This window comes from Kastovskya adunca, assembly GCF_059505785.1.
In genome coordinates, this window is the sequence record NZ_JCACLG010000047.1 from 115,344 (window position 1) to 173,014 (window position 57,671).

37 protein-coding genes (2 of these 37 cut by a window edge) are annotated in these 57,671 nt (G+C 47.2%); 12 read left to right on the forward strand and 25 right to left on the reverse strand.

Annotated features, from left to right (window positions below; genetic code table 11):
• Nucleotides 1–932 carry the 3' portion of a protochlorophyllide reductase gene (locus AC5JR3_RS18475; protein ID WP_495848020.1) on the forward strand. It extends 31 nt beyond the left edge of the window, so only the last 932 of its 963 coding nucleotides appear in the window; its start codon lies beyond the left edge, outside the window; its stop codon occupies nt 930–932.
• A 161-nt stretch (nt 933–1,093) separates the two neighbouring features.
• Here AC5JR3_RS18475 and AC5JR3_RS18480 read toward each other — a convergent pair whose 3' ends face one another.
• The 6 genes from AC5JR3_RS18480 to AC5JR3_RS18505 form a co-directional block, all read right to left on the reverse strand.
• Nucleotides 1,094–2,452 (reverse strand): YcjF family protein, encoded by a 1,359-nt coding sequence (locus tag AC5JR3_RS18480; RefSeq protein ID WP_495848021.1) that lies wholly within the window; start codon nt 2,450–2,452, stop codon nt 1,094–1,096.
• A gap of 16 nt (nt 2,453–2,468) precedes the next feature.
• Nucleotides 2,469–4,175 carry an MHYT domain-containing protein gene (locus tag AC5JR3_RS18485; RefSeq protein WP_495848022.1) on the reverse strand — a complete coding sequence of 569 codons (1,707 nt, stop codon included), beginning with the start codon at nt 4,173–4,175 and terminating at the stop codon, nt 2,469–2,471.
• A gap of 56 nt (nt 4,176–4,231) precedes the next feature.
• Nucleotides 4,232–6,028, reverse strand: a complete 1,797-nt coding sequence (locus AC5JR3_RS18490) for a serine/threonine protein kinase (protein WP_495848023.1) — start codon at nt 6,026–6,028, stop codon at nt 4,232–4,234.
• A gap of 628 nt (nt 6,029–6,656) precedes the next feature.
• Nucleotides 6,657–8,000 carry an NAD(P)/FAD-dependent oxidoreductase gene (locus AC5JR3_RS18495; protein WP_495848024.1) on the reverse strand — a complete coding sequence of 448 codons (1,344 nt, stop codon included), beginning with the start codon at nt 7,998–8,000 and terminating at the stop codon, nt 6,657–6,659.
• A 525-nt stretch (nt 8,001–8,525) separates the two neighbouring features.
• Nucleotides 8,526–10,310, reverse strand: a complete 1,785-nt coding sequence (gene pyk, locus AC5JR3_RS18500) for a pyruvate kinase (protein WP_495848025.1) — start codon at nt 10,308–10,310, stop codon at nt 8,526–8,528.
• A 929-nt stretch (nt 10,311–11,239) separates the two neighbouring features.
• Nucleotides 11,240–11,623 (reverse strand): metal-sensing transcriptional repressor, encoded by a 384-nt coding sequence (locus tag AC5JR3_RS18505; RefSeq protein WP_495848026.1) that lies wholly within the window; start codon nt 11,621–11,623, stop codon nt 11,240–11,242.
• 291 nt (nt 11,624–11,914) lie between these two features.
• Between AC5JR3_RS18505 and AC5JR3_RS18510 the strand changes: the two genes are divergently transcribed.
• Nucleotides 11,915–13,108, forward strand: a complete 1,194-nt coding sequence (locus AC5JR3_RS18510; protein WP_495848027.1) for an HhoA/HhoB/HtrA family serine endopeptidase — start codon at nt 11,915–11,917, stop codon at nt 13,106–13,108.
• Nucleotides 13,109–13,201: 93 nt separating this feature from the next.
• On the opposite strand, the gene AC5JR3_RS18515 is transcribed toward AC5JR3_RS18510, so the two are convergent.
• From AC5JR3_RS18515 to rpsT, 5 genes are all read right to left on the reverse strand, one after another.
• Entirely contained in the window at nt 13,202–17,164 is a 3,963-nt protein-coding gene (locus AC5JR3_RS18515; RefSeq protein WP_495848028.1) for a DNA-directed RNA polymerase subunit beta', read from the reverse strand.
• 119 nt (nt 17,165–17,283) lie between these two features.
• On the reverse strand, nt 17,284–19,161 hold the full coding sequence (locus tag AC5JR3_RS18520; protein WP_495848029.1) for a DNA-directed RNA polymerase subunit gamma: 1,878 nt from the start codon (nt 19,159–19,161) through the stop codon (nt 17,284–17,286).
• A 97-nt stretch (nt 19,162–19,258) separates the two neighbouring features.
• Nucleotides 19,259–22,558, reverse strand: a complete 3,300-nt coding sequence (rpoB, locus tag AC5JR3_RS18525; RefSeq protein ID WP_495848030.1) for a DNA-directed RNA polymerase subunit beta — start codon at nt 22,556–22,558, stop codon at nt 19,259–19,261.
• 458 nt (nt 22,559–23,016) lie between these two features.
• Nucleotides 23,017–23,793 carry a TatD family hydrolase gene (locus tag AC5JR3_RS18530; protein WP_495848077.1) on the reverse strand — a complete coding sequence of 259 codons (777 nt, stop codon included), beginning with the start codon at nt 23,791–23,793 and terminating at the stop codon, nt 23,017–23,019.
• A gap of 160 nt (nt 23,794–23,953) precedes the next feature.
• A complete protein-coding gene (gene rpsT, locus AC5JR3_RS18535; protein WP_495848031.1) occupies nt 23,954–24,253 on the reverse strand; it encodes a 30S ribosomal protein S20 in 300 nt (99 codons plus the stop codon).
• A gap of 215 nt (nt 24,254–24,468) precedes the next feature.
• On the opposite strand from rpsT, the gene hisD reads away from it, so the two are divergent.
• Together hisD and AC5JR3_RS18545 are read left to right on the forward strand one after the other, a co-directional pair.
• Nucleotides 24,469–25,773 (forward strand): histidinol dehydrogenase, encoded by a 1,305-nt coding sequence (gene hisD / locus AC5JR3_RS18540; protein WP_495848032.1) that lies wholly within the window; start codon nt 24,469–24,471, stop codon nt 25,771–25,773.
• Nucleotides 25,774–25,900: 127 nt separating this feature from the next.
• On the forward strand, nt 25,901–26,335 hold the full coding sequence (locus tag AC5JR3_RS18545) for a universal stress protein (RefSeq protein ID WP_495848033.1): 435 nt from the start codon (nt 25,901–25,903) through the stop codon (nt 26,333–26,335).
• 58 nt (nt 26,336–26,393) lie between these two features.
• Here the strand turns inward: AC5JR3_RS18545 and AC5JR3_RS18550 are convergent, their stop codons facing one another.
• Entirely contained in the window at nt 26,394–26,786 is a 393-nt protein-coding gene (locus tag AC5JR3_RS18550; protein ID WP_495848034.1) for a hypothetical protein, read from the reverse strand.
• 465 nt (nt 26,787–27,251) lie between these two features.
• Here AC5JR3_RS18550 and hslO point away from each other — a divergent pair, with 465 nt between their 5' ends.
• Nucleotides 27,252–28,151, forward strand: a complete 900-nt coding sequence (hslO, locus tag AC5JR3_RS18555) for an Hsp33 family molecular chaperone HslO (protein WP_495848035.1) — start codon at nt 27,252–27,254, stop codon at nt 28,149–28,151.
• Nucleotides 28,152–28,624: 473 nt separating this feature from the next.
• Nucleotides 28,625–30,700: a chromosome segregation ATPase gene (locus AC5JR3_RS18560; protein WP_495848036.1), complete on the forward strand. Its 2,076-nt coding sequence runs from the start codon at nt 28,625–28,627 to the stop codon at nt 30,698–30,700.
• Between the two features lie 102 nt (nt 30,701–30,802).
• Here the strand turns inward: AC5JR3_RS18560 and AC5JR3_RS18565 are convergent, their stop codons facing one another.
• From AC5JR3_RS18565 to AC5JR3_RS18575, 3 genes are all read right to left on the reverse strand, one after another.
• Nucleotides 30,803–31,276 (reverse strand): CRR6 family NdhI maturation factor, encoded by a 474-nt coding sequence (locus AC5JR3_RS18565; RefSeq protein WP_495848037.1) that lies wholly within the window; start codon nt 31,274–31,276, stop codon nt 30,803–30,805.
• An 11-nt stretch (nt 31,277–31,287) separates the two neighbouring features.
• Nucleotides 31,288–31,755, reverse strand: coding sequence for a phosphate-starvation-inducible PsiE family protein (locus AC5JR3_RS18570; RefSeq protein WP_495848078.1), 468 nt, complete (start codon nt 31,753–31,755; stop codon nt 31,288–31,290).
• Nucleotides 31,756–32,012: 257 nt separating this feature from the next.
• Complete coding sequence (locus AC5JR3_RS18575) at nt 32,013–32,366, reverse strand: hypothetical protein (RefSeq protein WP_495848038.1); 354 nt, start codon at nt 32,364–32,366, stop codon at nt 32,013–32,015.
• A gap of 173 nt (nt 32,367–32,539) precedes the next feature.
• Here AC5JR3_RS18575 and AC5JR3_RS18580 point away from each other — a divergent pair, with 173 nt between their 5' ends.
• Nucleotides 32,540–32,767 carry a hypothetical protein gene (locus AC5JR3_RS18580; RefSeq protein WP_495848039.1) on the forward strand — a complete coding sequence of 76 codons (228 nt, stop codon included), beginning with the start codon at nt 32,540–32,542 and terminating at the stop codon, nt 32,765–32,767.
• A 717-nt stretch (nt 32,768–33,484) separates the two neighbouring features.
• Here the strand turns inward: AC5JR3_RS18580 and AC5JR3_RS18585 are convergent.
• Both AC5JR3_RS18585 and AC5JR3_RS18590 read right to left on the reverse strand, forming a co-directional pair.
• Complete coding sequence (locus AC5JR3_RS18585; protein ID WP_495848040.1) at nt 33,485–37,288, reverse strand: eIF2A-related protein; 3,804 nt, start codon at nt 37,286–37,288, stop codon at nt 33,485–33,487.
• Nucleotides 37,289–37,466: 178 nt separating this feature from the next.
• A complete protein-coding gene (locus tag AC5JR3_RS18590) occupies nt 37,467–38,477 on the reverse strand; it encodes a tetratricopeptide repeat protein (RefSeq protein ID WP_495848041.1) in 1,011 nt (336 codons plus the stop codon).
• A gap of 209 nt (nt 38,478–38,686) precedes the next feature.
• Here AC5JR3_RS18590 and AC5JR3_RS18595 point away from each other — a divergent pair, with 209 nt between their 5' ends.
• The gene (locus AC5JR3_RS18595; RefSeq protein WP_495848042.1) at nt 38,687–40,024 is read left to right on the forward strand and encodes an AAA-like domain-containing protein; all 1,338 of its coding nucleotides are present in this window, start codon (nt 38,687–38,689) and stop codon (nt 40,022–40,024) included.
• Between the two features lie 284 nt (nt 40,025–40,308).
• Here the strand turns inward: AC5JR3_RS18595 and AC5JR3_RS18600 are convergent, their stop codons facing one another.
• Together AC5JR3_RS18600 and AC5JR3_RS18605 are read right to left on the reverse strand one after the other, a co-directional pair.
• Nucleotides 40,309–41,871, reverse strand: a complete 1,563-nt coding sequence (locus AC5JR3_RS18600; protein WP_495848043.1) for a choice-of-anchor Q domain-containing protein — start codon at nt 41,869–41,871, stop codon at nt 40,309–40,311.
• 381 nt (nt 41,872–42,252) lie between these two features.
• Entirely contained in the window at nt 42,253–44,109 is a 1,857-nt protein-coding gene (locus tag AC5JR3_RS18605; protein ID WP_495848044.1) for a ShlB/FhaC/HecB family hemolysin secretion/activation protein, read from the reverse strand.
• 220 nt (nt 44,110–44,329) lie between these two features.
• Here AC5JR3_RS18605 and AC5JR3_RS18610 point away from each other — a divergent pair, with 220 nt between their 5' ends.
• The gene (locus AC5JR3_RS18610) at nt 44,330–46,915 is read left to right on the forward strand and encodes a two-partner secretion domain-containing protein (protein WP_495848045.1); all 2,586 of its coding nucleotides are present in this window, start codon (nt 44,330–44,332) and stop codon (nt 46,913–46,915) included.
• Nucleotides 46,916–47,070: 155 nt separating this feature from the next.
• Here the strand turns inward: AC5JR3_RS18610 and AC5JR3_RS18615 are convergent, their stop codons facing one another.
• The 3 genes from AC5JR3_RS18615 to AC5JR3_RS18625 form a co-directional block, all read right to left on the reverse strand.
• Nucleotides 47,071–47,886, reverse strand: a complete 816-nt coding sequence (locus AC5JR3_RS18615; RefSeq protein ID WP_495848046.1) for a polysaccharide lyase — start codon at nt 47,884–47,886, stop codon at nt 47,071–47,073.
• A 114-nt stretch (nt 47,887–48,000) separates the two neighbouring features.
• Nucleotides 48,001–50,169, reverse strand: coding sequence for a glycosyltransferase (locus tag AC5JR3_RS18620; protein WP_495848047.1), 2,169 nt, complete (start codon nt 50,167–50,169; stop codon nt 48,001–48,003).
• Nucleotides 50,170–50,196: 27 nt separating this feature from the next.
• Nucleotides 50,197–52,317, reverse strand: a complete 2,121-nt coding sequence (locus AC5JR3_RS18625) for an EAL domain-containing protein (protein ID WP_495848048.1) — start codon at nt 52,315–52,317, stop codon at nt 50,197–50,199.
• Between the two features lie 766 nt (nt 52,318–53,083).
• Here AC5JR3_RS18625 and AC5JR3_RS18630 point away from each other — a divergent pair.
• A complete protein-coding gene (locus AC5JR3_RS18630; RefSeq protein ID WP_495848049.1) occupies nt 53,084–53,434 on the forward strand; it encodes a hypothetical protein in 351 nt (116 codons plus the stop codon).
• Nucleotides 53,435–53,528: 94 nt separating this feature from the next.
• On the opposite strand, the gene AC5JR3_RS18635 is transcribed toward AC5JR3_RS18630, so the two are convergent.
• From AC5JR3_RS18635 to AC5JR3_RS18645, 3 genes are all read right to left on the reverse strand, one after another.
• Entirely contained in the window at nt 53,529–54,557 is a 1,029-nt protein-coding gene (locus AC5JR3_RS18635; RefSeq protein ID WP_495848050.1) for a sodium:calcium antiporter, read from the reverse strand.
• A gap of 393 nt (nt 54,558–54,950) precedes the next feature.
• Entirely contained in the window at nt 54,951–55,349 is a 399-nt protein-coding gene (locus AC5JR3_RS18640) for a helix-turn-helix domain-containing protein (protein WP_495848079.1), read from the reverse strand.
• Nucleotides 55,333–55,632, reverse strand: coding sequence for a type II toxin-antitoxin system HigB family toxin (locus AC5JR3_RS18645; protein WP_495848051.1), 300 nt, complete (start codon nt 55,630–55,632; stop codon nt 55,333–55,335). The genes AC5JR3_RS18640 and AC5JR3_RS18645 overlap by 17 nt, the downstream gene beginning before the upstream one ends.
• Nucleotides 55,633–55,736: 104 nt before the next feature.
• Here AC5JR3_RS18645 and AC5JR3_RS18650 point away from each other — a divergent pair, with 104 nt between their 5' ends.
• Nucleotides 55,737–55,889, forward strand: coding sequence for a hypothetical protein (locus AC5JR3_RS18650; RefSeq protein WP_495848052.1), 153 nt, complete (start codon nt 55,737–55,739; stop codon nt 55,887–55,889).
• A 72-nt stretch (nt 55,890–55,961) separates the two neighbouring features.
• Nucleotides 55,962–57,671, forward strand: the 5' portion of a protein-coding gene (locus AC5JR3_RS18655) for an McrB family protein (protein ID WP_495848053.1). It continues 420 nt past the right edge of the window; 1,710 of the gene's 2,130 nt are visible here — the first part of the coding sequence; it begins with the start codon at nt 55,962–55,964; its stop codon lies off the right edge, out of view.

The following is a 57,671-nucleotide window of genomic DNA, read 5'->3' on the forward strand; positions in this document are numbered from 1 at the left end:
TCACAGGTGCCTCTTCAGGGGTCGGTTTGTACGCCGCGAAAGCCTTTGCCAAAAGGGGATGGCACATAGTAATGGCTTGTCGGGATTTAGATAAAGCCCAAAAAGCGGCTCAAACGGTAGGCATACCGCAGGACAGCTACACCCTTATGCATATTGATCTAGGCTCCTTGGAGAGCGTTCGCCAGTTTGTGAGCATCTTTAGGGCAAGAGGTATGTCCCTGGATGCTTTGGTGTGCAACGCCGCCATATATATGCCTTTGTTAAAGGAGCCACTGCGAAGCCCAGAAGGCTATGAGTTGACAGTCACCACCAATCACCTCGGTCATTTCCTCTTGTCTAACCTCATGCTTGAGGATCTAAAAAAAGCGCCCTCTTCGGAGCCAAAGTTAGTGATTTTGGGAACGGTGACGCACAACCCGGACGAGCTGGGTGGGAAGATTCCGCCGCGTCCGGACTTGGGCAATCTGGCTGGTTTTGCAGAGGGCTTTAAGGAGCCAATCTCGATGATTGACGGCAAGGATTTTGAACCCGTCAAGGCGTACAAAGACAGCAAAGTCTGCAACGTGCTGACCATGCGGGAACTGCATCGGCGATATCATCAGTCAACGGGTATTACTTTCAGTTCTCTTTACCCAGGATGTGTTGCAGACACGCCGCTATTTAGAAACCACTATCCTCTGTTTCAGAAAATCTTCCCCTGGTTTCAGAAAAACATCACCGGAGGATACGTGTCTCAGGAGTTGTCAGGCGAGCGTGTGGCGGCGGTAGTTGCCGATCCTGAGTACAAGCAATCCGGTGCCTACTGGAGTTGGGGCAATCGCCAGAAGAAAGATGGCAAGTCCTTTGTTCAAAAGGTTTCTCCCCAAGCCCGCGATGATGAAAAGGGCGATCTCATGTGGGAGTTGAGCGCCAAGTTGGTTAAACTGGCGTAACTAAAAACTGACTGTGGGTTACCCTGCGTACTAATTGCTGTGGATGGTGGATCGAGGATATCGATCCACTTTTTTGCAGAACTGGTATTAACAAGTAGGTGACTCAAGAATTGAATGCGATCGCTAGTTGTTCTGTATCTAATCGCACTACTAATTAATTGCTAACGTTTGATGTGCTTAAACCGCTCTTGCGCTGTCTTAAAGGATTCTTGCATCACCGACTGAATCTTTTTGGGATCGGGTTTCTTCCCGCCCATTAAGTCACCAAAGTAAACGCAGGCTCCTTCCCCTAGTGACCAGGTATAAGATGCCGCCCAGGATGCGGCAATCACACTTCCAAAGCCGGGGATAAATTTAACCAACTCCCGTCCGATTGCTTGGGCGAGGAATCCCCCGGCAATAGCGCTGACCACACCCCCGGCTTGCGATCGCGTCAGCGTCTGTCCGTACAATTTTCCCAGCAACCCCACCATCGAGACTTGCAAAGCCGTCAGCACAGGCATAGTGGCAAGGGGCAGGGGAACCGCCGCGAGGGTGGCTGCCATGATCGAAAAGGGCAAAATGTAACGGCGTCCCACATCCCGGTAGAGGTTGCCAATTTGCTCACCAGTTTCTCCCCGATCCAAGAGCTGATAAATCGCTTGGGCTTCCGCCTCAGGGAGCAGTTCTGCCAAAGAATTTGATAGCGCCTCTAAGCCATAAAATACTGGAGTGTAGCCGTCTTCTTCTAGGGTGAAATCAATCAGTACGGAGCGATCGCATACTTTGGCAAAGGCTTGCTGAAGTGCAGCAAAGGCGCGGTTGATTTCCTGATAGTCGGGGGGATAGGCAGGATGATCGGCGGTACCGGAAGGATACACCTCATGCAAACAGGTAACTACTAGCAGACAGGGAATATCTGGAGATGAAGAGCGCAACTGAGCGGCAATTTGGCGTAACGTGTCAGTGGCAAAATCATTAATCTTGACCGTCAGAATCAAGATTTTGGCGCAGCGAGTTTCCTCTTGCAAATCATCAACTAGTTCCTCAATGATCGCCTGAGTATCTTGGTTTACATCCCCCAGCCCCACCGTATCCGTAAAAATGAGCAACGGCAGGTCGCTAGACGGATAGGCATAGCGCTCAGTGTGTTGCGTGTGGGGACGAAATCCCTGACCAACAATTTCCGCAGAAACCCCGGTAAGTCCCCGCACAATCGAACTTTTCCCAGCTTGAGGTTTCCCAATCAGAAGCGCTTCCGTGGTGGGGAGTTCGGCTCGCACCGTCTCCAAAATCTCTGCAACTTGCTCATCGCTGACGCTAAACCATCCCACCGCCGTCTGTGCTACTTGCTCGACAGGGAGGAGTTTCGTCAAGCGTCCTGTCGCATTGCTCCAGACCCCGGTAATGCGGTTTCTCCAGGAATCATTGACCGACTGAGTTGTCACCTCATCAGTCGGTTTGCTCAATGGCGGAGAATTGGTTGACGGTGAGTCAGAATTATGTTTCTCCATCTGCATTAAATCTGAAATTTTTACCATCTAGAGACTTAGCCTGCTACGTCTCTACTAATTTTCGTTCAGCAGGGACGATAGCCGCTGGCTCTGACTCGGGCTGACCTAGGGGAATTTTTATAAAAAACTCTGTTCCCTTTCCTGGTTCTGAATGACATTGCAACTCACCGCCGTGTCTTTCAACGATGATTTGATAGCTAATAGATAAACCTAATCCAGTTCCTTTGCCAGCGGGTTTAGTGGTAAAAAACGGTTCAAATAGCCGTCTTTTAACGTTTTCGGTCATTCCCGTACCGTTATCAGCAATACTAATTAGTACGCAAGCTGGCTTTGAAGGATCTTCGCGATCGCTATCTAGCAGTTTCGTCTCGATTATGAGCTGATTTTCCTCTTCCGCACGCCCTTCTTCCCTAGTCTCTAAGGCATCAATCGCATTACCAATCAGGTTCAAAAATACCTGGTTGAGTTGTTCGGGGTAACATTCCACCAAGGGAAGTTCGCTGTACTTCTTAATCACTTCAATACCCGGAAATTTCCCCTTAGGTTTGAATCGATGTTGCAGGATGAGCAAGGAGCTATCAATCCCTTCTTGGATATTAACGGGCTTCACTTTTGCTTCATCCAAACGGGAAAAGTTTTTCAAGGAAAAAACAAGCTGCTGGATGCGTTTTAACCCAACCTGCATTGAAGATAACAGCTTCGGTAAATCTTGTTTGATAAAGTCCAGCTCAATTTCCTCAGCGACTGATGCTATTTCTGGGCTTGGATTGGTAAGCTGCTGTTGATAAAGATGTAAGAGCTTTAGGATAGCTTGAGTATATTCATCGACATAGTCAAGGTTGCCGTGAACAAAGGTGATGGGATTGTTAATTTCATGGGCAATTTCAGCGATAAGCTGACCTAAAGCGGACATTTTCTCCGCTTGAATCAGTTGTGCTTGGGTTCCTTGCAGATGCTGGAGAGTTTGCTCTAGTTTTTGTTTTTGGGCGATCGCGGCTTCGGCGGCTTTGGCGTTTTTGTGGGCAATGTGTTGAGAGACAACAACCACTAACATTACCATTGCTAGAATCAACAGCGTCACTACCCCAATCGCGGTTGCCAGCAAAGGAGTGTCGAGGGAGTAGCGGGATTGAGGGGGAGGAGTGTCTCCGGGGATGAAGGTAACGGCTGCCATTGCCGTGTAGTGCATGATCGGAATGGCTAAACCCATGATCGTTGCACCGCCAAACTGTCGCCAGTTGCTCAACTTTGACACTTCTTCCCGAAGCTGAAAGATAAGCCACAATCCTACTCCCGACACGCCAATGGCAATGAGTATGGATAAGGTAACGCCAAGGAGGTGGTACTCGACGATCGCTCTTACTTGCATCGCTGCCATCGCCGTGTAATGCATCGAGGCGATCGCCCCTCCCATGAAGACGCTACCAGAGATTAGCTGAAGCAGATTTAGGGTGGGGCGGCTTACCCAAAATAGAGCAATCAAAGAGCCAACAATTGCTGTTAGTAGGGAAACCAAGACAATCGGCAAGTTATAGGCGATCGGGATTGGCAGGCAAAAGGCTAACATGCCGACAAAGTGCATTGCCCAAATGCCCATTCCCATAGCGCTTGCGCCACCCATTAACCACAGATCGCGACTGCGCTCTTCTGAGGCTGTCACTCGTTCAGCTAGATTAATTGCCGTGTAAGAGGCAAAGACAGCAATGATGATCGACAGTCCGACAAGGCGTAGGTCATAGGTATGGGGCATGAAAGTCAATAAATTTACAAAAACTAGGTCGCGATCGCTACCTAAGAACAACTGAACTAAGGCTTAATCAAATGATCTTGGGAGCGGCGGTAATTGGAAATTCGTTTTGCCCGCGCCAAAGGTGGATACAGAATCATCAAGGTGAGGGGAAAACTAGTTCCTAAAACAGCAGCCGTGACTGCCGGATGAGAAAACCCCAACTTGAAGCCAACCCCCAAACTAATCCCCAAACCTGCGGCTAGTAACGACACCCCCAATGCCAAACGTTTACTAAAGCCTCGGTCGAGACAGCTTTTGGTAATGTTTTCCCCTTCAAAGACTGCCATAAATACCACCGCATCTACGGCGGCAAAGGCAGCGATCGCCGCATCGGGGGCGCGAAACTGTGCCCCAAAGGCAGCCACAAATAGGGCAGCCGCCCCAGCAAAAAAGGCAACGATCGCCGCATCAAGGGTCTTGAGGGCAATTCCAAACCGCGATCGCACTTTCGCAACTAACTTCGAGATCATTCCTGAGGTTACGGCGGCTGCCAAGCCAAACATCGCCACAAAGCCAGTCACAAAAACCGCGATCGCCACTCCCATCGACCCACTTTTATTAATAATTCCTGCCCAAGCTGTTGTCTCAACCCAGGTCGCTGCTGCCGCAAAGCAGACGAGCAAACCCAGGGAAAGTAAAGGTAACTTTTTCAAAGCAACGGGAATGGGAGCCGTTTGGAGCTTGACTTTTACGACCTGCGTTGCGGGTTGAGAGTTGGTATGAACCAGGACTTCTCGCTCGTAAACTCGCCCCGCCATCAGCTTACCCGTGTCGATCGTAATCGGACACAATACTTGATTTTCGGCAAATTTGGGTTGTCCAAAGGCAATCCAGGTATGGAAATCGGGGGTATGAGGAGGATCGCTTAGATGGGGGGCGACTTCAAAGTGACCTTCCAGCACTGTATCCGGCACGGGGTTGTTAATCATGACAACCTGCGTTAACCTTTCCCCCAGCTTCTCAGCCACAAACTCCAAACTCGGTTGACTCAGCCGCACTTCCGGAACGCGGATCACATAAATTGCCCTGAGAGCTTCCAAGGCAGCGGCGGCATTGGGGAAACGGTCTTTGGGCTTGAGTTCCACCATCTTTTCCAACCAGTCCAGCATCCGCAAACTGAGTTTGGGTACTAGGTGCTTGAAGTTAATTCGGTAGTCGTCGTCGATTAACTCGCTAATCTCGGCAGATTTTGTCCCGGTGAGCAAGCAAATTAAGGTGACGCCTAAGCCGTAGAGGTCTGAGGCTTCGGTAATCTGGCGGTTAAACAGTTGTTCGGGGGCAATAAAGCCTAATGTCCCTTTGGCAACACTACTCATTGCCACTTCCCCTTCCCCTAAACGCGCCATCCCAAAGTCCACCAGGAAAACATTGATGTTTTCATCAACGAGAATGTTTTCCGGTTTCAGGTCGCGATGGCTGACGGAAGGTATGCGGTTTTGCAGGTAAATCAGGATTTCTAAAAGAGCGATCGCAATTTGCTTAATTTCATCCGCGTCAAAACTGCGGGGTACGGCAAGATTAGGAGCCTTTTTGTACTCCTGCACCATACAAAAGCCATCCGCCGTCTGAAATGACTGGAGGTAACGGGGAATACCAGGATGATTTAGCCCTTGTAGGATGTGAATTTCCTGTTCATAGGCATCGTAGCCTGACCAAGTTGCGTTGCCTTTAGCAAACTGAAACTGCTTGATAACAATGGGCTGCCGATTGACACGGTTAAGGGCAAGATAAGTTACTCTCCCACCGACGCGATTGTGTCCTAATTCTTTGACAACCTTGAAACCGTGACTAGACAAGTCTGGAAAATTGCTCATAGGTGTGAGGAGTAAGGCAACTTCAAACGACTTGGATGGAGTCGCTTTGCGTCATGTCTGACTAAATGGGGTGCATCGCTTCAGCTACAACTAAGCAGGCTACCCTCTTCCCTAGGGGAGTTAAGAGTAATAGAGAGCTGAGTTGAAGGGTTTGCACAAAAGTTTTAATACCAATCTAGCAGTTACGCCCATACCTGAGATGGATTTTGAGATGGCACTGATGCTTTAAGAATGCTGTAGTCTTGTCTTTCCCGCCATTACAGTCGGAAATGTTCACATTTTGTGATGTTCTCAATCATTGTTTACCCCCTGCTGATCTCCCCTACTTTATCGGGGGTTAGGGGGATAGTGCAAAATCTGAAAAATACAAACTTTTGCCCTCCAGACGGATCAGCCTGTCGGCAATAGAGCAGTATACTTCACCGGCAATAGGAAGTCTGCCCGAACATTATGGGAATCAAGCTGAGATTTGCGTGAATCTCGGCTTGATCCGTTACAGGCAGAAACTAATGCAGGCGATCGCTGTTTTACCAAAATTTCCCCTTCTTCCAGAGAAATTTGTCAGACAAATCTTACCCTCAGTTGGTACTAATAAGATTTATTGCAGTGCTAGTAGCGACGGTCTCTCCTAAACCTTAACTGTTGTTTGATAAGTATCCGGTACCTCGACTTCCACCTCAGGTAGTGCCTCGGCTCCGGTAATGAGGCGTGCGCCGCGTTTGCGGGTGAAGTAGTTCCAACCCCACTGAATCAGCACCAGCAGCTTATTATCAAACTCAATCAGGAAGTAGATGTGGATGAAAATCCAGGTCAGCCAAGCCAGGAAACCGGAAAATTTCACCATCCCAAAATCGACAACGGCGGCGTGCCGTCCAATTACTGCCAAGCTGCCGTAGTTAAAGTAGCGGAATGGCTTCAGGGTCTGACCTTGGAGCCGCCGTTTGATTAAATTGGCGACATATTGCCCTTCTTGCATCGCTACCGGGGCAACTCCTGGCAGGGGTTTATCATCTTGGTGCGGAAAGTTTGCCAAGTCCCCAATCACAAAAATGTTGGGATGGTTGGCAAGGCTGAGGTCTTGGGACACGATGACTCGTCCGGCGCGGTCGAGTTCTGCCCCCGCACAGTTTTGTAGTACGGCACCCATTCCTGAAGCTTTCATTCCGGCTGCCCAGAGAACAGTTTGGGTGGGAATTTCTTCAGTTTGGTCGCCACGACGTACAGTAACGCGATCGCCCTCAATATTAGTCACTAGGGTGTTGGTTTGTACCATTACCCCCAACTTCTCCAGCGAAGCTTGAGCTTTTGCTGATAATTCCGGCGGGTAAGGTGGCAAAATCCGCTCCATCCCTTCCAGCAATAGAATTCTCGCTTCCGAGGTATCGATATTGCGGAAGTCATGTTTCAGGGTGCTGTACGCCAGTTCTGCCAATGCTCCTGCTAGTTCCACTCCGGTAGGGCCACCGCCAGCGATCACAAAAGTCAACCAAGCACGGCGCTTTTCGGGATCAGTTTCTTTTTCTGCCGCTTCAAAGGCAAGAAAAATCCGCCGCCGCATTTCTAAGGCATCTTCAACGGTTTTCAATCCCGGTGCTTGCTCTGACCATTGGTCGTTGCCGAAGTAGTGGTGACTGACTCCTGTAGCGACAATCAGCGTATCGTAGCTGAGGGATTTATCCCGCAGCTTAATTGTTTTCTGTTCTGGGTCAACATCAGTTACTTCCCCCATCAGCACTTCTGTGTTTTTGTTGCGACTCAAAACGGCTCGTAGGGGGGAGGAAATATCACCGGGAGATAAGCCACCTGTAGCCACTTGGTAGAGGAGTGGTTGAAATAAGTGAAAGTTCCGCTTGTCGATCAGGGTTACTTTGACAGGAGCGCTTCCTAATGCCTTTGTGGCATAAAGTCCGCCAAATCCACCCCCGATAATGACCACATGGTGAGGAGACTGGGTGCCGCTTTCAGTAAACATAAAAGTTACTTCCTTAAATAGGAATTCTTTTAGGGATTAATAGATAGGAGTTTTTAGCTCACTATATTTTTAACATAAGTTTATATTTAAAGATACAAAATGATAAGTATCAGGAGATACTAAGCAATTTATAATTTTTGGTTATCTATTTTTCTATCGATCAAGAGTAAATCCGTTAACTACTTTTTGGGTGTAGCGATAACTCGGCGCGTATTAATACCAATTTCCTGAATGTTTGCTACAGGTACTATCCCAGTGGCGAAAGAAAAACTTGTATTTCCCCTCTTAATAAGGGGGGTTAGGGGGGTCAATTGGTAAATAAATAAGGCGGGTTAGGGGGGTCAATTTGTAGCGCTATTTTATGAAATTGGTATAAGACAGCCTGTAGGGACACCTCACAAACAGCAAAATCCCTACGGGCAACATCAAGCTTTGTAGTCAACGCCGCTATGCCTGTAGGGATATACATTCCTCTGTGTGTTGTTCAAAATGACAACTGAAGCTGGAATTAATACCGATTCTGGACTAAACCATTAACGCTCCGTTGCTGCTAGAATTCCCAGCAATTGCACCAGAGTAAACTAAGCCGCGATGGGTATCTAAGGTCAAAATTGCGCCGTCGCGAATAATATTTGTGGCATTTTTCACGCCCACAATCACGGGTACACCTAGGCGTAAACCGATTATAGCCGCGTGGCTGGTCAAGCTTTCTTCCTCGGTAATGATCCCTGCTGCCTTACGAATCACATCAACAAACTCAGCATTAGTCTGAGATGCCACTAAGATTTCACCGGGATTGAAGGTAGTGATTTCCTTGGCACTATGAGCCACCCGTGCTAGACCGCTGACTGATCCCTGACCAACGCCAACTCCTTGACCGAGCACAGCAGACACGACCTCTACCTTAATTAGGTCGGTTGAGCCAGGTACACCTTGCAGTGTACCTGCGGACATCACGACTAGATCCCCATCTGCTAGGAGTTGCTTTTCCTGAGCGACGTTGATTGCCGCCTGGAAAGTTTGACCTGTGGAGGGTAAATCTAAGACCAACAGCGGTTTGACTCCCCAAACGAGTTGTAGCTGTCGGGCTACGTCTACGTGGGGGGTGATGGCAAGAATCGGAATGCGAGGTCTAAACTTGGAAACGTTCCGCGCCGTAGCCCCTGTTTTCGTCAGGGTCATAATCGCTGCGGCATCTAGCTGTTCGGCAATTTGACCAACTGCTTGAGAAATTGCGTTCGGAATCGAGCAGCGAGTGGCGTCTACATTGCGAACAAGTTGTTCTTGCTCGATACGGGTGGCAATGCGTGCCATTGTCGCCACAGCTTCAACGGGGTATTTTCCAACAGCGGCTTCATTGGAGAGCATGACGGCATCGGTGCCATCTAGAATCGCATTGGCAACGTCAGAAATCTCCGCACGAGTCGGTCGTGGGGAGTGCACCATGCTATCGAGCATCTGAGTTGCTGTGATTACAGGAATGCCCAGGCGATTGGAGGTAGCAATAAGTCGCTTTTGCAGGATAGGGACATCTTCAGCGGGTAATTCCACCCCCAAGTCGCCTCTTGCCACCATGACGCCATCGCAGAGGGAAAGAATTGCCTCCATCTGCTCGATTGCTTCGTGTTTTTCGATCTTGGCAATTACGGGTACTTGCTTCCCAGCACTGGCAATTAATTCCTTGATCTCCAGCATGTCTTGGGGGTTACGAACAAAGCTGAGAGCAACCCAATCAACGCCTTGGTCTAGACCAAACATCAAATCCCGGCGGTCTTTGTCTGTCAGTGCCTTGATGGATAGGTAAATACCAGGGAAGTTGACACCTTTGTTGTTGGAGAGGGTGCCACCCACAACGACGCGACAGCGCAACTCGCGTTTTTGTTTGTCTACTTCCTCAACGAGCATTTCGACTTTGCCGTCATCAAGGAGAATGATTGCTCCCGGTGGGACTTCATCAGCTAAAGGTTCGTAGGTGACGGAACTAATGGTTTGGGTTCCGACTACAGGTTGGCTGGTAAGTGTGAAGCGATCGCCTTTTGTGAGAATAATCGCACCCGTCTCAAACCGCCCCAGCCGAATCTTTGGCCCCTGCAAGTCTTGCAAAATCCCCACTGGCTGATTGAGTTCAAACGCGGTCTGACGAATTAAGCGAATGCTGCGCTGATGATCTTCATGAGTCCCGTGGGAAAAATTGAGCCGCAAGGTTGTTGCCCCGGCTTCAATTAATGCTTTGAGAATATCTGGATGACTGGTGGCAGGGCCAATCGTGGCAACAATTTTAGTCCGACGCAAAGAGTTATGCAATGGCATGGATAACAGGGACACAGAGCAAATAGATGAGGATTAATAAGTAAGGCGGCTTATGGTTGTGAATGACTTGAACGCTCAGTCGCCAACCGAGGCAAACCATAGAGAACTCCCCTCGGCTATAGTCTCATAGATTGTTTGCCCTGATGTGACTATCAGACCACAACTGAGATACAAAAGCCAAAGGGCTTTTGTATCACGGGAAACAACTAGGAGCGATCGCTGATGTAACTTGTACCAAGAATTGGCGTGAAGTGGGCAGTATAGCAACGAATGCAGGTCTTCTCTATATGAGCTGGCATAAACTGCAGTTTTACCTGATGGGGTAAATCCCTGATATCGGTCAGGGGAAGAGGGTGATTAGGAACTTACTTGACGGGGATCAAGGGGATTTTGTGCCAATCAGGCGTAGAGATAGCCATATATAGCATCCTTTTTAATCAAGGTTAGTCAAAAAATATGAATAAATGTTGCAATATCTCAAAATAACTGTTAAATTTTATGAAGGAATCAGGCAAAAGCCACCGCTCACTGACAGGCAAGAACGAAAACCTCAATTTGGGTTTAGCTCTATTCGCTGAAACTGGGATACAGTCGCTTGGCGAGGCTAGCTCTTGCAATCAATCAATAGCAACTGAGTCGATTACAAGTCAACGCACCGGGAGCAATTGGTACAGAAACTAAAACCAACGAATAAATCTAAATATTAAAAATTGACAAGGAACGAAGGGTGGAGAAAGGGAATGTCTCTCCCTTTTTTTTGCTTTTTTTTAGCGATCGCGCCATGAGAGGTTTCGCTCTTTTGCGGTCGTGATGCGGTTGGGGTAAAAGAGCGATCGCCTCTCCATCCGGCTTTCAGCAGCGATAAACAACCGCTAAGTTCTCGTCTTGAAAATCAGAGGAATCCCCGTCTCCGGTGCGACGGTCGAGGACTAGGGTAAAAATCGATCCAGCGCGGCTTTTAACTCTTCAATTTCTACCTCAATATTGCCTTCTTCCGCTGCACGACCAATACATTGAGTTAGATGTTCATCTAAGATAATCCGTGCCACGCGATCGAGTGCCCCCCGTACAGCCGCAATTTGCACCAGCACATCCGGACAGGGACGACTCTCTTGCACCATCGTCTTCACGCCTCGAATGTGTCCTTCAATCCGAGACAGCCGATTCACAATTCGTCGTAGAGATTCTTCGTCGTGAACATGGCGATGTGCTGACGATCCCTCACCACGAGCATGTTGCGTGTGGGTGCGATCGCCATCCACTATATGGGAATGTTCGTCTTTCCCAGAAATGGAAAAGGTTTCATTAATCAATGGGGTCAGCTCCAGATGAGAGTTGCGATTACGCGTCAGTATCCTGCATTTTTGATCGTAGCTTAGAGTGGAGACTCGCGGGGCTGGTCTTTTTCGCGACAATGACAGCGCAGGATGAATGATATTTCCCTACAGAAACCTACATCGTAGCAGCAACGTCCTCAGTAACTGAATTTAAACAATGACAGTGTAGAACTGTCACAATATTTGTCAGGCTAGTTGTAGCGACAATTACACCTCTTTGAGGAAGTTTTGTTGTTGAAATACGGTCGAAACTCAAGAATTAAAACTATGCGATTGACAAAAGTTTTTCACTCCCTAAACCGGTTCCCTACTTACTTACTTGCCACCGTTTTCGGACTTGTCCTAATGGTTGGTTTTATACAAGTGCTGCCATCTCAGGCAGGGCCAGTACAGCCGTCTACACTACTTGCCCAAAGACCACCGATTACCGACACGACGGGCGGTAGCTTTGTGACAGCGGCAGTCAATCGAGTTGGCAATGCGGTTGTCCAGATTGACACGGAACGCACGGTTACGCGCCGTATCGATCCTTTATTTGATGACCCTTTCTTCCGGCGCTTCTTTGGCGAGCAATTGCAGACCCCACCCCAAGAGAGACTATTACGAGGCGTAGGATCGGGGTTTATTTTTGACCACAGCGGATTGATTCTCACCAATGCTCATGTGGTGAATCAAGCCGATAGAGTAACTGTCATCTTAAAGGACGGACGCACCTTAGAAGGCAAAGTCCAAGGAGCAGATGAAGTTACTGATTTAGCAGTAGTTAAAATTAATGCTGGCGATTTACCTATTGCCCCTCTAGGAGATTCAGACAGCGTACAAGTTGGAGATTGGGCGATCGCCGTTGGTAATCCTCTCGGCTTCGACAACACCGTTACCTTAGGGATTATCAGCACCCTGCAACGCTCCAGCGCTCAAGTTGGCATTCCTGACAAGCGCCTCGATTTCATTCAAACCGATGCCGCCATCAATCCGGGTAACTCCGGCGGCCCTTTGTTGAATCAGCAAGGCGAAGTAATCGGCATCAATACAGCTATTCGCCCTGACGCCATGGGCATTGGCTTTGCGATTCCCATCAACAAAGCCAAAGAGATTTCCAATCGCCTAGCACGTGGGGAAAAAGTTATCCATCCTTTCCTGGGAATTCGGATGCTCCTCCTGACACCTCAAATTGCCGCAGAGAATAACCGTGACCCCAACTCACCCTTTACAGTGCCAGAAGTCAATGGTGTCCTTGTTGCCCAGGTTGTTCCCGACAGCCCCGCCGCCTCTGCTGGAGTTCGTCGAGGCGATGTAATTATTCAAATTAACGGAACTGATGTCACTGCTCCCGAACAGTTGCAGCGAATTGTTGAAAATAGTGGCGTCGGTGAGGTTCTCCAAATGAAAATCCGGCGCGGTAATCAAACAACATCGTTGTCTGTCCGCACCGGAGAATTACAAACCGAACAAAGAGGTTGACACTCTCCGCACTTTTCGTAACTGAGATTATTGAATAGCTCAGAAGTGAAGGATGAAAAATCTTTTCATCCTTCATTTTTTACACCTCAGACTTTATTCTTCCTCGCCTTCAAAGTCATCTTTAAAATCCGAGTCTTCGTCATCGATTACAGATGAGAAGTTACCACCCCCACTGATTAAGTTGTTCCGCTCCTCTAAGCTGTAAGCACGGGCTGTCCGGTCATCCAAGACGACATCTAAGGGGTCATCTTGATCCAAGTCCCCTCCCTCGAAGCGCTCGTAGGAGTAGGCCCCAGAGCCATTCGTGTAGTCTGTATCAATCGTGCTAATGGCAGGTTCTTCATAAGCGTTGTAGCCAGTTCCTGCCGGAATCAGGCGTCCAATGATCACGTTTTCCTTCAGTCCTCGCAGCCAGTCAGACTTCCCTTCAATCGCGGCTTCCGTTAGGACACGGGTGGTTTCCTGGAAGGATGCAGCTGAAATGAAGCTGTCAGTATTGAGCGAGGCTTTGGTAATCCCTAGCAGTACGGGAGTGTATTGAGCAGGTGCGCCGCCCGTGATTGCCATCGCGTCGTTTACCGTTTCAAGTTGTCGCAACTCAACGAGTTCTCCAGGGAGCATGGTTGTATCACCACCGTCATCCACCCGGACTTTTGAGGTCATTTGTCGCACAATCACCTCAATGTGTTTGTCAGAAATATCAATCCCCTGAGATTGATACACCGACTGCACCTCGTTGACCAAAAATGCCTGAGCTTGTTGCAGTCCAACCAGTGCTGACTCGTACACCCCTTTTCCTTGTTCCAAGGAGTAATTGAAGAAAATCTCCAAAATTTCATGGGGGTTGGCAGGTCCATCAGTAAGGGCTTCTGCTGCTAGTACTTTCTGACCATCGGAGACCATGGCATTTTGCCCCGGACCAACCGGATAATCAGCAACCACACCATCATCCTCAATCACTTTGACGTCAACGGTTTCGTCTTGCTCGTAAACCACTTGTGTTTCACCAGGACGTTTGGCTAAGACACAGGCTTCCTTGGGTTTACGTCCCTCTAATAGTTCTTCAATTCTCGGTAGACCCTGAATGATGTCCCCTGTTTTGGCACGCTCAAACACCAGCAACACTAAGTTGTCTCCTCGTTGCACCAAATCGCCATTCTCAATTTGCAACACCGCTCCGGCAGAAACCCGGTAAGGACGTGCCCGCCGCAAGGTAACGGCTTCGGGTGTGACTTTGACAACTTGACCGGACTCTGGGGCAGATGTCCCGTCGGCTAGGGTTGCCTCTTCCACGATTAAATTGCCAACTTTGACTTGAGGTGTCGCAGTAATGGGGATCGTTACCCGGTCGGCATCGCGTACCACCAATATCCGACGAATCGCTTCTGCACCTTCTCTGATTCCTCGGACTTCACCTTCTTCCTTACACTGAATTTCGGTGCGAGCAACTACGGCTCCTGGAGCAATCTCGTCACCATCTTCCACTAACACCTTTGTGGAGGTATTACCACCTAAGGGGTCAGTTCCGGTGTCGCGACGAATCACTAGCGATTCTAGGATGACAAGCTGGAGGCGCATTGCCTCAGGGTCTTCTTCCGTAGGAACCAATTCAATGTCAGCACTCAGCTGAGGTGTACCGGTGTGTTCGCCGTGTTGTCCTTCTTGAGCCATTTCCAGCACAAGCTGAGTCCGGAGTAACTCTTGTCCTTCTACAGACTTAACGCGCTCTCCATCCTTAAAGGGCAAACGCTGTACTGCTCGTAGTTCAATCGCTGTCAAGCCGGATTCATTAATCGAAGCTTGAGAAGGAACATCTGGCTCATCGGGCACAGCGTACTCAACCACAGGTCGCAGCAAGAGGGCTGCCCCTTCTGGGGTTTCGACAAACTCGCCATAGCGCAGTTCTTCTACCGTTAGTCCATGGAATGGTTCTGTGCCAGGATAAATGATTTGACCTTCGCCGCCCAATTCGATTGGGGGTTCATCGACGAGATGTAGTTCTCCAGGCTTGATGACAATTTCCCGCAGAATGTCGTTTTTCTGTACGACTTCAACAATCCCCCCACTCTGGCAGAAGATATCTTTGACAACTTCAGTTCCAGCTTCGACGTATTGACCGTCTTCTACCAAGAGCAGAGAGATGTCTTTGTTGACTTCGTGGCATTCTTCAGGAATCCACAAGAGGGTGCCACCTTTGGTGACTTCGTACCCTAGTTTTGCCTTGCCCCGTTTAGCAACTTCGACCCCAGCATACTTGATGATCCCGCCGGTTGATGTGCGATAGCGGTCATCAATCAGTTCGGCGACAACCTGACTGCTTTGGACTTTGGTACTAGGAGTGGCTTTTAGGGAGAAGCGCTGGTTGTTTCCGGTGTAAATGACGTACTGTTCACGTCCGCCGCTGCTTTCAACCCGGACGATTGCCTGGTCTAGCTGCACAGAGGCGGTGATGATTTCGATTTCTCGCCTGCCGGCTGTTAGACGGACAACACCACCATTAGCTGTTACCAGCTTGGTTTCTGCCAGGATACTCCCCACCTCGACGGCATCCCCGTTTTTAACGACAGGTTCAGCAGCAGGCGGTAAGTTGTACACTTCACCGGATAGAATCCAGAGCAAACCACCTCGCTGTGCTGTTCGGGTTGTGTTGCCTTGGCGGTCGGTTTTTTCTTCCTGAACGAGGTCAGCAAAGAGGACTTCCCCTGCTAAGTCAGAGGCAACGTCTTTGGTAATTTTTTCTGTGGAGAGGCGAGATTTACCCAGGGCGACTTCTGCCATAAGCTGACGGGCGCTGACTTCTTCGCCATCGGCAACCATCAGCAGGGAACCAGGAGTAACTGGAAAGGTCTGGGATTGTTTATTACCGCTAGTGGATGTCAGGACTATGTCGCCTGCTACTTCCACTTGCTCGCGGTCTTCCCCGTGACGAGTCCGGACGCCTCTAGTCCGCAGGCGCTTGGAGAAGCGCACAACACCATCAAAGGGAGCTTGCACCTGCCGTGCAACTTCCCCGGTGAAGACACCCCCTGTGTGGAATGTCCGCATGGTGAGCTGGGTTCCCGGTTCCCCAATCGACTGAGCGGCGATGATCCCGACAGCTTCACCTAAATCGACCATGTGCCCGTGAGCCAAACTCCAGCCGTAGCAGTATTGACAGACTGAGCGTTGGGCTTCACAAGTGAGGGGCGATCGCACATTGACGTCTTGGACGCCAGCCTGATCAATGAAGATTGCTAAGTCATCGCAAATGTCTTTGTTCTTCTCGGCAATTACTTCCCCGGTTTCAGGGTGAAGGACTTCGCTTGCCAAGACTCGTCCCAGCAATCTGTCTTTGAGGGGAATCAAAACGCGATCGCCATCTTTCATGGCTCTCACGGTGACGTAACGCGGAGTACCACAATCTACCTCCCGCACAATCACATCTTGGGAAACATCCACTAAACGCCGGGTGAGATAACCAGAGTCAGCCGTTCTCAACGCGGTGTCTACCAAGCCTTTACGCGCCCCGTAAGAGGAGATAATGTACTCAGTTACTGTCAATCCTTCCCGAAAATTGGTCTTAATCGGCAAGTCAATAATTTCCCCTTGCGGGTCTGCCATCAAGCCTCGCATCCCCACTAACTGACGCACCTGAGACAAGTTACCTCTTGCTCCAGAGAAAGCCATCATATAGACTGAGTTCAAGGGATCAGTGGCTTTGAAGTTACGGACTACTTCATCTTTTAGCGCTTCTGATGTGCTATTCCAAGTATCAATTACTTTTTGGAAGCGTTCAACTTCTGTAATTTCTCCCCGCGTATAACGAGTCTCTGTTGCCAGAATCTGAGCTTCAGCCTCATCCAGCATCTGGCGTTTTACGGGTGGCACTAGCAAATCATCGACACTAATTGAGACACCCGCCAGGGTCGCATAGCGAAAGCCCAACTCTTTTAGCAAGTCTGCCATCTGAGCCGTACGAGCACTACCGTAGTTCGTATAAGCCCAGGAGACTAACTTCTTGAGCTGACCCTTATCGACAACCCGGTTATGAAAAGTCATTTCTTTTTGATCTGCCATCTTTTTCCTGCTTGTCTCTATAGTTGTCAGATTAGAAAGGGAGGAAAGAAAGTCGGAAGAATGAAGTCTACTCAGCAACAATTCACTTCATCCTTCAGACTTCAAGAGTCCAAGTCCACCTAGCTCATTAATGCTTCCAGAATCGTCTTGTTATAAATGATCCGACCTGGGGTCGTGCGGACATACTGAGAAAGTAGCTCCCCATCGGCGGTTTCTCGCAAGCGGCGTTCTCGGTAAATTTTGGTAACAGTGCCGTCACTCAACTGTTCTACAGAGACTGGTTCATTATCTGGAACTTCGGTTTCCACCTTGCCATCAAAGCGCACCCAGACATAAGCATGCAAACCGACTTGCTTCTGCTCATAGGCTTTCAAAGCATCATCTAGACCACCGAAATAGCGATCGCCACCATTTTGAGCCGCAGGGTTATCTGCTGTCAGGTAGTAGCAACCTAAGACCATATCCTGGCTAGGCGTAATAATTGGGCGACCCGTTGCTGGCGAGAGGATATTGTTCGATGCCAACATCAGCAACCGGGCTTCTGCCTGGGACTCCAAAGACAGAGGGACATGTACTGCCATCTGGTCACCGTCAAAGTCAGCGTTAAATGCTGGACACACTAAAGGGTGCAACTGAATGGCTCGACCTTCTACCAGAATTGGTTCAAAGGATTGAATTCCTAATCGGTGTAGCGTTGGAGCACGGTTCAGCAGGACGGGGTGTCCAGCAATTACTTCCTCCAAGACCTCCCAAACACTAGGGTCACCCCGCTGAATCAGCTTCTTAGCCGCTTTGATATTATTCACCAGTCCTTGGCGAATCAAGCGGTGAATGACAAAGGGTTGGAACAACTCAATTGCCATTTCCCGAGGCAATCCGCACTGGTGAATTTTTAAATTGGGCCCCACTACAATTACGCTTCGTCCGGAGTAGTCAACCCGCTTACCCAGAAGGTTTTGCCGGAAGCGACCTTGTTTCCCTTCAATGATGTCCGACAGAGATTTCAACGGTCGGTTGTTGGCACCAACAACGGTACGACCCCGGCGTCCGTTATCAATCAGGGCATCTACCGCTTCTTGGAGCATTCGCTTCTCGTTACGGACGATAATTTCTGGAGCGAGGATTTCCTGGAGCCTTGCCAGTCGGTTGTTGCGGTTGATGACGCGGCGATACAGGTCATTGAGATCGGAGGTGGCAAAGCGACCGCCATCGAGTTGCACCATCGGGCGCAAATCTGGGGGAATCACAGGGATGACATTCAGCACCATCCAATCCGGCTGGGAGCCAGTAGCAATGAAGTTGTCAATCACCCGCAGACGCTTGATTAGCTTTGCCCGCTTTTGACCTTTAGCATTGGCAATCTCTTCCCGCAGTTGCTCGGCTTCCGATTCTAAAGCCACATCTTGCAAAAGTCTTGCCAGTGCTTCTGCACCAATGCCGACTTCAACCCCCGTTAGCTCAGAATCTTCGCTATAAAGTTGCTCTTCGATTTCCAGCCATTGGTCTTCATTGAGCAGTTGCTTGTAGCTCAAGTTCTCCGCATTGCCAGGACTGAGAACAACATAGGCATTGAAGTAAACAATCTGCTCAACATCCCGCAGAGGCATATCTAGCAAAATGCTCAGGTAGCTGGGGATGCCCTTGAGATACCAAACATGGACAACGGGGGCGGCAAGTTTAATAAACCCCATGCGGTGACGCCGCACGCGGGATTCAGTTACTTCCACACCGCAGCGTTCGCAAACTATCCCGCGATGACGTACTCGCTTGTACTTCCCACAGTGGCATTCCCAGTCCTTGGCAGGGCCGAAGATGCGTTCACAAAATAGCCCGTCCATTTCTGGTTTTAGGGTTCGGTAGTTGATCGTCTCCGGCTTTGTGACTTCACCAACCACCTGACCGTTTGGAAGGGTGCGTTCTCCCCAGACACGAATCCGCTCTGGAGAGGCAATACCAATTTTGACGTAGTCAAACCGATTCTCTATCTGTTGTCTCATCTGAAGTATGAATTATGAAGTATGAATTATGAAGTGGCAAGGATGAAGTGCAAAATGCTTGTTTTTTCATCCTTCATCCTTTCCACCTGGGCCTTTATCAGACCTCGTCTTCTTCCAGTTCTTCGCGGCTTAGGGACTCATAGGTGGGTCGAGTCGGTGTCCGGCGGCTCGCGCCATCTGCCATCAAGTCAACTTCCACATCCCGGCTGCTGCCATCTTCGCTCGTGTCCACTTTGTGTACCGCAATGTCCAGACCGAGAGATTGCAGCTCGCGCATCAAGACCTTAAAGGACTCCGGAGTTCCCGGTCGGGGAATTGCCTTGCCTTTAACGATCGCATTTAGAGCTTCGTTACGACCCTGCATGTCGTCAGACTTCACCGTCAACAGTTCTTGCAGGGTATAGGCGGCACCAAAGGCTTCCAATGCCCACACTTCCATTTCTCCAAAGCGCTGACCACCTTGCTGCGCTTTGCCGCCCAGAGGCTGCTGCGTCACCAGCGAGTAGGGGCCCGTGCTCCGGGCATGGATCTTGTCATCTACCAAGTGAACCAGCTTCAGCATATAGGCTCTTCCCACCGCTATAGGACGGTCAAATGCCTCCCCGGTACGACCATCAAACACGGTAATCTTGCCGGGATTTTCTGGATCATAGGCCCAAGGGGAGTTTGTTTCCTGGCTGGCTTGTTCAAGCTTGCCATGCACCGTACTGCGCGACGCTTCTTCCCCATACATTTCATCAAAGGGAGTGATCTTAAAGCGGACTCCCATGTTGTCGCCTGCCCAACCGAGTAAGCATTCAAACACCTGACCAACGTTCATCCGGCTCGGTACGCCCAAGGGATTGAGAACGATATCCACAGGCGTTCCATCCGGCAGGTAAGGCATATCTTCCGCTGGTAAAATTCGGGAAATAATCCCCTTATTGCCGTGGCGTCCTGCCATTTTGTCGCCGACTTGGATCTTGCGTTTTTGAGCAACATAGACCCGTACGACCATATTGGCTCCTGGCGGCAGTTCGTCGCCCTGCTCGCGGGTAAAGACGCGGACATCCACCACGCGACCTTTTTCACCGTTGGGTACCCGTAGGGAGTTGTCCCGCACGTCTCTAGCTTTTTCCCCAAAGATTGCCCGTAGCAGTTTCTCTTCCGGGGGCTGATCCGATTCGCCTTTAGGCGTCACCTTACCTACGAGGATATCTCCCGCTTCCACCCAGGCACCGATGCGAATAATCCCCGTTTCATCCAACTGTCGGAGGGAATCTTCCCCGACGTTAGGAATTTCACGGGTAATTTCCTCCGGGCCTAGCTTGGTTTGCCGCGCCTCAATTTCGTACTTCTCAATGTGGATGCTGGTGTAGACATCATCAATCACCAGTCGTTCCGAGATCAAGATCGCGTCTTCGTAGTTGTAGCCTTCCCAAGGCATGTAGGCAACGAGGATATTTTGTCCTAGCGCCAGCTCTCCACCTTCAGTGGCACTACCATCCGCTAAGACCTGACCGACCACTACATCATCCCCAACAAACACCAAGGGACGCTGGTTTAAGCAGGTGTCCTGGTTGGAGCGCTGGTACTTCTGGATTTCGTAGTAGGTTTCTTGCCCGTTCGCGTCGGTGACCTTGATTTCGTTGGCATCAACATAGGTGACTTCCCCCTCGGTCTTTGAGACAATCACCATCCCGGAGTCTCTCGCAGCTTGAGCTTCTAAACCTGTTCCCACTAAGGGGCGCTCCGGTCTCAGCAAAGGCACCGCCTGCCGTTGCATGTTTGAACCCATCAAGGCACGGTTAGCGTCGTCGTGCTCAAGGAAAGGAATCAAGGAGGTGGCAACAGAGATAATCTGTACCGGAGACACTGCCAGGTAGTCTACCTGGTCGGGGGTGGTAGTCGTAAACTCTTGCCGATACCGCACCGGCACCTGAACTCCTAAGATGTAGCCGTCTTTATCAATGGGGGCGTCGCCGGCGGCTACCCGCAGGTCGTCTTCCTCATCGGCACTCATGTAGATGGGGGGACGGTCTTTGAGGACGCGCCCGTTTTCTACCACGTAGAAGGGGGTTTCAATGAAGCCGTAGGCATTGACGCGGGCATGGGTTGCCAGAGAACCAATCAATCCGGCGTTTGGTCCTTCAGGAGTCTCAATCGGGCAAATGCGTCCATAGTGGGAGGGGTGAATATCCCGCACGGCAAAGCCTGCCCGTTCCCGTGTCAAACCGCCAGGACCCAAGGCAGACAAACGCCGCTTGTGGGTTAGCTCGGCTAGGGGGTTGGTTTGATCCATGAACTGGGACAACTGGGAGGAGCCGAAGAATTCCTTAATCGCTGCCACTAATGGCTTAGGGTTCACTAAGCTAGCGGGGGTGAGGGTGTCGGCGTCGGAAACAGTCATCCGTTCGCGAATAATTCGCTCTAAACGGTTTAAACCTACACGGACTTGGTTCTGTAGTAGTTCTCCCACGCTTCGCACGCGGCGATTTCCCAGGTGGTCGATGTCATCGGTGCTGCCGACATCAAATTCCAGGTTGATCAGGTAGTCTACGCCCGTCAAGATATCTTGGGCTGTTAATACCCGGACGGTGTCGGGAGTGTTGAGCCGTAGCTTTTTGTTGATTTTGTAGCGACCGACTCGACCCAAGTCATAGCGTTTGGGGTCAAAGAAGCGGGAATCTAGCAACTGCTGTCCCCCGGTGACTGTGGGGGGTTCACCCGGTCTCAGTTTGCGATAAAGTTCCAGTAGGGCTTCTTCTTCCGATGGGTTGCCTTCTTTATCAAGGGTCTTTTGGTAGTAATCAGGGTGACGCAGGGCGTCGATGATTTCGCTATCGGAAAGCCCTAAAGCTTTGAGGAGAACTTGGGCACTTAGTTTGCGAGTTTTGTCAATCCGCACCCACACCAGGTCGTTTTTGTCGGTTTCAAACTTTAGCCACGCTCCTCGGTTAGGAATTAAGGAGGCGCTATAAGTCCGGCGTCCGTTTTTGTCGGTTTCAGATTTGTAGTAAACTCCAGGCGATCGCACAATTTGGTTGACGATTACCCGCTCAGCACCGTTAATAATGAAAGTACCCCGGTCAGTCATCAAGGGCAAGTCACCGATAAAGACTTCTTGTTCTTTAATTTCTCCGGTTTCTTTATTAATCAGGCGCGTCGGAACGTACATTTGCACCGCATAGGTACTGTCACGCCGCTTAGCTTCGTCTACATCGTACTTGGGCCGCTTGAGCTTGTAGTCTTTGCCCAAGAAGTGTAACTCCATTTTGCCGGTATAGTCGGTAATGGGTGAGAAGCTATTGAGTTCTTCAACTAGTCCTTCTTCCAAGAACCAGCGGAAGCTCGAACGCTGAATCTCAACTAAGTCTGGCAACAGGTAGCTGGGTGCAGTAAAGGTCTGAGTAGTCATGCGTCTCCTCTTGTTGCAGTATGATTCAGCTCGTACCACCCGTCCGAGCCAAAGGCTTCGCCTTTATTTATAATGAATGGGACTTGTTCCGTCACTGAGCTAGCAATAATCAAGCTTAGGGTGTTATACAGTGGACAGAGCAATTTCCCGATCGCTTTCTCAAGGGTTGAGAAATCTCTTCTGCGTTTAGTTGCAGTGGTAAGCTTAAAACTTACTCGGGTAATGTTAGTAAGTAAATCTTGCAAAAATTTAAAATTTTCTTAGCAGGGGCGACGATCGATCGGTCAGCATAGCGTTGATTCAAAAACGCAGTAGCAGCCATTTTAGCGGGTGCAGGGATTATTTGGGTCACAATAACTCTTCTTAATATTATGACGCACAGAAGCGGAATTCGACGACATTAAGCCGCCAAGGAAGGAGTGTATTGAGGGACTTTTTGTCCCGATTGAGCGCCGCCCTTAGACCAGCCCAAAAAGCTGACAAGCATTCTGTGTGGTTTGAGCCGCCAAGGTTTCGAGAGAGACACCCCGCAGTTGGGCAACATATTCTGCCACATAGCGGACATAGGCCGGTTCATTGCGTTTTCCTCGCTTGGGAACGGGGGCTAAGAAGGGGCAGTCGGTTTCCACTAGTAAGCGATCGCTAGGCACCATCTGGGCAGATTCCTGAGTAGTTAGGGCGTTCTTGAAAGTAACAATGCCACTGAAGCTGATGTAAAATCCTAGGTCTAAAAACCATTGGGTTTCCTCTGGCGTGCCTCCCCAGCAGTGCATTACGCCTTGTACCGCTCCTCGCTCTTGCCAAAACTTTTGCAACAGCTCGGTCATGGGAGCCGCCGCATCGCGGCAATGGATAATTACAGGCTTGTTGAGTTGTTGGGCGATTGCCAGCTGGGCTTCAAATACTGTTTTTTGTTTTTCTTGGTTTTCGGCTTTGAAAAAATCTAAGCCAATTTCGCCAATGGCGACTACCCGCTGATCGGAACGCGCCAAATCAAGAATTTGCTGGGCACTCTCGGACGTCCACTTCTCAACATCTAAGGGGTGCAAACCTACCGCAAAGGACAGCTCAGGAAATTTGTCCGCTAAGGCGCGAATGCTGTCAAACTCCGTCGGCTCCACACAAGAATGGACAAGACGCGTGACTCCCGCTTCTTTCCACCTAGCTTGTAACGCCTCCAAATCTTTTTGAAAGACATCAAAGTTGATGTGGACGTGAGTGTCTACCAACTGCATTGGCACAGGTTTTTGCGTCCTCTCTTATTCTCTTTAATCATTGTAACAATATATGACGATAGGCAAGCGAGGAATATTTCCCCACTTGCTGCCTGCACCAGAATTACAGCGTTACGGCATAAAAGAGACACTTCCCCACCTGTTCCTAGGGCTTGCCACCTCAGGAAGCGGTGGATTCCGATGCTCTTTTGAAGGCTCTAGCCAGGCGAGATTTTTTTCTCGCGCCATTGTTGGCATGTAATACGCCACGCTTTACCGCCTTGTCAATTCGGCTATAAGTCGTCGCCATCTGGTTGAAGATTTCTTGTTTGGTTTCTTCGCTGGGTTGACGGCTGTAGCTTTCTACACTGCTAAAGAACTTCTTCATCAGCGTTCTCACGGACGATTTATAAACCTTGTTACGCACGCGGTTGCGTTCGGCAATTTGTATACGTTTAGTTGCAGATTTGCTATTAGCCACGGGAATTTATGCTGAGGACAGATGTAATAAACAAACATAACAGAAAAACCACTATAACATTTCTGTGCAAATCGATTCCGACGACTACAAAAAATCCAGGTTAAGCTATAAAAGTGAGTCCAGGCACGAAATCGGCATCTGAAATCCCAAAGAATGAGGATGCTTTAGACTAGATGCACACCACGGGTAATCCCTAGATTGGCAAAGCAAGCTCCATGCTGCGAATTATCACTCAGCAGACTGAGGCCCAAACTGAACTGCGACGTATTTGCGATCGCACTCACGATGATGCGATCGTTCACAAAGAGGCGACCGTTCGCGAAGTCTTGCAGGCGGTAAAGCGCCAAGGCGATAAAGCACTTCTACACTACACCGAGGAGTTTGATCAGCAAACCCTGACGCCCGATCAACTGCGCGTCAGTGGTTCTGAACTGGATGCCGCTTACCAACAGATATCCAAAGAGTTGCTCACCGCCATCCAGGTTGCCTGTCGAAATATCGAAGCATTCCATCGACAGCGCGTTCCCAAGTCCTGGGTGCAATTCGGCGACGACGACATTGTTTTAGGCAAGCGTTACACCCCCGTCGATCGGGCGGGGATGTACGTTCCCGGCGGTCGGGCGTCTTATCCAAGCACAGTCCTGATGAACGCTATTCCCGCTAAAGTGGCAAAGGTTCCCCGGCTAGTAATGGTGACCCCCCCAGGGCCAGATAAGGCAATTAATCCAGCGGTATTAGTTGCTGCCCAAGAAGCAGGAGTACAGGAAATTTATCGCATTGGGGGTGCCCAGGCGATCGCGGCTCTTGCCTACGGAACCGAGACAATTCCCAAAGTCGATGTGATTACAGGGCCGGGAAATATCTACGTCACCCTGGCAAAAAAGCTGGTGTATGGCACCGTCGGCATTGATTCCCTAGCTGGCCCATCAGAAGTGCTAATTATTGCTGATGGGGCGGCTAATCCCGTACATGTTGCGGCTGACCTGCTAGCACAGGCAGAACATGACCCCTTAGCCGCCGCCATTCTCATCTCCACCGATCCTCAGTTGGCGAAACAGGTGCAAGGGGAGGTTGAGCGACAACTCCAAGATCATCCGCGCCGCCTACTCACCGAAAAAGCGATCGCCCACTATGGCTTAATCATTGTTGTTGAATCCCTAGACGCGGCGGCTGAACTCTCCAATGAGTTTGCCCCAGAACACTTGGAACTAGAGGTCGCTGAACCTTGGGATTTACTGGAGAAGATTCGCCATGCTGGAGCAATATTCCTGGGTTCTGCGACCCCTGAAGCCGTAGGAGACTACCTAGCTGGCCCCAACCACACCTTACCGACCTCTGGTGCTGCCCGCTACGCCTCTGCCTTGGGTGTAGAAACCTTCATGAAGCACTCTAGTTTAATTCAATACTCCCCCACCGCCCTCCAAAAAGCAGCTTGGGCAATTCAGGCCCTTGCTCAAGCTGAAGGTTTACCCTCTCACGCCGACTCTGTACGCTTACGAACAGAGGATGAATCTTTGTGATGGGTGACTAGTTATTGCTCACCTTCAAGGGGTTGCAGTGGGAAAATCTGGAAGATAATCCCCAAACCTGTTAATCTGCAACCTGCAACCCTTTACTGACAACTAGCAATAGATAAGGAGTTTTTGGGTGCTAAAGACAATTTTGGTGGCTCTTGATAGTTCAGAACTATCGCAGGGAATCATTCAAACCTTGGAGCAACTACACATACAGACAGCAGCCAAAATCATTCTTTCCCATGTCCTTCCCTCCTCCGAGTCGGATATGGAAATAGAAGCAGACTTCCCTCACAAGTCTGAGGAACTGACTTATCGGCACGTTGAAAAACAGCTACAAACTTACCAAGAAAAACTTCCCTGTCCAAGTGAGATAGAAATCGTTATCGGCGACCCCGCAGAAGAAATTATCCGCCTTGCCCACATCTACTCTTGTGACTTAATCGTGATTGGCAGTCGCGGTCTGACAGGTCTCAAACGAATTTTACAGGGTTCTGTAAGTAGTCAAGTGGTTGCGGATGCTCCTTGTTCAGTGCTAGTGGTGAAGCCTTCAGAAACTAATGAATAGTTAAGACCACCTCCTCTGCTGTTGATTCTCCCTATCTGCTTGCTCAAGTTCATATTTCTCAACGCCCTGACTGATCAGACGCCAAGAATTGACGAAGACGTAGCAAATTCAACGTTTGACCTACGTTTAGGGGCAAAAGAGACACTCCTTCCAAGCGAGATTGCACCCACCCTTCTCCCCAGTACCACTCGTGATAACCGTCAATTCCCTGACTGAGCAATAGACGTAAACAGTGGTCTTCTGCCACTTCTACGCGGTGTTGAATGGCTACAGGCCCCGTCCAGCTTGTAAATACTAACCCTTGATGTAGCCGCTCTGGTAATCCCGCAGAAAAGCGCTGAGGCCAGAGCCAACGCTGTAGCTGGCTCGACCGTAATAAAGTTTCACGGAGAACTTTCGCGGGTGCTTCGACTTCGATTCTTAATTGACTTTGTTGAAAAGTTCCAAACATAATTATTTAACTTACAAAGATTATTTTTTGATGATTGGCAGGAAATCAAAAAACATTATTAGCTGCTTTTATTGAAGATTTGGAACTTCAAAAAACAGCTAAAGCTTATACCTGAAAATAGGGTTGTTCAACTTAACTTAATTAATTATACTACATTGCTCATAGAGAAGATTTTGAGCGATCGCTAGCAAATAACCAAATTGAGCAACTTTTAAGAATTTCTTTACAGCCCTGTTATTTTTTTTGCCAATTTATCGTTCTAATACCCCGTTCTTTAAACCCTATTTTTATAAAACTGACGTTCAGCCTCTCCCTGGAAAGAAATCTCCTCTTCTGTCAAACAGATAAATTGAGTGCGTAGCCGCATAGACTGGTGGCGAAAAAACCCTACTCGGCTTTCCCCTCATCCTTAGCTGACCAACCTAAAATAAGAATTGAGAGTGTTAAGAAGTGTAAGGTTTTTCCATGGTTGATCAGTTAGTTCGCGCAACGGCGGCAGATGGAGGAATTAGAGCCGTCGGTGTGATTACAACGCGCCTCACCGAAGAAGCGCGGCAGCGTCACAACCTCTCTTACGTAGCGACAGCAGCCCTGGGTCGTTCAATGTCATCTGGGCTTTTGCTGGCATCTAGCATGAAGCAAGAAGGCTCAAGGGTCAACATTCACGTTAAAGGCGGCGGCCCTTTGGGGGGAATTCTTGCTGATGCCGGATTAGACGGTACTGTGCGGGGGTACGTTGATAACCCAGAGATAGAATTGCCTCCAAATTCTAAAGGGAAACTGGATGTTGGGGGTGCAGTTGGCGATCGGGGTTACCTTTATGTAGTCAGGGATGTTGGCTATGGTCATCCCTACTCCAGCACCGTTGAGCTAGTCTCTGGGGAAATTGGCGATGATGTGGCTCACTACCTCGTGACTTCAGAACAAACGCCATCGGCCCTGTTGGTCGGTGTCTTTGTCGGTGCAGAGGGAGTAACAGCCGCTGGGGGAATTTTAATTCAGGTGCTGCCGAAAGCCGCAACCGATGAAGCGTTAGTGGAACTTTTGGAATCTCGCGTTGCTGGTCTGGCAGGATTTACCCCCTTATTGCAAGAAGGTAAGACCTTGCCAGAAATTTTTGAGCAGTTGCTGGGCGATATGAACTTGTTTATCTTTCCAGAAGTTCAGGACTTGCGCTTTCACTGTGCTTGCTCCTTTGACCGAGTTTTAGGCGCGTTGAAGATGCTTGGTGAAGACGAGCTTCAGGACATGATTGAAAAAGACGATGGCGCGGAAGCCACCTGCCACTTCTGTGGGCGAGTCTATCAAGCAAGTAGTGATGAACTGACACAACTAATTGCGGATTTGCGAACGGAATCAGTTTAGTTGCGACTTCAATCGAAACTATCGGGTAAAAATACAAATAGTTTGCTCAATAGCTGCACAAAGCTATCCATTTCTCCGCTTTTCTAATCAATGCGGTAGCTCTTTTCCAAGCCTTCTCTGATAATTAGAGAAGGTTTTAATTTTGCCCCTAAATATGAGTGCTAACTTTAAAACGGTTGACTGAAGGGATAAAGTTCGCACAGAGCTGAGCTAGTTATCCTTTCAGATGAATTTTGGCAAAGGACTAGTCCGGTTTTCTCAGCCTTCTTTGGAAACAGTAGATAAGGGCATTTAATGAGGAAGATGCGGCGTCTATGCTTCAGGTAAGGGCACACTGGGATTATACTCAGAGCTTGCCTGTTTACTCTTGGGAAACATGGTGTAGCTTTTTCTAACCAAGGGGGGTAGGATTGCAACAACAAATGGTGCTAAAAAGCACATTGAATCAGGCAGATCATGTGGTGGTGTGAGTCATGACAAGAAATAGAGACATTTCAGATCGTTGGTCTGCCGCGAGGTCGCCTAAACCAGGTCAAGTAGGATGGCGATCGCCAAAAGGTGGGGCTAGACCCAAGCCGCCTGTTGCTCGCTCGGTTTCGGGTGCAGCACCGCAACGTCCGGCTACACCACCACCGCCACCACCACCGCCACCGCCCCACCGTCCGGTTCAACCTCAAGATTCTCATCAAGCGGCTGCACCAGTACCGCCAGCGCCAGAGGAGAACCGTCCTCGTTGGCGAATGAACGGGTGGTTTTGGGCAATCTTAACGGTGGCGATTTCCGGAGGGATCGGATTTACAGCCGTAGCGTTGCTGTTGAAGTTACCAGCGGTACCCAACTGTCCGGCGACGTTTTGGCCGACGGCTTCGGCGTCGATGCGTCTTTACTGCGCCCAATTAGCCGCGAATAAGCAAACAACAAAAGATTTGCTCGAAGCGATCGCCTTAGTAGAAGTCTTGCCCGGTGACCACGCGTTGCGTCCGGAAATTAATCGCCAAGTTGAGCTGTGGTCGCTGGATATTTTGAAGATTGGGGAAGAGCAGTTTCAAGCCGGGAAGCTGACTGAAGCGGTCGCGGTTGCTCGCAAAATTCCTAGCCATGTCCCTGCCTTCAAATTAGTACAAGACCAGATCGACCGCTGGGAAGGGATTTGGAAACAGGCAGAGGAAATTTACCAACAAGGCGAACAACAACTGCGACAGTCCAATTGGAACCAGGCATTCCGAGAAGCTGTACGTTTATCAGCAGTTCGTAATAACTACTGGGCTACGACTCGCTACGAAGAATTGGTGGATAAAATCCAACTTGGGCGGGAAGAAAGCGGCAAGCTCGATCAAGCTTACAAACTCTACAAGAGTAATAATGTCGATAACATTTTGCAAGCCATCAAGCTAGCTGAGGAGATTTCTCCCAGTAGTTACGCTTACAAAGAAGCGCAAGACCTGATTGCCGATTCTTCCAGCCAGCTGATTAAAATCGCTCAGAACCGACTGGATAAGCGAGATTGGCAAGGAGTGATGGAAATTGCCAATAAACTGCCTGCCAAGCTGAAGCTGGATGAGATGCAAGCTGACTTGACGAACCTAGCCCAGGCAATTTCTAGGGCAGAGGAAGGAACGGTTTCTGGACTGGAAGTAGCGATCGCTAATGCTCAGAGTTTGACTCCCGCTCGTCCGCTTTACGACAAAGCGCAGCAACTCCTCGGTCGTTGGCAACTCGAAATTCAGGATGTCGCCCGTCTCCAGAAGGCACGGGATTATGCTCAGACGCCGACAGTGAATAATTTAGTGGCAGCGATCGCGGAAGCCCAACTCGTTCCCAGCAATAATCCTCGCTACTCAGAAGCCAACACTCAAATTAAGCAGTGGACAAACCAGGTGCAAACCCTGGAAGACCGACCGATTCTCACCCGTGCGGAGGAAGTGGCGAGTTTTGGGGGGGTTGCCTCTTTAGAAGCAGCAATTCAAGAAGCGAGTGCGATCGGCTCTGGTCGCGCCCTCTATCAGGAAGCGCAAAATAAAATAGGGCAGTGGCGGAGAAATGCCCAACGGCTGCAAGACCAGCCTTACCTGGATCAGGCTTCGTCACTGGCGAGTGCTGGCAATTACCCGGCGGCAATTAGTTCCGCGCAACAAATTCGTCCAGGCAGAACACTGCACTCAGAAGCGCAAGGGAAGATTAGCAGTTGGCAGGCAGAAATCCAAGGTCAGCAGCGCTTGCAGGAGGCGTACCAATCAGCCGCCTCAGCAACTCCGCAAGCCCTCGCCAATGCCATTCGCGTTGCCAGACAAGTTCCTAATAGCTCCAAATCCCGCGCTAGTGTGCCAGAAGTTGTTAATCGTTGGGCTTATCAGATTTTGTCGATGGCACAGGAAAGGTCATCTACGAACGTATCGGACGCGATCGCGATCGGCAAACTGATTCCTTCTGGCACAGCGGCTTATCCAGCCGCACAATCCCAAATCCAAGCGTGGCAAAGGAGTCTAGAACCCATCTATCTCACACCACCGCCACAACCGATTACCGAGCTTGCCGAGCCAGTTAATTAGTTCTTATAGCGGTTCTGACTCGCATTCATACAACGCTGATGTAGGGGCAGTCCTTCGCCCCTACTGTGTGATTGCAGGTGGGGTAGTCTTGTGTAGCCTTCACTACAGCAGGTCAAAGAAGTTACTGTCAAGTTCGTAGCCTAAAAGCTGCGCCATAGACTGCAAGCGAGAGTTGCTTGGCAAACCTTGCTGTTTTAGCCAAGCGTGCAGAACGAAGATTTTTTCCATCACAAAGATTTCCAGGGATTCTGGGTTGTACTGGATGCCTTCTACGGGATGAAATTGATGAGGTACGAGCATGGCGACATAACGCCCTAGTTCTCCGGATTTCCAGTCAAGGAGAAAGGGCATCCAGGGATAGCAGGCATCCAGGCGAATAAACCACAGCCGAATTTCTGGAATTTCAGAAAGTTCACGAGGATCATCAGCCTCGCGCTGGTAGTCAATCTCAAACTGGAGCTGCTGTTCAAGAGAGGCGATCGCGCTTTCTTTTTGCAGCGATTCGACTAGGGTTTTTACTGGGGACAGATCTAAATTGTTGATGTCGTCAGAATTGATCGTAATCTTAGTGGTCATAAATTCAGTTGTTAATCAGCTTTCCTTGAATTAGTGCTGCGGATTATCCAGTAACTGAGGGAAAGGGAAAGAATGGCGATCGCTAAACCAATAATGTGAATCCCTGAAGTTTTTTCCAAGTCAAGAATAATAATTTTTCGGGCAACAGCAACTAAAGACGTAACAATAACTAGTTCAACTTGAACAATATGTTTTTTAAGATAAGCAGTAATATTTTCTAAAATTTCTAAGGCAATTAATACATTTAGAAATAAACCAAAAATCTCAAATAATGATTGGCTGAAAAAACCGAATGGAGGAGTAGTTAACTCTTGAGCAAGGAGGACAATCAGGTCAAAAACAGCAACCAAGATTACCGCCACCATCACCACAGACAAAACTTTGGAGATGAAACCTTCAACGTGGTTTATTCCACGGAGAAAACTTTTGTCGCTACAAGACTCTTTAAGTAGACGAACAACCTTATTTAACCGCCGCATTTCCCTATCTATAGAAAACTGCTTTCCCTGATGAATAGTACCACGGATGCTTCTCAGACTTTTGTACTTCCACTTCAGCAAGACCTAAGCCAAATGTGTTGTTAGCAACAGTCTTGCCTCAATTAAGGCGAAGTAATACTTGGGTAAATTCGTCAAGGGGTAGATGGCTCAATTCTCCCCTTTTTCTCAGGCAGTTTGGGGCGATCGCTCTAACCGTGCAGACTTATGCGAGCATTAGTATCACCTGATGCAGGCAATTACTTAAATCCCACCCCCGAAATTAGCACGCTAGATGTGCGAAGAATTTCCTGAGCTCGCTTGGCTGCATAAGTTTGGCTGTAGGACATGGTTACATAGCAATATTCGTTTGTGTCTTTGTACCAGTAGAACCAACCGGATACCCGCGACAGATCGCACCCTTCAGGGTTGGGAGTGTAGCCAACATAGCTTTTTGACTCAATTCCTTTCGTCAAGCGGGTGATTTGAGCCGTTGCGGGATTGATTGTCAAAGCCATTGTCACAAAGGCTGTGGTTTCAATGGCAAGACAACAGGTAACTACCCCTAAGACAGGACGCACAAAAGCGATCGCGTTGCTTACCTGCTTTTTCATCGCAGTATCTCCAGGAAAAAAGACTGTTCAGTTTTAGTATTCCCAGGAGCAAAGGCCGGATTCTTATCAATCAAGGGAAAATACAATTTCCTACGAATCACACACCCTATGCGATTGGTGACATAACGATAACAATCCCACTCGTACAGGCGGGATCGTTAGGAGCGCTGGCATTGTTAGTGTTCAAGATCGCGCCGCCTTGGTTGATAGAACCGCTAGAATTAAAAATCGCCCCATCCTGGAGCGATCACATTCTTCGGATGCTATATATTGTCATACCGCCTAATACTTGTGGCACTGACCTGAATCCTTACAGCGACACGACAAAGTGCTTGACATTTATTAGAGAGTATCATCTAAACGTGCGCCTTACAGGTCTGTTATTAGCCTTGCTTTTCTGAGAAAGAATTGCAGTACAGTCTCTTCGCGGGTAATAATGTCAGCTCTGCCATCCATACCCAATTGGATTTGGCATTTCTTTTGACTGTTTCCTAAAGAAAGGGCTGTTGGCTCAATTGTTAATTCATAAAAAGCACCAGCAGCAGTTGCTTGTGGATTAGTGCTGTTTATATTTGCGCTATCGTTGTTATTTTGACGGGTAATTGCATCGGGAGAAACAGCCTTTACTTTACCATTGAGAGTGCCGTAATCAGGATAGGGACAAGCCTACACTCGCATTTGCACTTTTTGACCAATCTGTACCTTGCTTTTAGCCTCAGATTCAATCGCTGCTTTTACGACTACAAGGAGCATTCCTGGGGACGATTTGTGCAACTTCCTCTCCTATACGTACCATTTGACCGGGGTTTCTTAGATTTAGCTTAGAAATGATACCATCGGTGGTAGCTGTAACAGCGGTTTCTTGAAGCTCAACTTCAATTTGTTTAAGTTCCCTAGTATCTCGCTCTAGCTGTTTTTGAACTTCAATTTGTTGGTTAATTATAGCTTGGCGTTCTCTTTCTAAGGTCGCTTGATTAACTTCTCCAGAAGCTTTTTCTTGAGCTATACGTTCAGTCGCAATTGTGACTTCTGCATCAGTTGGATTGAGAGTAGCATGGGTACGTTGCCGTCTGGCTATAGCAGCTTCTACAGCTTTTTTGAGCCGTTCGATTCTACGACTATTTACTCCAACAAACCTTTAATCTTTCCCGTACTTGAGGCTGGGTATTCAGATAATCTTTTAACCAGTCACACCCCCGCCCTAATAGCCCATCTAATTCATCAATCCGCCAAATCAGCACCTTGTTCTGCTCAGGAGAATTACCCTGAACATGCGCGAGAATGTAGTTACCATCCGGGCTAAAATGTATTGGCGATATAAATGTAGATGAATACTTATACTGTGCAAGTTGTTTACCTGATATATCCCAAACACGATAAATTCCATCATCTGAAGCTGTGACAATCCGCTGACCATCCGGGCTAAAAACAGCAAATCCAACCCTGCTTTGATGCGGTATTTCCAGTAATTGTTTATCAGAAGTATCCCAAATAATCGCCTTATTATCTGGAGAAGTAGCAAGAACTAATGTTCCATCTGGACTAAAGCTAGGGCTATAAATATCTTGATTCGCTTTGAACTCTGATAACTTTTGACCTGATGTATTCCAAATGCTCGCTATATTTCCATGAGTCGTAACAATACGCTCCCCATCTTGACTGAAGCTAGCACCCAAATAACTATTTTCACTTGCTTGAAATTCTACTATTTTTTCACCCAAAATATTCCACAAACTAGAGTAGTTATTGCCGTCATAATCAAACATAGCCATAATATAGTTACTATTAGGGCTCCAAATAATGCCTCTGGCTTTGAATGTAGTTATTAACTTACCCGAATCCGACCAAATTCTAGTTTTCTTGTCATAGGTTGTAGTTAAAATATGCTTGCCATCTGGACTAAAAGCAGCATACTCTAATCTATCCTCATGTCCTGTAAGCGATAATAATTGTTTTCCAGATGTATTCCAAACACGGGCCGTTTTATCATTTGAGGCTGTGACAATTAGTTTTCCATCAGGACTAAAATTAGCGCTATTAACAATATCTGAATGTCCTTGAAATCTTGCTAGCTGCTTACCAAAATTATCCCAAATTAATATAGATTTCCAAGTTGGGGTAACAATGTATTTACCATCGGGACTCCAGCTTGCTCCCGTCATAGCATCTTTTGACTTGATGGTTACTGGTATCCTATCGGATAAGTCCCAGATACGAACGATGTTATCTTGTCCATAAGTAACAATATATTTTCCATCTGGACTCCAACGGGGGCTTCTTTGATTTCCTGTCAGTTCGGTGAGTAAATCAGCTGATAAATCCCATACTTTTACAGCTTCATCTCTTATATCCCAGACTTTTATAGTGTCATCGGTTGTAAAAAATTGCTTTCCATCTGGACTAAATCCTGCATCACCATTCAGGACTTTCTCATTTTTTATTTCTCTAATCAGCCTGCCAGATAAATTCCTAACATAAGTTCTGTAAGGCGTTGATACGAGAATACGCTGGCTATCAGGACTAAAAACAGCATGCATCGTTACCCATTGATCATCGGCTTTAAATTGTGCAATTTGTTTACCTGAAACATCCCAAATATAGGAGTCATTCGAGTTAGTCAAAATATATTTTCCATTCGGACTCCAATAAGCACTGTTAACAGCCATTGAATGTCCTGTGAATGTTCGCAATAGTTTACCCGATGTATCCCAAATACGGGCAGTCTTATCATCAGAAGCGGTAAGAATATATTTACCATCTGGGCTAAAATTGGCACTATTAACCTTGCCTTGATGTTGAAGTTGTAGTAATAAATTACCCGATAAATCCCAGATGCGGGCTGTTTTATCATTAGGGATATTAGCTATGCTTTTACCATCCAAACCTGTTTCAATAACAAATGAATTTCCAGAAGTCGTAATGACACGTTTCCCATCTGGGCTAAAACTGGCACTAGTTACATCTTCTTGATGTTGAAGTATCGCCAATTGTTTCCCAGAAAAGTTCCAGATACGAACTGTTTTATCATTAGAAGCGGTGAGAATATGCTTGCCATCTGGACTAAAATTAGCAATAAAAACTCCGTCTTGGTGTCCTTTTAGTTCGGCTATAAGCTTACCGGACAAGTTCCAAATACGAGCAGTTTTATCATTAGAAGCGGTGACGATGTACTTTCCATCATGGCTCCAGTTCACAGTTGTAATATTGTCTTTATGAGCAACAAATTGTTTTATTTCCCGAATATTATCGAGTATGCTTTGTAAAGCAAAAATTGGACTGCTTGCAGGATATTTTTCTAGAGACCGTCCATTTTTTACTATTTCTTTTAACTTTTGCCCTGCATCCACCGCTGTAACTAAAGATTCAATCTGTTTTGTTTCAAACTGCTTGAGCGCTGCAACTCCTGCTTGCTCTAATCTTATACCTAACTGGGTTTCTCGTAATTGATTAGTTGATATAGTTGCCCCGACAAAAGCAATAGCTGCTCCGATAAGAGAACAAACAAGAACTCCACCACCGATACGAATTTGTCGTTTGGCTTGATGTTGTGCCGTGGTTAAAGTCTCGTTAGCTTGTGCTAAAATGCGACTCTCTTCTTCTTGAAATGTTAATGCAGTGGCTATTTCTTGTTTTTCAAATTCCTGGCTAGCAGTTAAAAACTGGTAATCTTGCTGACTTAAATTTTTATTAAACACCCAATTTTTTGCATCTTCTAATGCTTTCCCGCGCAATAATCTAGAATTATCTTGACAGGCTGAAGCAAACCAAGCGGATAATGCTTCTGAATAAGGTCTTAAATCGGCAAGTGCTTTCTCTATCCAGTTTAAATCAAAAACTGTTGCATAAATACGGTTATAAACCCTTAAATATCCCTGCTGTTCTACAACTAATCCAGATAGTCGTAATTCTATTTGTTCTGCACTATCCGAAGCGGGAATTTGCCCTAACTGTAAAATTTTCTGATATAAACCAAGCAATGCACCTGTATTATGCTTGCTCATCAAAATTCTATCTTTGATGGTTTTTAAATGGGGCGGTTCGTCAAGGGAATCCCAGTTTTCAATTATTTGCTGTCTAACAATATTTTTCACCCATTCAACTTCTGTAATTTCTCCCTTTGCTTTTAGTGATTCATAATGAATAAAGTTTGGGGAAGTTACTAATAAATCGCATAGTTTTTGTGTAAGTAAGGGTTGTCCTCCAGTCCATGCTAAAACTTCTTGCAAAATAGCTTGTGGATTTCCAAACCCTTTTAAACCTGATGCTAAAGGTGAAATTTCGTGTATTTGAAAACCATTAATTTGAATTGCACGACCGATATTAAAGGGGGTTCGTACTTTATCTGCGATTAAATCGCTCGGTGTTGTGACTCCGAGAAGGACAAAATTAATTCTATTAAATTCGCTATTAAAATTACGTTTTTCATAACAACTCCTAATCCATGCAAAGAAATCATCAGCCTTAAATTTTAAACTTAAAATACTATCAATTTCATCAATAAAAATGACTATTTTGCTTGGAACATTTTCTAAGAGAAATTTTTCGACAAATATATCTAAACGCTGTATTGGCGGTAATTCGCAGTTTTCTTTCCACCATGTTCTAATAAATTCGCTAGGGTTAGCTATTTCAAAATTTGCAACTAATGTGTAAACAATACCTGCATACCACTGTTCCGGATTTATATCTTTACTACCGCGTCCAGAAATGTCAATCGTAGTACAAGCGATTCCTTCTGCTTGCAGTCGTTTGATTGTGCGAACTTGCAAGCTAGTTTTACCCATTTGCCGGGAATTGAAAATATAACAGAAGTTCCCCGCTTTCAGTTGGTTATAAAGGTCAAAGTCTGCTTGTCTAACTACGTAACTGGGAGTATTTTCTGTAAGGCTCCCACCAATTTTATAGAAAAAATTGTTGTTCATTATTTAGCTAGATTACTAATTAGTTTAAGGGGGAAGTTTTTGAATTTATTACAAACCCCGGTTTTTTTGCTTGTAAACGTGCAGTGTTACGCAGCTAGTTGTATAGATGCGCGTGACGGCAAATAGATCACTTATCTTTTACACATATAATTTATACCGTCACACATCCTAATGAAGGCTATATTCTGTTGCGGCGAATTAACACTTCTAATTGATTTTTTTGCTTGTCAATTAATGTTATTTTTGGATGGTCTGGACTAAACTTATTTAGGAGTTGCGATCGCTCCATTTCAAGACTTTCCATTTTTTCGTATGCAGCATTTGATATAAGGGCTTCTACTACTCTTTCATAGGGTTGTGGTTGTGTGTTAGCTAGCTGTTTATACAGATCCTGAAGTTGAGCGTCAAAATGCTGAATTACTGAATGTTGAGGTTGAAAAGTTGCTAAATTTAATGCTCGATCAACTTCCATTTTGGCGATTGATTGTAAAATACGACCAGTAGAAATCTGCGGTACTTCTGAAATGGATACCCCCAATCGTAATAATTCATTTCTGACTTGATCTAGCATCTCCTCATTTCTAGCATCCATCATACCATTTCCAAAAACTCCGTTTAAATATTGCTGCAAAAGTTCTTCTGCTGCTTTATAATCTGCGATCGCACTTTCTTTATTCCCTAAATCCCGATACAGATTTCCTCTGAAAAAGTAAGCATCAGCAGAAGAAGCATTTTCACTAATGACTTGAGTCCAATCTGAAATTGCTTTCTGTTTTTCGCCTAACTTTTCATAAGCTCTAGCCCTGTTCCAGTATGCAACACTACTAAAACCTAATCTACCTGTATTTTGCCTAATGACTTCGGTATAATCTTCTACTGCGGCTTGATAATTCCCGAGTTCATAGTAAGCATTTGCACGATGATAGTAGGGTTCTTCAGCTTTAGGATTGAGCCGCATTGCCTGCGTGAAAGAAGAAACCGCAGCTTGAGAGTCTTTTTGGCAGTCCTCTTGAAAGTGCCCCATGCCTATGAAGTCCTCTACCGTATTAAGATATGGTGGTTTAGGAGTTTGACAATCAGTAGAGGCATTAGAAGCTGGTATTTGTGCAACTAATGGTATCGAAAAACCCAGCAGCAAAATAGATGATGCATAAGCTAATAAGGAAGATATAGAGAAGGCAAATTTCATAAGTCTGTAATCCAGAAGTGTTTTCAGTTAAAGTAGGACTAGTTAGTGTTTACAGGTTGCACCTCAAACTTTATTCCTACTAATCCCATTTAACCTTGACAGCAATTGAGTTCGCATAGGAGTATATCGAGTACGTATCGACTTTGTAACGAGATTGAATATTTTAAAATTTCGCCAAATAAATAAATTTAGCAGTTGTAATATCAAAAATGCCACGTTCAGTTAGAGTACGCCCTGAATTTCTATCAGAGGTCAAGTCGGCATTACCGCGTAATGGCTACATTCGTCAAACCGATTTAGCTGAATATTTGCAAATATCTCAATCTACTATCAGCAGTTTTCTTAATGGCAGACCTGTTGATTACCTCAACTTTAGAGAAATTTGTCGAGCTTTGGGGCTGGAATGGCAAGATATTGCTGATTTAACTGCTGATTTAACGGTGGAAAGTGGAAAAGATGTATTTTCATCACCCTTACCACCCACCACAGAGGAAAATAACAAAGGAACTCAAGAAATATCTTCATCCCACTTTTTTATAGAACATCCATCTGGGCAAGTACCATTAGATTCGCCATTTTATATCAAGCGTTTCCCAATTGAAGAACGCTGTTACGAACAAATTCACAAACCCGGTACTTTGATTAGAATCAAAGCACCCAGACAAATGGGTAAAACTTCACTCTTATCAAGAATTATTGATAAATCATATTCTCAAGGGGATTGTGCCGTCATATTAGATTTCCAACTCGCAGCACAGCAAATTTTTGTCAATTCAGATAAGTTTTTACTTTGGTTTTGTGCCAGTGTTGGTTTAGCTTTAAATATCCCGAATCAAATTGATGAATATTGGGATTTAGCAGAAATCGTGGGTAGTAGCATGGCATGTAAAGCCTATTTTGAGGAGTATCTACTACCAACAATTGGTAAGCCACTAACGCTTGGTTTAGATGAGGTTGATAAAGTTTTTGAATATCCAGAAATTTATCGAGATTTTTTTGGATTGCTACGTGCTTTACATGAAGAAGGCAAACGGCGGGAGATTTGGAAAAAACTGCGATTGGTAATTGTACATTCTACAGAAGTTTACGTGCCTCTTGATATTAATCAATCACCCTTTAATGTAGGTTTGTCTGTAGAATTGCCTGAATTTAATAATAAACAAATTTTAGATTTAGCCCAAAGGCATCAATTAAATTTGGATGAAAACGAAGTAAAAAAATTAATGGCGCTGGTGGGTGGACATCCCTTTTTAGTGCGTCTTGCCCTTTATCATATAGCCAATATGGATGTTACTTTAACAGAAATACTACAGAATATTACAAGTTCATCAAGTATCTATGCAGACCATTTACGCCGTCAAAGTTTAATTCTTACGCAACAACCGGAATTAGCAGATGCGATGAAAAATATAATTGATAATAATTTTGCCAAATTATCGGCAGCAACTAAATTTAAATTACACAGCATTGGATTGGTAAAACTGCAAGGAGATAGCGTATTACCACGCTGTAATTTATACCGTCAGTATTTACAAATTAATCTGTGAAAAAGTAAATATCTTGTTGACCAGAAGAAAAACAGAGAGCAAAAAAATCGCTTTCAACAGCACAAACGAACTATGATTTGAACAATAAAATGGACAAAAAGGACAGGATCTACTTCACAAATTCATAAGACAGTATATACTTCAACGCTTTCAAAAACGTCAAGATTTAAGTACAGTAAGCAACAGAAAACACCAACGACCATAAGGCGGGCATTTCTGTAGGGGCTTGATACTGTTCCTTGCCCCTACCTGATATGGCTCAATGCGTAGTAAACGCCTTAGCCTTACTTCACTTCAAACGCCCCAATGTCACAGGTGCCACCTTGAGGACGAGTGACGCCTCGCTGATCGATTGTAGGGCAAGTATTGTTGTTACCCTTGTTAATCGCTGGGCTACCTGTCAAAAGCGCTCTAGTTTGAGTCGCACCACCATTATTGGTTAACGCTCCCAGCAGCGGATCAGCGGTGGTAATTCCACTCGTGCAGGCAGGATCGTTGGGATCATTGGAATTGTTGGCGGGAAATTGTAAGTTATTACCACCATTCGTCATCGCAGAAAAACAGTTGTGCTTGATGTTCCAGTTATTGCCACCATTGTTGGCTCTGTTGTTGGCAATAATCGTATTCTTCAGCGTAACATTACCGTCTCCGACAATCCCGCCACCTTGAAAGCCAGCATAGTTGTCGGCGATCGTGCTGTTGGTGATGGTAATCTTACCGTTAGTTCTCATGATTGCACCGCCCAAACCGCCCTTACCGTCACCACTCTCCGCTCGATTGCCAGAAAATGTACTATTGATAATGTTCAGTCTGGCACTGTTAGCGTTCGAGACCGCGCCGCCTTGGTTGCTAGCCATATTCCCCGTGAACGTGGAATTACTAACGGTAAGCAGAACAGTGGAAGCACCACCAGAATTAAAAATTGCCGCCCCAAATCCTTGATTGCCCGTACCTGTCACTTTATTGCCAGAAAAGGTACTATTTTCAATCGCGGAAGTATTATTTTTGTAGAGTTGGCTGAAGACTGCGCCACCTTGAAAAACAGCGGTGTTGTTGGTGAAGGTGTTATTACGTAAAACAATTTTTCCGCTGTCACCATTGCCCCCGTCATAGTAAATGGCACCGCCTCCACCACCAGAGCCTGAAACCGTTGATTGATTCCCGCTAAATGTGCTGTTGGTAACCGTTAAATTGCTCAGTAAGTTATTGATTGCACCGCCGTTTCCGGCTTTATTCCCGGTAAACGTACTCTTGTCTACAAACACCGTACTTTCACTTTGGGTGTAGATAGCACCCCCACCATCAAATTCTCCACCTCTTGTAGAGACGTTGTTTGTAAATTTGCAGTTTATAACTGCTAGTTTGCCTCTGTAGCCGTTATAAATGCCTCCCCCTTCATCGGTGGTAAAACCGTTGGCAATTGTTGAATTCCGAACAGTAAGTTGAATGCCATTGCCGAGCGTCTTGAAAATGCGATTTTTTCCGCCACCATCAAACGTTACTAAGTTTTGACCATCGATTAAGGTGTTGGCGGCAATCAGTTTCTCACTACTGACTCTAATCGTAACCGGGCTGGAACCACAGTTAAATGAGACAGTTCCACCGCCTACCAAGGCTGCCGTCAAGGCTGACTCCGTGCAACTTCCCGCTGTTCCATTACCGATAATTCCAGCGGCGGCGGCGGGTTTTGCTGAAGTGAGAATTAAAGAAAATCCGGCGATCGCGCTCAAGAACAGTAGTGGTCTATTTGAGCCAAGATCTGATCCTAATTTAAAGAACTCGTGAAGTTTAGTTAGGGTAGTTTCCTGGAGCGTCAATGCGAGATTATACTGGTAATTGGAAGACAAGCTTCTTTGACTTCTGAGTAAATTCACAGGCTTAATCCTTATATAGGGTAATCAGAGGGTTAATAGGGTTAACGTTCTGAGCTGAACTAAGCCATCTGATAACTGCGTTAGGGGTCGAAATGTTGAGGGATACAACAAAAATCGACCCTAATTAACGCAGCCAATTAATAGGTGGGAACTGCACATCTAACTAGTTCCGGGTTTTAAAGTAAAATCCGGAATTCTTGCGGTATTCTTTTCTATTTCTCGATTAATTAGTGAATGAATATCAAGTAACGAGGAATAAACAAAGGGAAACAAAAGCCCACAATTAGTAAGAGAAAGCCTTTCTCCATTCATCACTTTTGCCTTCACTTGTCGGACTTATTTGGGCCCATCTATTTAAAGTTTGTAATCAACACTGAAGTAGAAGCCATCATCCTGAGCGTTTGTCCCCCGGTCGTCGAGGTTGACCAGTGGCAGTCCGTAATCTAGGCGCAGGTTCAACTTTGGCAGTGGTTGCCAGATCAGTCCGATGCCAACTCCAGCAAGAAAGCGCTGTCGTTGCAGTTGGTTGGGGTTATCCGAGACATTCCAAACTCCTCCCATATCAAAAAAGGGCGCTAACTGGAAAGTGGCTTCTCCCGCTTCATTGCGTTCTAGGGTAATGCGGTCTTCTACAGAAAAGCGGATGCCATTGTCTCCCGCGCGCACGTTTTGTCGGTAGCCTCGCAAAGATTGACCGCCGCCAATTACAAACTGCTGGGAGGGGAGCAGGCTATCTGGGGTGAGTTGTACGTCGGCTTGCAGGATGAGGAAATTGTCTGGGTTGAGGACTTGCACGCGCTGCACTTGACCGAGCCAACTGAAGAATTGACCATCTGGGATTGGGTCGGGATTCGTCGTGGCATCAAATAAGCCCGTACCGATATTAAATTGCGATCGCACTGCCCAAGCTCCCTGCACATCCCGGCGAACGTACTCTTGCCCCAACTTAATCACACTAGTGCGGCTCGTCCCATCCGCTTCCGGGCCAATCCCAAACGGCGTCGGGCCCGCAAATGTAAAGGTTTGACCATCCTGGTAAGCAAAACCCACCGACACCGCCAACTCTTCGCGAGGCGAACGAACTAGGGGCTGGCGGTAACTAATTTCATACAGTTGAGACTCTCCCCGGATATCCAATGCGTCTAAAGGAGATTGGGTGACGCGGTTGCGGGAAGGGGCGGCTCTCAGTTGCAGCGTGCCATCTTTGGCATTGAGAGGGAGGCGATAGCTAAAGTCAAGAATATCCGCGCCGCTAGTAGTGGTGTGGTAGTAGGAGGCGGCAAGTTCGTCACCGATACCTGTGAGGTTGCGATCGCGAAAACTAACACCCAAGCGTTCTGAACCCACACTGGGAGGAGAATAGTTGTCTACACTTACCCTCGCTTCAATCGGGTTTGCCTCTGTTACCCGCACTACCACAATACTTTTGCCCAGTTGAGTTCCAGCCTTGAGACTCGCTTCCACATTTTCAAATAACGGGTTAGCTCTCAGTAGCCTCAATTGGTCTTCCAACTTACTTGTATTTAAAGGCGTACCCGCTCCCAATTGGACGCGGCTACGGACGTAATCAGGATTCAGACGCTGCGTTCCCTCTACCTCGATTTTTTCCAGACTGCCTTCAATAACGCGAATCTCGACAACGCCGTTAGTCATACCTTGGAGAACAACAGCCCTAGAGGTGAGATAACCCTGGTTGAGGTAAAGCTGAGTAATCGCATCCGCCACCCCTTCAAGTTCCTCAGAAGAAAGCGATCGCCCCTCATACTGTTGAAGAATTGGGTTTAGCTGCGATTGATCAAAAACAGTGCTACCCGTCACCTCAATCCGTTGAACCGTGATTTCAGGGATAGGAACAGGTGCAGGTTCTGGCATGGAAGAAGGGGACTCTAAGGGCGGCTCCTCCTCCAAATCAGGTAAATCTAAAACAGGTGCAGGTTGCAAAATACTGTTACTTGGCTCCGGCGGCAGACTTTCCGGAGGTGCAGGAACCGGAGCGTTTTGAGCCTGTAGCGATATCTCCTCCTCCTCCACCGCCACATCACTCCCCGTATCCAGTAAAGGCATTACCGCCGACGTAGCCTCAGCAATCGTTGCCCCTCCCGGCATTGCCCAACTCAATAACACCACACCAGGAAGAGAAACCCTGCATCCAGCCCTCAAAAGCTTTGTCTCCCCTTCTTCCTCCGTGCCCTCTCGCCTAGTGTGGTTCATTACTCTTACTCGTAAAGACTGCCGCATAGGAGCGTACCTTCCAAAAACTTCACTCCTTTCGCTTTACGTCTCCACGGAGAAAAAGTCCGTCATAATTTCAACTTAAATTTGAAAATTCCGAGAAATCACTGAACTTTTATTCTTTATTAACCAATAATCCGGTTCTCACCAAATAGCTCAGTAGCTGTTATCGAAAGCCACTTCTATTGAATGGTGAAATATGGATTCAACCATAAAAAATACGGGCTTATTGCTAGCAGTATTGCCCCTTTCCCAGGGACTCGTTATTGCCAAAGCACAAGCAGAACCAATCGTTACCGCCAATGACGGCACGGGTTCTATTGCCGCTCCCGAAGGTAACACCATTGAAATTAGAGGCGGGACGCTTTCTGGCGATGGAGCCAATCTTTTCCACAGTTTTGAACAGTTTGGGGTAGAAACCAACCAAATTGTCAACTTTATTTCCCAACCCGGAATTCAAAACATTCTCGGTCGCGTTGTGGGAAATACCCCATCAATAATCGATGGCATCCTTCAGGTTACAGGCGGAAATTCCAACCTATTCTTGATGAATCCATCAGGTATCATCTTTGGCCCCAATGCCAGTTTGAACCTGCCTGCGGCATTTACAGCAACAACAGCCACAGGTATTGGCTTTGGCGACAAATGGTTCGATCTTTCCTCCAATAACTACGCCGAGCTTGTGGGTACGCCCGATGCCTTTGCCTTCAATACTCCGCAACCGGGAGCGATCGTTAACGTGGGCAAGCTAGCCGTACAACCGGGACAAAATCTGACCCTACTAGGGGGAACCGTCGCGAGTACGGGAGAGCTAATTTCTCCTAGCGGTAACATTACCCTCGCCGCCGTCCCCGGCAAGCAAGCCGTCCGCATTAGCCAAGCGGGACACCTGTTGAGTCTAGAGGTTCCCCTACCAGATAGCCCAAACTCCGCCTTAAGTTTGCCACAACTCCTCACTGGTGCAGGAGGCGATCGCGCAACGGGATTAGCGGTAAATGATAGCGGCGAGGTAGAACTGGCGGGTTCTGGTATCCGAGTGGAAGCGGGAGATGTAGTTGCCCGTCAGGTGAGGGGAGGAACTGCCACCCTATCAGCTGACAACAATTTAAGCCTAATAGAAAGCCAGTTGCAGACAACTGGGGATATGAATTTACTGGCAGGAAATACCGTTCGGGCAAGGGATAGCCAAACAACACCCTTTCTCGCTCAAGCTGGAGGAAATTTAACGATTCAGGGCAACCAAGGAATTGATATTCTCGCCCTCAATCACCCCCAAACCCCCTTCCAAAGCGGCGGCAACCTCAGTTTAGTGAGTGATGGGATAATTTCTGGGGATGCTAATTACGCCAGTGGCGGAAATTTCTCCGTTCGTAACTTAGCAGGTGAAGCAGGCAATTTTGTCAGTCTCTACGACCCGATCATTACTGCCGATGGCGATGTCACCTTTGGCCCTTACACTGGGGCTTCCTTAAAGATTGTGGCAACAGGCAGCATCAACATTACAGGCGATATTTTAATTAACGCCATCGACCCTAGCTTAGACCCCAGCAGTCGAGTGTTGATTTTAAACGCAGGCGTTCCTGGTACTACTGATAACGTTAGCTTCGACTACTTTGATTTCGATTCCTTCACTGATTTTGTCAAAACTCCCCTGACCTCACCCGCCACAATTACCGTTTCTGGAACTATTGACTCGGAAAATGGGGAAGCATTGCGAGTCAATTTGTCAGCACCGGGGGATATCACAACGCAAACCATCCGATCCTATGGTGCAGATATTGAAATTATCAGTACTGCTGGCTCGATTAATACCGCCGATCCCGTCAATCAACTCTACTCTCTAGATTCTCGCAACGGTGCGGGGAATGGGGGGAAAATCACCCTTTCTGCGGCAGGAAATGTGACAGCCGGGGAAATTGACTCTTTTTCCTTATCCGGCAGTTCGGCATCTGGCAATGGGGGCGATGTCAGCATCACAGCAGGTGGCGATCTTGTCGCTGAGAGTATCGAAACTTACTCGCGATGTGATGGTTGTACCTCTGGCGTTGCGGGTAATGTTCAACTAAATGCTGGTAATGATATTGCGATCGCGCAAGCCATCGATGCTCAGAGTATAGGAAGTGGCACAGGCGGCAATGTCACAGTTAATGCTGGTCGATACTTCCGCGTGCAAAATGCGTTTAGCAACCCTATCCTCGATCCGGGCTTTAGTATCAATACTAACGGCAGTGGGGGCGGTTTAATTCAAATTACTCATCAAGGGGGAGTGACCGTAACTCCTTTTGAGGTGGGCGATGCGACAACAAATGGAACGGCAAAAGCTATTGTCTCTGGTGATTACACTATCTCTCCACCCGAATCCTTCCCGGTAGGATTCGCCTCCCCTTCGGGTAGTATCCTCATTAACAGCACTCCACCGCCACCGCTACCACCAGCACCAACTCCAGTACCAACTCCAGCACCAACTCCCGCACCAATTCCAGCGCCAATTCCAACTCCAGCACCAATTCCCGCACCAATTCCCGCACCAATTCCCGCACCAGCACCAATTCCCGCGCCAGCAACAATTCCAGCACCAACTCCAGCGCCAATTTCAGTGCCGGATCAAGATGTTATTCTCGATTTTCCACAAGACCCGCCGCCACCTTTAACAGTAGAGGATTTGGATGATGAGCAAATTCTCTGCGTAGCTAGCGATCGCGAAAACGAAAAGTCCCCAATCCTCCAAAGGTTTCCTCGCTGCGAAGAACAGCATCAGCGTCCCCTTAAACAAACCCTCCGTTAAATTTCCCCTGTTTCCCTGCTACCAAAACTAGGGGTGCTTCACTGGATTTGATCTCAGTGCGAAGAACAGCATCAGCGTCCCCTTAAACAAACCCTCCGTTAAATTTCCCCTGTTTCCCTGCTACCAAAACTAGGGGTGCTTCACTGGATTTGATCTCAGTTACCAGCTTTTGAAACTTGAAACTCAGCAAAGTCTACATGGACATCTTTAGGAGTTGCCCAAGAAGAGTCTCCCCCACCGAAAAAGGTTGAGAAGAATATACCATCGATTTTTAGATCGTCAGTTGTGCGAAAAGTCAGTTTATCTTGGTCAAGAACTAGCTGACTATCAACCCAAACCTTAACCCTGCCATTTGCCTTCCCTGGTTGATTTAAGGTCACTTCCTGCTCTAGGTGGTGCCAGACTCCGGGTCTAAATCGCCAGTTTCCCCTACCCATTGAAGTGCCATGTTTATCGCTGGTGGGCAGGTAAGCATATAGTTCTCCATCTCCGTTTCGCCGCCACATAAAACGAGTTGAGAAGCCATCCTTGCCATTGGGAATTGTTCCACCACTGTTGCCGTCTCCCCCAAACAGTCCTGGCAATTTTCCGCCTTTGACAAAGTCAAAATTATCACTAAAGCGGACATAGTAGCTCAACTGCATAGTGTCTCTAGGAGCTATACCCAGATTGGCATAGAACTGTCCTCCCCCAATGGGGACTTTGTTTTTACGAGCAACACTAGGACTAGCAGAATTTTTTGGGTAACGCAGCCTCAGCACTTTGGCAAATCTGCGGTTGGGGTCGTTGATGACTTGCATATTTTCTTCACCCCAAGCTCCACTGTTTTGGATATTCCAGGAACTTCTCCATTCAGGGTTTGCGAATCTATCTGACCACAGAGGCTCAAGACGGCGAGAGTCAGAGACAACCGTTACCGCCGGCGATGAAGAAACCTCTGGAGGGGTAGAACAGCTTAAGGTAAGCAGCATCAGCGCTCCTCCTAACAGACTGGGGCAAGAAGCCCGCAAAAAATTGGTGTATTTAGGTTCACTCATCTCAATCTGGGTTAAGAGCAGAAGCTTAGATTTAGGGCAGGCTCACCCTTACGAGGACAAGTCCGGTAGGGTTAGAGCTTTTACTTGGGTGTTGACACTGTTTTTCTGGACAAGCTGTTTTTGCTGAGAATTGTTGTCGATCGCCACCTGTTCAATCGTCACATTTTGAGTATTGTTGAGCACCAAAGCATGACGGCTACTCTGATTCAAGTTGAGCTTTTTCAACGCAACTTGAGCAACATTTTCCAGAATTATACTATCTGTGGGCTTTTTAGAATCGGAGGCGGTCTTAGGGGAAACGTGGCGCAGGGTAAAGCCCATCACTTGTACATCTTGAAGGGTGTTTTGGGCAGCCGGGGTGGATGAATCTGGGCGAGGTCGGACGAAGAGAGCCGCTTGTTGCCGCTCTAGATTGTTATGAACTAGCAAAATAGTCCGCCGAACACCCTCTCCGTTGAGAATGGTATGACTACGGGAAATCTCTAAGGGTTTGAACAAATCGAGTTCGCCAATTGGGAGGTTAATTTTAACCTTGCCTTGAGGAGGTAGCTGATCGAGTAAAGCTTGCAGTGCAACGGCGTCATCTTTTCCATCATTGGGAACGACGCCATAATCAGTGGCTTCAACAACTCTCTCTACTGGAGACGATTTAGCCACAACAACCTGAGTATTCCATAGGCTGGCGAAGTCTCTAGCCGGATGGAGGATACCTGCAAAAGAACACAAGATAATTGCAAAGGTAAATAGCTGGGTGACGATCAAGAACCGGGAGGTGCCAACTTTGGCAACTCGTTTCAAGCCTTTGCCCTCAGCGGTGATGCTCTGATTGCCTCGGTTTGACCATTTTTGTTGGGCGAGATTCATCTGAGTCCAGATTTTGATCAGCGAGGAAATCCACTGACAGACCAACAGTAGGGGAAAATGAATCGGCTTGAGGTGAGACTGACGTCCGAAGAAGATGACGATTAGCATGAGGGGACGGCTGAAGATCACCCAGGCGATGAGGAGAGCTGTAGCAATCCAGTTCCTTTGAAACATAGTAATCAACAACAAACTCGGCGTAAACAGCGAAGTCCAGTAGCTAATCCGTTGATCGATGAGGCAGTACCAGACGAAAAAGCCTGTTTTCCTAGGGCCAAGACCGATCGCGCGATCGCTATTTCGCAGCATATTGCCATACCAGCGCCGCATATTTTGGTAAGCGCGGTCAACCAAGGAGCCGGAAATCGTCTCAATCGAATAAACAATCACATCGGGGACATAAATCATGTCGTAACCCCGCTGCAACAGCCAGTACCAAGTGCTTTTGTCGTCTCCGGAGAGAAACTTAAAGCGTCCCCACAGCCAATCATCTAATGTGTCGTTTTCTAACTGAGTGGCAAAGGTGGGATGCAGGGCGGCTTCGGCACGAAACAAGGAGAAGCGTCCCGTCAGGCACATTATTTTGCTGGAAAGGGAAACGGAACACATTTGGTAGTGCCGCTGAGACATCCGCAGGTGAAACCACTCGGAGAATACATAAGACCCCTTAACAATGGGTAATTCATCTGTAGTCAGCGCCCCCATTTTGGGAAACACACGGAAGAAGGGAAGGCAACCGCGCAAGGTACCCGGTGTTAACTCGGAGTCTCCATCCATGAGAGCCACGATGGCATCTTTGGGCAAATTCAAGCGGGCGAGTTCTCGCAAGCCATCTGACATCGCTTTACGTTTGCCTTCCCCGGTTTGTACCATTTGGATCAGGTGAATGGAACTTAGTTCCGGGTCAACTGATTTGAGTACCTCCAAAATCGCTGCATTTTCCTCATTGCTACTGCTAGTCACGAGAAGGACGATGGGTTTTGTCAGAGTTTTTGCTTCTAAGGCGATCGCTTTAAATACCCGTTCTGTGATCCAAGGTTGCTCTTTATAGGTTGGCACCAATAAGCAAACCGTGGGCAATTGTTCAACGGGAATTTTATTAGCCCGCCGTCGCCAGCGAGGGAATACCCAATGGAGGTAGATGCGAGAGCGGATGACTTGAAAGACCCACCAAGACCATCGCCACATGCCGACCATACCCATTCCAATCAAGCCAGATACCCCTAAAAGGGCGACGCGATCGGGGTCGCGGAGTAGGACGAGACCGAGAAAACCTACGATGGAGGTGAATACAGCCCATAACCCACTGCTGAAAGCCGAAAAGTTGTTCTCACTATTGGAAGAGGTTGATTTCATCGGTATTGCTAGAAGTTATTGAGCAAGTTAACGATTTAACTGCTTTTGGAAGGTCACTTCGGTTGTCTGTCCTACACCACAGAATCGTCGGGATTTTGCCTGCTGTGGGTTCGGCGGAATGCTGACGACGACTAAGGCTAAAGGCTGTCCCTGCAATTTCACTGGGATGCTGGAAGGGAGGGCTTGAGTCTGTCTGAGGGCGGTTTGCTGCCAATCGCTCTGGGATAAACCAATGGGCTGAATCAGTTCAACCTCGCCAGTGACCGATTCAGATGAGTTGGAAAAATGAACGCGGACTGGCTTTTGACTATCAATTTTGTTAGCGACTTCCGCACTCACCACCGTCTCAACCCAGAGTTCGTTGCAATCTAGAACTGTTAGAAGTGGTTCGGCTTGGGCTACCTGTTCGCCTTGCTCGCGTTCGGTGTTGTAGACAATACCGCTAAAGGGCGCTGATACCTCTTGAATTTGGCGATCGCCTTTTGCTGGGGTAGTCGTACTGACGAGAGGGCGATTTGTGTAAAGGGCTAAGGCTTGGTTTACATGCTGCTTGATGCTTGCGACTTGAGCCTCCAAGGTTTTCACCGTCGCCTCTTGTGCTTGAATCGTTTGCTCTAATCGGGGGCGCTGGCTAGACAAATCATTATTGTCGGGGTCAATACCGTTTTTAGATGCCTGCAAGGACGTGACGCGGGAACGCAGAGCTGATTGAGCTTGCTTAACTTCTGCCTCAGCCGATTGCCAATCCGACTGCGCCTTCTCCATTTGCTGTCTAGAAACTGCGCCTTCTGCGGCTAACATTTTGTAGCGTTCGTAGTCTGCTCGCGCCGCTGTTGCCTGGGCTTGAGCCGCCCCGACAGCCGCTTGCTCTTGGCTGACCGCTTCTGAGGCGAGTTGCACATTAACTTGCTGTACGGCGTAATTTTGACGGTTTAAATTCTGCAACTGATTTTTTAGCGCTGCCAAAGTCTGCCGTTCTGCGGTTAGTTGGGCTTCCTTGATCTGAACTTCCCCTTGCAATCGGCTATTTTCCAGTTGTGTGCGGATGCGTTCTTTTTGTTCGGAATTGACTAAGCGTAACTTGGCTTGTTCGTCTTCGGGTTCGCCCTGAATGTTGAGCCGAGCTAGTACTTGCCCCGAGTTGACCTCTAGACCCGGTTTGGCATAAAAGGCTTCCAGGTTTCCATTGGCTGGTGCTTGGAGCCGCACGATCCGACCATTGATCGTTGCTTGATCGACGGTAATGTGAGTCATGCGATACCAAATCGAGCTGGTACCAACGGCAGCGGCGGCTAGGGCGAGACTGATAATGCCTGCCCCTTTGAGGAGACGCCAAGCCAAAGCCGGTTTATTTGTATCTTCAGGTAGAGTGAGTTCTGGCTGCAACGTTGCCAGGTTCGACCAGTCTGGGGTGGGGCTAGGTGGACTGAGGTGGTAGCCCTGTAGATATTGAAGACCCACTTCCTCAATCAGCGATAGAGTGACGGCATCGCTTACGAATTTGGCGGCAACCTTGGTGAGTGATTGGACTCCTTCGAGAATTGCCCGCGTCAGGACGCGACTGCCGGGATCGGTTTTTAATTGTTGGATCAGCTGACCATCTGCTTTTACCAGATCGACATCCAGTTGCTGGCACTGGAACAGGGTCAGATACTGACTGGTAAAGTCATCTAGAACGACAGAACAGCCTAAGTTTTTGAGTTCGCGAATAAATGCCCAGGCGGCGGTAAAATCGTTGGCGATCGCCGTTTCTGTCAGCTCAAAACTTAGTTGATTGGGATTAATCTCCGACTCATCAAGTACGGTTTGGACATATTTAATCAGAGAAAAATCATTCCATCCCTCTCCGGAGAGATTGACGGAAAGATACTGATCGGGATACTGAACTAATAAGTCTGCCGCTTGGCAAATAACGAACTGATCAATTTGCTGCAGCGTTTTGGAACTAGACAAAGAGGGAAGAAAATCTTGGGGAAGGTGTAAATTGCCCTCCTCATCTCGCCAACGCAGGAGAACTTCGTTGTGTAAGACGGCACCTGTTTTTCCATGATAAACAGGCTGAAACCATAGCTCCAATTCGCCTGTATCAATGGCGTCCGGCTGATTTGAAATAGCGGCTCTTTTGGCGCGCGATTGCTCGAGTAGCATAGATTATATCTCTCCAAAAACTCTTTTACTGCCAAGTTCGTTCGGCAATAGCTGTAGCAAATCAGACAAAATTAGAATTATTTATGAACCTTGGAAAATGCTGAGTGAAGCTAAGTTCAAAACATCGGACAGGAAAAATACATTCGATCTTCTTCACTTTCTTAAGCACTCACCAGAGTTAAGTAATAGGGAAAGCTGGTTTATACCAGTAACACCGTAAATGTTCGGTTGCACTGTTGTTATTTTTATGAGATACCAATCAAAATAAAAGTTTTTTAGGAGGCTCTTTATAAACTCTTCACGAAATTTACGAGGATTATAAAGACTTTCTAAACTTCGACCAGCCGATTTTGTCGAAGAGCGAGAAGGAAAGAACGACTCGATTTAGTTCTTTTTACTAATGAGCGAGTTAGTATAAGGGTTGGAAAAGTTGGCTTGATGAGTATGTCCAGGTAGAGGGTGAGCTTTGAGCCTAGCTAGAACCTTTGCTGGCTGGACATTTGAGCTGAATGAGCTAATTCTTGAGGATTGAGCGTGATTGCTGATAAGATGGCTCGATGCTGAAGCAAAGAAGGAAATGGCGCTCGCTCAGGAACAAATAAATGCTCCGTGAAGTCTCTGATCTCGGCTTCGCCTGTAAGATTACCGAGTCGATAAAACCAAAGTTTTAGCCCTAAGTAAAACAACGTACCCTAGAAGCAGGAAGTAACTCATCAAGTTCTTGTGGCAATCTAGTAACTAGACACCGATGAACAGGGAAACATCTATGGCAAGACATTGCGACACAAACTCAGACAGAGAAGACATCCGAGTTAGCGCCACCTCCAAGATTTGGGCATTTGCCACAGGAATGCTGGCAATTTGCATTCCCCTTGCTGATGAAACAGACAGTGGGCCCCTTCTTCCCCTGGCGGTGATTTCCGGTGCAGCCATCGCTACAAGTGCTGTTTGGCAACCATCGAACAAAAAATTTCGGAATAACGCTTTACAAGCCACTCAGGTTGAAGCACTAGAGGAACGCATTGCTAATTTAGAAACGATTGTTAGCAGTGATGAGCTAAATTTGCAAGGGCGAATTCAGCGACTGGAAATGTCAGACAAGATCAAGGAACTTTAAGACCGCCAAACGGCATCTACAGCCTAACTCTGCGTCCCTTTGTGTAACCGCTGCGGCTGAAGACATGTCAACATCAATTTACAAAATCCCCAACTTACGCGCTGAAAAATAAGAGAGAAAACCCGCTCAAATACAGTCCTAGTAAGAGCACGCTCTCAAGGCCGATATTGGCAAATCCATACTTTTCTCGCCGCAACAAGCCCAACAGGAGAACGCCTAGCATGACGATTGTTAAGGCGACAATAAAAATTTGCGGCTGTTGCAAGTCGTGATAGATCGAGCCTTCCCGATAAGCAAAGTCAGAAAACGCGATCACCAAGACATCAAAACTACTGCCACCGAGTACGCCCCCTAGCGCCAGGGCTAAGGCTCCTCGACGTACAGCAGCAACTGTTGTTACCAATTCTGGTAGAGCCGTAACAATTGCTGTAAATAGCCCACCAACTAAAGATTCTGAAACCCCTGTCCGCGCGCTGAGGGATATTCCGGTTTGACCGACAATATAACCCGCGATCGCTACCGTAACGGCCAACAAAACAAACTGTAATCCTAAAACCGGGATGTCAGACTTTTCTACTTGCGTGGCGACGGTTTCTTCTTCCACCCACGTAGCATCCGTTGAGCGGGGTCTCCACATGGGCATTTCGTGAGCTTCAGATATTAAGCGCAACCCAAAGAAATAGGCGATTGGGATAATTAAGGACGCGGGATGAATCCAAAAAATATCGATTTGCGGGCTAGCCATTGCTAGCAGGGGGATTGCCAGCAACGTCATCAGTAGTGTTGCCTGCATCAACGTCGCTACAGAAGCCGCCGCATGTTCCAAATTCGCTTTGCGGTAAAACACATCGGCAATACCTAGAAAGACAATTTGGGCAGCAATACCGCCCAAGGCGTTGCCAACTGCGAGTTCGGGATGACCTGTAGCCGCCGCTGTTAGTGAGGTAACAATTCCCGATAAAGACGTGCTTCCACCCAAGAATAAAGCCCCGACAAACGCCTCCCCCAGTCCCGTTACTTCAGCGACTTGATCGGCAACCGTCGCCATGCGAGTCCCAGCAAAGGCGATCGCCAAAATCGCTAACAAAAATAAAGTAATACTAATAGGTAAAGATTCAAGCACGATAATTTCCTAAACAGGCTGGAGACACTAAAAGGCATCCTTCGAGAGGCAATCTACAATCCTTATTATTTCTTACAGACTTAGCCCTACGCCTGTACTCAAAGTCAGAGGTAATATCCTAAAAGCTATGAATGTAGTCCCTACTAAACCCAAAGTGCGTCATCAGGTTTGGCAACGGTAAATTGGAGGACACATTGTCAATCGTGGATATGTAGAGAGATGGAGAGCGATCGCACTTAATACTTCTGAAGATTTAGAAATTGTAGCAATAACCGCGATCGCGTCTATATATATATGTCTTGCCCCAAGTTAAAGCTCGTGAGCGACAGATGCTTTACACAACCCGACGGAGAAGGGCAGGCTTAGGAATGATGCAAAGATTCATCTATTACATCAGATAAACAGCGTTGGCGACACCTTAAAGCGATCGCCAAGCGCCTTGGCTTGTGCCTTACTAATAGATCGCTTGCCGTTTACCACCTCGGACACCACACCGCTTGAGCCGATAACACCCACCAAGTCAGATTGACGGGTGCCACTGGCTTCCATGATGTGTTGCAGGATCTCATGAGGCGCAGTTTTATCCATCGGATAGTGTTGTGACTCATACGCTTCAATCAGTGTCACTAACAACTTATGTAAAGCCCGCTCCTCGATCGTGCGATTTTTGGCAAATGTTAACCGCTCTACCACTGCCAAAAGGCGATCGTACTCCTCCTCCGTCTCGATCACTTTGGGAGCGACTTCAACGAGTAGATTTCGATAAGCATCTTGGTCAAAAGTAAGGGTCATTTTTCCACTTGCCATTGTCGTATTCGGCATGAGTTAAAAAGTACTTGTAGTAAACCGTTTGGTTTTCGTAGTCGATACCGACAATCAGGCGATAGTCGTTGCCTTTGATATTGAAGACGGTGAAGTTTCCAACTGCTTCAGCATCTCGGTAAACCTTACGAACGTCCTCCAAGTTTTGCCATTCTGCCTTGTTGACGGTTGCGTACCAGGCATCAATTTGCATATTGACATCGGGGTACTGGGCAGCATCAGCGCGGAGGTTGCGAATCGCAATTAGGTGCATTTGTCTTTACTTTCATATGCCATCAATGTATAAACTGTTCTTTTATACTCTCATTTTGAGAGGGGATTGGCAATAGGTGATCACTCCACCGTGCTAAGTTCGGAATGACAGATAATACTGATAAATTGAGCGCTCGCTATCCTCGCGCCTCGCTGAAGTGCGATCGCTCCTTTGCGGCTAGTGCTGGTATTGGCTACGCTACGAGAAGAGCCAGATGGAATTTAGGGTTGGGATTAAGGAGTGCGATCATGCTCTAACACCAGCAAGTCAGTAGTTATGTTAGCTGCCATCAGTCGCAGTAGGAACTTTAGTTATTGTTATCAGGAAAAATGGCAGACGTTACTGTACACCCAGAATGCCCCTTTTCAGAAGAAACTTTTAACCTTCTTTCACAACTGGAACAAGATTTTTATATAGCGCATGAAGAAGAATTCAAAAAGTATGTTGAACAGCCGCTTCAGAAGCTTTGCCATCAGGTAGCTGCTCAACTACCCGGTGAGATTATCAAGCGCATAGAGATGAAGCTCGATGTAGCACCGAATTTTACATTTAACAACTATGAGTGTAATTTATATCAGAAGTCAACGAATTTTACTAGTCAAAACGCTAGGTTGTTTATAGATCTTGTTCAAGATGGCTTTCTTTTTGGTTTATTTATCATCGATAAAACTCCTGATAAACAACGATTTATTCAAAACTCACAGAAAACCTTAACAAAAGAAGTTATTATCCAAAATACTCAATTATCTGACAAATGCTCACTGCACTCATCGTCGAAGAAAAGTCTTGATCATATTAATCTTTTAGGAGATTGGTTAAGGCATTTGGCTCGGCAGAATAGTGTTACTAAGAATATTCAAGCCAGCGTATATATCAGCTTGAAACAAGTCTTAATGTATTCTGAAAAACAGTTAACTGATCAGATAATACAGACATTAAAAGGACTCTTTCCTTTATTTTTATTAGCAACCTATGATGACCCGATTACAGCTATTAGAAAATATTTGTATCCACCAGCAATAAGATTTGCTGAGTTTTACTACAATCAGGGTTTAGCAAAGTACAACCAAGGAGAATATCAAGATTCAATTAATAATTTTGAACGGGCTTTAGAAAGATCTCCAGATTTAGCTGAGGCTTACAGCTACCGAGGACAAGCTAAAGCTGAATTGGGAGACATTAACGGAGCTATAGCAGACTATAATCACTTACTGCTCATTCAGCCTAAGAATGCTGAAGCATACAATAATCGAGCTAATGCCTACCATAAGCTCAAAGATTACGAGGCAGCAATTAAGGACTACAATCAAGCGCTAGATATTAATCCTAACTTTGTCTTAGCTTATTACCATAGAGGACGTACCTACTTAGAACTGGAGAATCAGGAGAAAGCTATTGAGGATTTATGCAGAGCAGTAGAACTCTTTGATCCGGAAAAAGATATGGATGATTACGAAGAAGCGCAACGTATCCTCAAAACAGTTCAGCCAGACTACTCAGAACCTTCTTTTACAGAGATTTATCTCAATGTCCGCTCTAAAAGTTTACGTATTGCTGAGCGTACTCTGCGCCGTTATCACTTAGCTCTCAAGACCAGGAAATTTGTAATACTCTCTGGAATTAGTGGCACTGGCAAAACTTGGCTCACCAAAGCGTATGCTGATGCAGTAAAAGCTAAATATCTTCCGGTTCCAGTGGCTCCTAACTGGACTACTAACGAAGACTTGCTAGGCTATCTTAATCCGATTACTAACGAAGAATACCACTACACCGACTTCAGCAGATTTCTAGAGGAAGCAGAAAAGGAGTATAAGCAAGCCCAAGAAGAAAAACGTACTCCTAAACCTTATCACTTAGTCTTAGATGAGATGAACTTGGCACGGGTAGAGTATTACTTTGCCAAGTTTCTCTCAGCGATGGAAGTGAGGATGCGCGAGGGAGAAGCCAAAATTGAGCTTGCACCAGATAAACAAGTATCGTTACCTCCCAACCTCTACTTCATCGGTACAGTTAACATGGACGAAACTACCCAAGGTTTT

What these genes read in the sequence shown, in the direction of transcription:
- AC5JR3_RS18480 (WP_495848021.1), bottom strand. Translation starts at nt 2,452, where the DNA reads ATGGTAAAAATTTCAGATTTAATGCAGATGGAGAAACATAATTCTGAC.
- AC5JR3_RS18485 (WP_495848022.1), bottom strand. Translation starts at nt 4,175, where the DNA reads ATGCCCCATACCTATGACCTACGCCTTGTCGGACTGTCGATCATCATT.
- AC5JR3_RS18490 (WP_495848023.1), bottom strand. Translation starts at nt 6,028, where the DNA reads ATGAGCAATTTTCCAGACTTGTCTAGTCACGGTTTCAAGGTTGTCAAA.
- AC5JR3_RS18495 (WP_495848024.1), bottom strand. Translation starts at nt 8,000, where the DNA reads ATGTTTACTGAAAGCGGCACCCAGTCTCCTCACCATGTGGTCATTATC.
- pyk (WP_495848025.1), bottom strand. Translation starts at nt 10,310, where the DNA reads ATGCCATTGCATAACTCTTTGCGTCGGACTAAAATTGTTGCCACGATT.
- AC5JR3_RS18510 (WP_495848027.1), top strand. Translation starts at nt 11,915, where the DNA reads ATGCGATTGACAAAAGTTTTTCACTCCCTAAACCGGTTCCCTACTTAC.
- AC5JR3_RS18515 (WP_495848028.1), bottom strand. Translation starts at nt 17,164, where the DNA reads ATGGCAGATCAAAAAGAAATGACTTTTCATAACCGGGTTGTCGATAAG.
- AC5JR3_RS18520 (WP_495848029.1), bottom strand. Translation starts at nt 19,161, where the DNA reads ATGAGACAACAGATAGAGAATCGGTTTGACTACGTCAAAATTGGTATT.
- rpoB (WP_495848030.1), bottom strand. Translation starts at nt 22,558, where the DNA reads ATGACTACTCAGACCTTTACTGCACCCAGCTACCTGTTGCCAGACTTA.
- AC5JR3_RS18530 (WP_495848077.1), bottom strand. Translation starts at nt 23,793, where the DNA reads ATGCAGTTGGTAGACACTCACGTCCACATCAACTTTGATGTCTTTCAA.
- hisD (WP_495848032.1), top strand. Translation starts at nt 24,469, where the DNA reads ATGCTGCGAATTATCACTCAGCAGACTGAGGCCCAAACTGAACTGCGA.
- AC5JR3_RS18550 (WP_495848034.1), bottom strand. Translation starts at nt 26,786, where the DNA reads ATGTTTGGAACTTTTCAACAAAGTCAATTAAGAATCGAAGTCGAAGCA.
- hslO (WP_495848035.1), top strand. Translation starts at nt 27,252, where the DNA reads ATGGTTGATCAGTTAGTTCGCGCAACGGCGGCAGATGGAGGAATTAGA.
- AC5JR3_RS18560 (WP_495848036.1), top strand. Translation starts at nt 28,625, where the DNA reads ATGACAAGAAATAGAGACATTTCAGATCGTTGGTCTGCCGCGAGGTCG.
- AC5JR3_RS18565 (WP_495848037.1), bottom strand. Translation starts at nt 31,276, where the DNA reads ATGACCACTAAGATTACGATCAATTCTGACGACATCAACAATTTAGAT.
- AC5JR3_RS18570 (WP_495848078.1), bottom strand. Translation starts at nt 31,755, where the DNA reads ATGCGGCGGTTAAATAAGGTTGTTCGTCTACTTAAAGAGTCTTGTAGC.
- AC5JR3_RS18575 (WP_495848038.1), bottom strand. Translation starts at nt 32,366, where the DNA reads ATGAAAAAGCAGGTAAGCAACGCGATCGCTTTTGTGCGTCCTGTCTTA.
- AC5JR3_RS18585 (WP_495848040.1), bottom strand. Translation starts at nt 37,288, where the DNA reads ATGAACAACAATTTTTTCTATAAAATTGGTGGGAGCCTTACAGAAAAT.
- AC5JR3_RS18590 (WP_495848041.1), bottom strand. Translation starts at nt 38,477, where the DNA reads ATGAAATTTGCCTTCTCTATATCTTCCTTATTAGCTTATGCATCATCT.
- AC5JR3_RS18595 (WP_495848042.1), top strand. Translation starts at nt 38,687, where the DNA reads ATGCCACGTTCAGTTAGAGTACGCCCTGAATTTCTATCAGAGGTCAAG.
- AC5JR3_RS18605 (WP_495848044.1), bottom strand. Translation starts at nt 44,109, where the DNA reads ATGAACCACACTAGGCGAGAGGGCACGGAGGAAGAAGGGGAGACAAAG.
- AC5JR3_RS18610 (WP_495848045.1), top strand. Translation starts at nt 44,330, where the DNA reads ATGGATTCAACCATAAAAAATACGGGCTTATTGCTAGCAGTATTGCCC.
- AC5JR3_RS18615 (WP_495848046.1), bottom strand. Translation starts at nt 47,886, where the DNA reads ATGCTGCTTACCTTAAGCTGTTCTACCCCTCCAGAGGTTTCTTCATCG.
- AC5JR3_RS18620 (WP_495848047.1), bottom strand. Translation starts at nt 50,169, where the DNA reads ATGAAATCAACCTCTTCCAATAGTGAGAACAACTTTTCGGCTTTCAGC.
- AC5JR3_RS18625 (WP_495848048.1), bottom strand. Translation starts at nt 52,317, where the DNA reads ATGCTACTCGAGCAATCGCGCGCCAAAAGAGCCGCTATTTCAAATCAG.
- AC5JR3_RS18630 (WP_495848049.1), top strand. Translation starts at nt 53,084, where the DNA reads ATGGCAAGACATTGCGACACAAACTCAGACAGAGAAGACATCCGAGTT.
- AC5JR3_RS18640 (WP_495848079.1), bottom strand. Translation starts at nt 55,349, where the DNA reads ATGACCCTTACTTTTGACCAAGATGCTTATCGAAATCTACTCGTTGAA.
- AC5JR3_RS18645 (WP_495848051.1), bottom strand. Translation starts at nt 55,632, where the DNA reads ATGCACCTAATTGCGATTCGCAACCTCCGCGCTGATGCTGCCCAGTAC.
- AC5JR3_RS18650 (WP_495848052.1), top strand. Translation starts at nt 55,737, where the DNA reads ATGACAGATAATACTGATAAATTGAGCGCTCGCTATCCTCGCGCCTCG.